64 protein-coding genes, 1 pseudogene and 2 riboswitches (1 of these 67 cut by a window edge) are annotated in these 57,671 nt (G+C 36.5%); of the genes and pseudogenes, 46 read left to right on the top strand and 19 right to left on the bottom strand.

Going from position 1 to position 57,671, the window contains the following annotated elements; translation table 11 throughout:
- On the bottom strand, window positions 1–144 hold the start of the coding sequence (locus KYI10_10470) for an amino acid permease (protein QYA32741.1). The gene continues 1,209 nt to the left of window position 1, outside the view; only the first 144 of its 1,353 coding nucleotides appear in the window; its start codon is at window positions 142–144; its stop codon lies beyond the left edge, outside the window.
- Between the two features lie 179 nt (window positions 145–323).
- On the opposite strand from KYI10_10470, the gene KYI10_10465 reads away from it, so the two are divergent.
- From KYI10_10465 to KYI10_10450, 4 genes are all read left to right on the top strand, one after another.
- On the top strand, window positions 324–1,277 hold the full coding sequence (locus tag KYI10_10465; protein ID QYA32740.1) for an iron chelate uptake ABC transporter family permease subunit: 954 nt from the start codon (window positions 324–326) through the stop codon (window positions 1,275–1,277).
- A complete protein-coding gene (locus KYI10_10460) occupies window positions 1,270–2,223 on the top strand; it encodes an iron chelate uptake ABC transporter family permease subunit (GenBank protein ID QYA32739.1) in 954 nt (317 codons plus the stop codon). The genes KYI10_10465 and KYI10_10460 overlap by 8 nt, the downstream gene beginning before the upstream one ends.
- On the top strand, window positions 2,216–3,022 hold the full coding sequence (locus KYI10_10455; GenBank protein ID QYA32738.1) for an ATP-binding cassette domain-containing protein: 807 nt from the start codon (window positions 2,216–2,218) through the stop codon (window positions 3,020–3,022). Before KYI10_10460 ends, KYI10_10455 begins: the two co-directional genes overlap by 8 nt.
- A gap of 92 nt (window positions 3,023–3,114) precedes the next feature.
- On the top strand, window positions 3,115–4,155 hold the full coding sequence (locus KYI10_10450) for a siderophore ABC transporter substrate-binding protein (protein ID QYA32737.1): 1,041 nt from the start codon (window positions 3,115–3,117) through the stop codon (window positions 4,153–4,155).
- Window positions 4,156–4,191: 36 nt separating this feature from the next.
- Here the strand turns inward: KYI10_10450 and hemQ are convergent, their stop codons facing one another.
- A complete protein-coding gene (gene hemQ / locus KYI10_10445; protein ID QYA33971.1) occupies window positions 4,192–4,941 on the bottom strand; it encodes a hydrogen peroxide-dependent heme synthase in 750 nt (249 codons plus the stop codon).
- 151 nt (window positions 4,942–5,092) lie between these two features.
- Between hemQ and pta the strand changes: the two genes are divergently transcribed.
- From pta to KYI10_10380, 13 genes are all read left to right on the top strand, one after another.
- Window positions 5,093–6,082: a phosphate acetyltransferase gene (pta, locus tag KYI10_10440; GenBank protein ID QYA32736.1), complete on the top strand. Its 990-nt coding sequence runs from the start codon at window positions 5,093–5,095 to the stop codon at window positions 6,080–6,082.
- Complete coding sequence (locus tag KYI10_10435) at window positions 6,082–6,906, top strand: lipoate--protein ligase family protein (GenBank protein QYA32735.1); 825 nt, start codon at window positions 6,082–6,084, stop codon at window positions 6,904–6,906. The genes pta and KYI10_10435 overlap by 1 nt, the downstream gene beginning before the upstream one ends.
- A 5-nt stretch (window positions 6,907–6,911) precedes the next feature.
- On the top strand, window positions 6,912–7,241 hold the full coding sequence (locus KYI10_10430) for a DUF1450 domain-containing protein (GenBank protein ID QYA32734.1): 330 nt from the start codon (window positions 6,912–6,914) through the stop codon (window positions 7,239–7,241).
- A gap of 163 nt (window positions 7,242–7,404) precedes the next feature.
- Window positions 7,405–8,517 (top strand): ATP-grasp domain-containing protein, encoded by a 1,113-nt coding sequence (locus KYI10_10425; GenBank protein QYA32733.1) that lies wholly within the window; start codon window positions 7,405–7,407, stop codon window positions 8,515–8,517.
- Between the two features lie 10 nt (window positions 8,518–8,527).
- Complete coding sequence (locus KYI10_10420) at window positions 8,528–9,643, top strand: GNAT family N-acetyltransferase (protein QYA32732.1); 1,116 nt, start codon at window positions 8,528–8,530, stop codon at window positions 9,641–9,643.
- 72 nt (window positions 9,644–9,715) lie between these two features.
- Window positions 9,716–10,195 carry a GNAT family N-acetyltransferase gene (locus KYI10_10415; protein ID QYA33970.2) on the top strand — a complete coding sequence of 160 codons (480 nt, stop codon included), beginning with the start codon at window positions 9,716–9,718 and terminating at the stop codon, window positions 10,193–10,195.
- Between the two features lie 11 nt (window positions 10,196–10,206).
- Complete coding sequence (locus KYI10_10410; GenBank protein ID QYA32731.1) at window positions 10,207–10,962, top strand: hydratase; 756 nt, start codon at window positions 10,207–10,209, stop codon at window positions 10,960–10,962.
- A 165-nt stretch (window positions 10,963–11,127) separates the two neighbouring features.
- Window positions 11,128–12,423 carry an HD domain-containing protein gene (locus KYI10_10405; GenBank protein QYA32730.1) on the top strand — a complete coding sequence of 432 codons (1,296 nt, stop codon included), beginning with the start codon at window positions 11,128–11,130 and terminating at the stop codon, window positions 12,421–12,423.
- Window positions 12,424–12,434: 11 nt separating this feature from the next.
- Complete coding sequence (locus KYI10_10400; GenBank protein QYA32729.1) at window positions 12,435–12,935, top strand: YwhD family protein; 501 nt, start codon at window positions 12,435–12,437, stop codon at window positions 12,933–12,935.
- Window positions 12,936–13,116: 181 nt separating this feature from the next.
- Window positions 13,117–13,524 carry a DUF1934 domain-containing protein gene (locus KYI10_10395; protein QYA32728.1) on the top strand — a complete coding sequence of 136 codons (408 nt, stop codon included), beginning with the start codon at window positions 13,117–13,119 and terminating at the stop codon, window positions 13,522–13,524.
- On the top strand, window positions 13,524–15,179 hold the full coding sequence (argS, locus tag KYI10_10390; protein QYA32727.1) for an arginine--tRNA ligase: 1,656 nt from the start codon (window positions 13,524–13,526) through the stop codon (window positions 15,177–15,179). The genes KYI10_10395 and argS overlap by 1 nt, the downstream gene beginning before the upstream one ends.
- A gap of 64 nt (window positions 15,180–15,243) precedes the next feature.
- A complete protein-coding gene (locus tag KYI10_10385) occupies window positions 15,244–16,089 on the top strand; it encodes an ABC transporter substrate-binding protein (GenBank protein ID QYA32726.1) in 846 nt (281 codons plus the stop codon).
- Window positions 16,079–17,023, top strand: coding sequence for an iron ABC transporter permease (locus KYI10_10380; protein QYA32725.1), 945 nt, complete (start codon window positions 16,079–16,081; stop codon window positions 17,021–17,023). The genes KYI10_10385 and KYI10_10380 overlap by 11 nt, the downstream gene beginning before the upstream one ends.
- Here the strand turns inward: KYI10_10380 and KYI10_10375 are convergent.
- Entirely contained in the window at window positions 16,979–17,518 is a 540-nt protein-coding gene (locus KYI10_10375) for an NUDIX hydrolase (GenBank protein ID QYA32724.1), read from the bottom strand. The two genes, KYI10_10380 and KYI10_10375, sit on opposite strands and share 45 nt — an antisense overlap.
- Before the next feature lie 70 nt (window positions 17,519–17,588).
- Here KYI10_10375 and KYI10_10370 point away from each other — a divergent pair, with 70 nt between their 5' ends.
- Genes KYI10_10370 through KYI10_10355 form a run of 4 tightly spaced genes read left to right on the top strand, consistent with a single transcriptional unit; the run spans window position 17,589 to window position 20,451 of the window.
- Entirely contained in the window at window positions 17,589–18,212 is a 624-nt protein-coding gene (locus KYI10_10370; protein ID QYA32723.1) for an HAD family hydrolase, read from the top strand.
- Complete coding sequence (locus KYI10_10365; GenBank protein QYA32722.1) at window positions 18,209–18,922, top strand: hypothetical protein; 714 nt, start codon at window positions 18,209–18,211, stop codon at window positions 18,920–18,922. Before KYI10_10370 ends, KYI10_10365 begins: the two co-directional genes overlap by 4 nt.
- Before the next feature lie 11 nt (window positions 18,923–18,933).
- Entirely contained in the window at window positions 18,934–19,710 is a 777-nt protein-coding gene (locus KYI10_10360; GenBank protein ID QYA32721.1) for an alpha/beta hydrolase, read from the top strand.
- 12 nt (window positions 19,711–19,722) lie between these two features.
- Window positions 19,723–20,451 (top strand): class I SAM-dependent methyltransferase, encoded by a 729-nt coding sequence (locus KYI10_10355; protein ID QYA32720.1) that lies wholly within the window; start codon window positions 19,723–19,725, stop codon window positions 20,449–20,451.
- A gap of 27 nt (window positions 20,452–20,478) precedes the next feature.
- On the opposite strand, the gene nrdG is transcribed toward KYI10_10355, so the two are convergent.
- Both nrdG and nrdD read right to left on the bottom strand, forming a co-directional pair.
- On the bottom strand, window positions 20,479–20,961 hold the full coding sequence (nrdG, locus tag KYI10_10350) for an anaerobic ribonucleoside-triphosphate reductase activating protein (GenBank protein ID QYA32719.1): 483 nt from the start codon (window positions 20,959–20,961) through the stop codon (window positions 20,479–20,481).
- On the bottom strand, window positions 20,958–22,793 hold the full coding sequence (gene nrdD / locus KYI10_10345) for an anaerobic ribonucleoside-triphosphate reductase (GenBank protein QYA33969.1): 1,836 nt from the start codon (window positions 22,791–22,793) through the stop codon (window positions 20,958–20,960). Before nrdD ends, nrdG begins: the two co-directional genes overlap by 4 nt.
- 302 nt (window positions 22,794–23,095) lie before the next feature.
- Between nrdD and KYI10_10340 the strand changes: the two genes are divergently transcribed.
- Together KYI10_10340 and KYI10_10335 are read left to right on the top strand one after the other, a co-directional pair.
- Complete coding sequence (locus tag KYI10_10340; GenBank protein QYA32718.1) at window positions 23,096–24,094, top strand: Rho termination factor N-terminal domain-containing protein; 999 nt, start codon at window positions 23,096–23,098, stop codon at window positions 24,092–24,094.
- Window positions 24,095–24,119: 25 nt separating this feature from the next.
- Complete coding sequence (locus KYI10_10335; protein QYA32717.1) at window positions 24,120–24,371, top strand: hypothetical protein; 252 nt, start codon at window positions 24,120–24,122, stop codon at window positions 24,369–24,371.
- Window positions 24,372–24,424: 53 nt separating this feature from the next.
- On the opposite strand, the gene KYI10_10330 is transcribed toward KYI10_10335, so the two are convergent.
- Complete coding sequence (locus KYI10_10330) at window positions 24,425–24,703, bottom strand: hypothetical protein (GenBank protein QYA32716.1); 279 nt, start codon at window positions 24,701–24,703, stop codon at window positions 24,425–24,427.
- A 153-nt stretch (window positions 24,704–24,856) separates the two neighbouring features.
- On the opposite strand from KYI10_10330, the gene KYI10_10325 reads away from it, so the two are divergent.
- Complete coding sequence (locus tag KYI10_10325; protein ID QYA32715.1) at window positions 24,857–25,603, top strand: hypothetical protein; 747 nt, start codon at window positions 24,857–24,859, stop codon at window positions 25,601–25,603.
- A 37-nt stretch (window positions 25,604–25,640) separates the two neighbouring features.
- Here KYI10_10325 and KYI10_10320 read toward each other — a convergent pair whose 3' ends face one another.
- A complete protein-coding gene (locus KYI10_10320; GenBank protein ID QYA32714.1) occupies window positions 25,641–26,309 on the bottom strand; it encodes a hemolysin III family protein in 669 nt (222 codons plus the stop codon).
- A gap of 447 nt (window positions 26,310–26,756) precedes the next feature.
- Here KYI10_10320 and KYI10_10315 point away from each other — a divergent pair, with 447 nt between their 5' ends.
- On the top strand, window positions 26,757–27,791 hold the full coding sequence (locus KYI10_10315; GenBank protein QYA32713.1) for a LysM peptidoglycan-binding domain-containing protein: 1,035 nt from the start codon (window positions 26,757–26,759) through the stop codon (window positions 27,789–27,791).
- Between the two features lie 38 nt (window positions 27,792–27,829).
- Here KYI10_10315 and KYI10_10310 read toward each other — a convergent pair whose 3' ends face one another.
- Window positions 27,830–28,096 (bottom strand): hypothetical protein, encoded by a 267-nt coding sequence (locus KYI10_10310; GenBank protein QYA32712.1) that lies wholly within the window; start codon window positions 28,094–28,096, stop codon window positions 27,830–27,832.
- A 68-nt stretch (window positions 28,097–28,164) separates the two neighbouring features.
- Window positions 28,165–28,264, bottom strand: a riboswitch (SAM riboswitch).
- A 42-nt stretch (window positions 28,265–28,306) separates the two neighbouring features.
- Complete coding sequence (locus tag KYI10_10305; GenBank protein QYA32711.1) at window positions 28,307–28,924, bottom strand: thermonuclease family protein; 618 nt, start codon at window positions 28,922–28,924, stop codon at window positions 28,307–28,309.
- Window positions 28,925–29,062: 138 nt separating this feature from the next.
- On the opposite strand from KYI10_10305, the gene KYI10_10300 reads away from it, so the two are divergent.
- The 4 genes from KYI10_10300 to nhaC all read left to right on the top strand — a co-directional run bounded on the left by KYI10_10300 (window position 29,063) and on the right by nhaC (window position 33,802).
- Window positions 29,063–30,022 carry a YeiH family protein gene (locus tag KYI10_10300; GenBank protein ID QYA32710.2) on the top strand — a complete coding sequence of 320 codons (960 nt, stop codon included), beginning with the start codon at window positions 29,063–29,065 and terminating at the stop codon, window positions 30,020–30,022.
- Window positions 30,023–30,139: 117 nt separating this feature from the next.
- Complete coding sequence (locus KYI10_10295; protein ID QYA32709.1) at window positions 30,140–31,576, top strand: EVE domain-containing protein; 1,437 nt, start codon at window positions 30,140–30,142, stop codon at window positions 31,574–31,576.
- Window positions 31,577–32,059: 483 nt separating this feature from the next.
- Complete coding sequence (locus KYI10_10290; protein ID QYA32708.1) at window positions 32,060–32,209, top strand: hypothetical protein; 150 nt, start codon at window positions 32,060–32,062, stop codon at window positions 32,207–32,209.
- A gap of 147 nt (window positions 32,210–32,356) precedes the next feature.
- Window positions 32,357–33,802 (top strand): Na+/H+ antiporter NhaC, encoded by a 1,446-nt coding sequence (gene nhaC, locus KYI10_10285; protein ID QYA32707.1) that lies wholly within the window; start codon window positions 32,357–32,359, stop codon window positions 33,800–33,802.
- Between the two features lie 34 nt (window positions 33,803–33,836).
- Here nhaC and KYI10_10280 read toward each other — a convergent pair whose 3' ends face one another.
- Window positions 33,837–34,274, bottom strand: coding sequence for a MarR family winged helix-turn-helix transcriptional regulator (locus KYI10_10280; protein QYA32706.1), 438 nt, complete (start codon window positions 34,272–34,274; stop codon window positions 33,837–33,839).
- A 139-nt stretch (window positions 34,275–34,413) separates the two neighbouring features.
- On the opposite strand from KYI10_10280, the gene KYI10_10275 reads away from it, so the two are divergent.
- From KYI10_10275 to KYI10_10265, 3 genes are all read left to right on the top strand, one after another.
- The gene (locus tag KYI10_10275; protein ID QYA32705.1) at window positions 34,414–35,028 is read left to right on the top strand and encodes a GNAT family N-acetyltransferase; all 615 of its coding nucleotides are present in this window, start codon (window positions 34,414–34,416) and stop codon (window positions 35,026–35,028) included.
- Window positions 35,029–35,150: 122 nt separating this feature from the next.
- The gene (locus tag KYI10_10270; protein ID QYA32704.1) at window positions 35,151–36,101 is read left to right on the top strand and encodes an LCP family protein; all 951 of its coding nucleotides are present in this window, start codon (window positions 35,151–35,153) and stop codon (window positions 36,099–36,101) included.
- Window positions 36,102–36,153: 52 nt separating this feature from the next.
- Window positions 36,154–36,648, top strand: a complete 495-nt coding sequence (locus KYI10_10265) for a universal stress protein (protein ID QYA32703.1) — start codon at window positions 36,154–36,156, stop codon at window positions 36,646–36,648.
- A gap of 41 nt (window positions 36,649–36,689) precedes the next feature.
- Here the strand turns inward: KYI10_10265 and KYI10_10260 are convergent, their stop codons facing one another.
- Window positions 36,690–37,739: a 2,3-butanediol dehydrogenase gene (locus KYI10_10260; GenBank protein ID QYA32702.1), complete on the bottom strand. Its 1,050-nt coding sequence runs from the start codon at window positions 37,737–37,739 to the stop codon at window positions 36,690–36,692.
- 320 nt (window positions 37,740–38,059) lie between these two features.
- Between KYI10_10260 and KYI10_10255 the strand changes: the two genes are divergently transcribed.
- A complete protein-coding gene (locus KYI10_10255) occupies window positions 38,060–39,325 on the top strand; it encodes an MFS transporter (GenBank protein QYA32701.1) in 1,266 nt (421 codons plus the stop codon).
- Window positions 39,326–39,368: 43 nt separating this feature from the next.
- Here the strand turns inward: KYI10_10255 and KYI10_10250 are convergent, their stop codons facing one another.
- Window positions 39,369–40,049 carry a hypothetical protein gene (locus KYI10_10250; protein QYA32700.1) on the bottom strand — a complete coding sequence of 227 codons (681 nt, stop codon included), beginning with the start codon at window positions 40,047–40,049 and terminating at the stop codon, window positions 39,369–39,371.
- Between the two features lie 117 nt (window positions 40,050–40,166).
- Here KYI10_10250 and KYI10_10245 point away from each other — a divergent pair, with 117 nt between their 5' ends.
- From KYI10_10245 to deoB, 5 genes are all read left to right on the top strand, one after another.
- A complete protein-coding gene (locus KYI10_10245; protein QYA32699.1) occupies window positions 40,167–40,619 on the top strand; it encodes a Dps family protein in 453 nt (150 codons plus the stop codon).
- 83 nt (window positions 40,620–40,702) lie between these two features.
- On the top strand, window positions 40,703–41,632 hold the full coding sequence (locus KYI10_10240; protein ID QYA32698.1) for a sugar-binding transcriptional regulator: 930 nt from the start codon (window positions 40,703–40,705) through the stop codon (window positions 41,630–41,632).
- Window positions 41,633–41,712: 80 nt separating this feature from the next.
- Window positions 41,713–42,375: a deoxyribose-phosphate aldolase gene (gene deoC / locus KYI10_10235; protein QYA32697.1), complete on the top strand. Its 663-nt coding sequence runs from the start codon at window positions 41,713–41,715 to the stop codon at window positions 42,373–42,375.
- Between the two features lie 54 nt (window positions 42,376–42,429).
- The gene (locus KYI10_10230) at window positions 42,430–43,731 is read left to right on the top strand and encodes a pyrimidine-nucleoside phosphorylase (GenBank protein ID QYA32696.1); all 1,302 of its coding nucleotides are present in this window, start codon (window positions 42,430–42,432) and stop codon (window positions 43,729–43,731) included.
- A gap of 10 nt (window positions 43,732–43,741) precedes the next feature.
- Window positions 43,742–44,914, top strand: coding sequence for a phosphopentomutase (gene deoB / locus KYI10_10225; GenBank protein QYA32695.1), 1,173 nt, complete (start codon window positions 43,742–43,744; stop codon window positions 44,912–44,914).
- Between the two features lie 50 nt (window positions 44,915–44,964).
- Here the strand turns inward: deoB and KYI10_10220 are convergent, their stop codons facing one another.
- Entirely contained in the window at window positions 44,965–45,150 is a 186-nt protein-coding gene (locus tag KYI10_10220) for a hypothetical protein (protein ID QYA32694.1), read from the bottom strand.
- 139 nt (window positions 45,151–45,289) lie between these two features.
- Between KYI10_10220 and KYI10_10215 the strand changes: the two genes are divergently transcribed.
- Window positions 45,290–45,856, top strand: a complete 567-nt coding sequence (locus tag KYI10_10215; GenBank protein QYA32693.1) for a hypothetical protein — start codon at window positions 45,290–45,292, stop codon at window positions 45,854–45,856.
- 55 nt (window positions 45,857–45,911) lie between these two features.
- Here the strand turns inward: KYI10_10215 and KYI10_10210 are convergent, their stop codons facing one another.
- From KYI10_10210 to KYI10_12670, 4 genes and pseudogenes are all read right to left on the bottom strand, one after another.
- A complete protein-coding gene (locus tag KYI10_10210; GenBank protein QYA32692.1) occupies window positions 45,912–46,397 on the bottom strand; it encodes an S-ribosylhomocysteine lyase in 486 nt (161 codons plus the stop codon).
- An 11-nt stretch (window positions 46,398–46,408) separates the two neighbouring features.
- Window positions 46,409–47,554: a bifunctional cystathionine gamma-lyase/homocysteine desulfhydrase gene (locus KYI10_10205; GenBank protein ID QYA32691.1), complete on the bottom strand. Its 1,146-nt coding sequence runs from the start codon at window positions 47,552–47,554 to the stop codon at window positions 46,409–46,411.
- A 3-nt stretch (window positions 47,555–47,557) separates the two neighbouring features.
- Entirely contained in the window at window positions 47,558–48,490 is a 933-nt protein-coding gene (locus KYI10_12675) for a cysteine synthase family protein (protein XBW67574.1), read from the bottom strand.
- 24 nt (window positions 48,491–48,514) lie between these two features.
- A pseudogene (locus KYI10_12670) lies at window positions 48,515–48,970 on the bottom strand (class I SAM-dependent methyltransferase).
- Between the two features lie 255 nt (window positions 48,971–49,225).
- Here KYI10_12670 and KYI10_10195 point away from each other — a divergent pair.
- The 3 genes from KYI10_10195 to KYI10_10185 all read left to right on the top strand — a co-directional run bounded on the left by KYI10_10195 (window position 49,226) and on the right by KYI10_10185 (window position 52,343).
- Complete coding sequence (locus KYI10_10195; GenBank protein QYA32689.1) at window positions 49,226–49,732, top strand: GrpB family protein; 507 nt, start codon at window positions 49,226–49,228, stop codon at window positions 49,730–49,732.
- A 69-nt stretch (window positions 49,733–49,801) separates the two neighbouring features.
- Window positions 49,802–49,898: riboswitch (SAM riboswitch) on the top strand.
- Window positions 49,899–49,972: 74 nt separating this feature from the next.
- Window positions 49,973–51,163: a M20 family metallopeptidase gene (locus KYI10_10190; GenBank protein ID QYA32688.1), complete on the top strand. Its 1,191-nt coding sequence runs from the start codon at window positions 49,973–49,975 to the stop codon at window positions 51,161–51,163.
- Window positions 51,150–52,343 (top strand): ATP-grasp domain-containing protein, encoded by a 1,194-nt coding sequence (locus KYI10_10185; protein ID QYA32687.1) that lies wholly within the window; start codon window positions 51,150–51,152, stop codon window positions 52,341–52,343. The genes KYI10_10190 and KYI10_10185 overlap by 14 nt, the downstream gene beginning before the upstream one ends.
- Before the next feature lie 106 nt (window positions 52,344–52,449).
- Here the strand turns inward: KYI10_10185 and coaW are convergent, their stop codons facing one another.
- Window positions 52,450–53,262: a type II pantothenate kinase gene (gene coaW / locus KYI10_10180; protein QYA32686.1), complete on the bottom strand. Its 813-nt coding sequence runs from the start codon at window positions 53,260–53,262 to the stop codon at window positions 52,450–52,452.
- 143 nt (window positions 53,263–53,405) lie between these two features.
- Here coaW and KYI10_10175 point away from each other — a divergent pair, with 143 nt between their 5' ends.
- From KYI10_10175 to KYI10_10165, 3 genes are all read left to right on the top strand, one after another.
- Entirely contained in the window at window positions 53,406–54,221 is an 816-nt protein-coding gene (locus KYI10_10175) for a GNAT family N-acetyltransferase (GenBank protein ID QYA32685.1), read from the top strand.
- 90 nt (window positions 54,222–54,311) lie between these two features.
- Window positions 54,312–54,827 carry a DNA-directed RNA polymerase subunit delta gene (gene rpoE, locus KYI10_10170; protein QYA32684.1) on the top strand — a complete coding sequence of 172 codons (516 nt, stop codon included), beginning with the start codon at window positions 54,312–54,314 and terminating at the stop codon, window positions 54,825–54,827.
- A 142-nt stretch (window positions 54,828–54,969) separates the two neighbouring features.
- Window positions 54,970–56,565 carry a CTP synthase gene (locus tag KYI10_10165; GenBank protein ID QYA32683.1) on the top strand — a complete coding sequence of 532 codons (1,596 nt, stop codon included), beginning with the start codon at window positions 54,970–54,972 and terminating at the stop codon, window positions 56,563–56,565.
- Window positions 56,566–56,686: 121 nt separating this feature from the next.
- Here KYI10_10165 and KYI10_10160 read toward each other — a convergent pair whose 3' ends face one another.
- Window positions 56,687–57,190: a DUF2529 domain-containing protein gene (locus KYI10_10160; GenBank protein QYA32682.1), complete on the bottom strand. Its 504-nt coding sequence runs from the start codon at window positions 57,188–57,190 to the stop codon at window positions 56,687–56,689.
- A 57-nt stretch (window positions 57,191–57,247) separates the two neighbouring features.
- Here KYI10_10160 and KYI10_10155 point away from each other — a divergent pair, with 57 nt between their 5' ends.
- Window positions 57,248–57,598: a response regulator gene (locus KYI10_10155; GenBank protein ID QYA32681.1), complete on the top strand. Its 351-nt coding sequence runs from the start codon at window positions 57,248–57,250 to the stop codon at window positions 57,596–57,598.
- Window positions 57,599–57,671 lie beyond the last annotated feature (73 nt).

The raw sequence follows: 57,671 nt of genomic DNA, 5'->3' as shown, positions 1-57,671 counted from the left end.
AAGATCACTTGTACCTGCATGATTGAGCACTACGGAAGGTTTAACGAACACGCCAGAACCAATAATCGTTCCGATAACTATCGTTATAGCAGTCCAGAATCCTATCGTTTTTTCGAGTGCTTGTTCTCCATGATGTTTATTCATAACGCCACCTCTTTTTATAGTTTTTATCAATATATCATGAAATCAGAATATAAAGAATAGTAATTCAATAAAGTATTTTTTTATAATACGTATTGATTTATTTCAGATTTTTGATAATATTGTAATTGAGAATTTTTCTCATTGATAACTATTATCAATGATGACAGGAGCTTTTGTTCATGAAAATAATTTACACCACATTACTGTTGCTGGTTTTGTCTATAATTTCAATGTTTATTGGTGTTGTAGATTTGAGCCCATCAAATTTACTAAACTTGGATGAGAATCAAAAGAATATTTTGTTGAACAGTCGATTGCCGAGAACATTTGCTATTATATTAGCCGGTGTAGCACTAAGTGTGGCGGGTTTGTTGATGCAGCAGCTCACACGTAATAAATTCGTGTCACCAACAACAGCGGGGACGATGGATTTTGCGAAGTTTGGTGTACTCATCGCAATGATATTCTTTGCACAAGCACCACTACTTGTTAAATTATCATTCAGTATTGTTTCAGCGATTATCGGTACGATGATGTTTATGTGGATTGTCAATCGTATCAAGTTTAAAGATGCTATCTTTATTCCCCTTGTAGGGCTCATGCTCGGTAACATCGTTTCAAGTTTAGCGACGTTTATGGCACTACGTTTCAATGCTATGCAAAGTATTTCTAACTTCTTTGTGGGAGACTTCTCGATGATTACGAAAGGACGCTATGAAGTATTATTTGTTATTATTCCTATGGTAGTGCTGATTTACCTCTTTGCGCATCACTTTACCATCGTCGGAATGGGGGAGTCCTTCAGTAAAAACTTAGGTATATCTTACGCGAAGATGATGAATTTAGGAGTTGTTATTGCTGCAATCGTTTCGGCGACAGTAGTTGTAACAGTCGGTGTATTACCATTTTTAGGATTGATTATTCCGAATATCGTCGGACTGTTTGTCGGCGATCATATGAATAAAGCTTTACCATATACAGCACTGTTTGGTGCAATTCTTGTTATGGTAGCAGATATATTCAGTCGATTAATTATCTTTCCTTATGAGATTCCGATTGGTCTCACACTCGGGATCGTAGGAAGTGTTATCTTCATGGCGATTCTTCTGAAAAGGAGGAAGTCATATGTCTAGCCAAATGAAAAAGGCGAGTGCACTCATTATTGTAATGCTGCTCCTTATGACAGGGTTTGTGCTGATTCAGTTGAATTTTGCAATTCTTGATTACGTTCTCCCTTCAAGATTAAGAAAACTTGCAGCGATATTACTTGTAGGTGCAGCAATTGGTGTATCATCACTCGTATTCCAGTCGATTACTGAGAATCATTTATTAACTCCTTCAGTCATTGGGTTAGACGCTGTGTACTTATTTATTCAGACGATTATTATCTTCTTGTTCGGGAAGATGGGAGATGCCGTGTTTAACGTATATACGAACTTCTTCGTCTCTGTAATATTAATGATTGGTTTTACATTAGGTTTATTCAACCTCGTATTTAAGAAGAATACGTCCGTATACTTTGTACTACTTTTTGGTATTGTAATGGGGACATGTTTTTCAAGCTTATCAAGCTTTATGCATATGGTTATGAATCCAGATGACTTCTTGCTGTTACAGGATAAATTGTTTGCGAGCTTTAATACAGTGAATGAGAAACTATTAATTATCAGCTGTGCACTCATCATCATATTACTGATATATATTTACAAGAAATCATATGAATTAGATGTGTTAAGCCTCGGAAAGACCCATGCAACCAATCTTGGTGTAAATGTCGACAGGCTTACACGTAACATGCTGCTTGTAATTGCAATACTAGTCAGCATTTCAACAGCACTCGTTGGACCGATTACGTTTTTAGGTATTATCGTATGTAACGTAACTTATCAGCTCATGCAGACATTTAAACACCAATATTTAATCATTTCTGTAATTGCAGTATCCGCAATTACATTGTTACTTGGCCAAATGATCAATCAATATTTCTTCGATGGAACGACAGAGATTACGATACTTATCAACTTTATCGGAGGGATTTACTTCATATACTTATTATTCAAGGAGGGCGCTCATGATTAAAGTTAACAATTTGTATAAAAATATCGGTAATAAAACAATATTAAAAGACGTATCAACGGAAATTAAGAAAGGTGCAATCACAGCGATTATCGGCCCAAACGGTGCTGGTAAGAGTACATTGTTATCAGCCATTACGAGACTGTCTGATTTTGATAAAGGGACAGTGCAGTTAAATAATCAAGAAATCAGTAAGATGAAAAGCGATGATATCGCGATGCAGCTTGCAGTATTGAAACAAAGTAACCATACGAATTTAAAGATAACAGTACGTGATCTTGTAAACTTCGGACGATTTCCATATTCAAAAGGACGTCTCACGAAAGAAGACGAACGTATCGTTAACGAAGCAATCGACTATTTAGAGTTAGAATCTTTTGAAACAAGATTTCTTGATGAATTATCAGGTGGACAAAGACAACGCGCATATATTGCGATGACATTAGCACAAGATACAGACTATATCTTCCTTGATGAACCACTAAATAATCTTGATATGAAACATTCGGTACAAATGATGCAGCTATTACGTCGTTTAGTACGCGAAAAAGGAAAAACGATTGTAATCGTAATACACGACATTAACTTCGCATCATGTTACGCAGATTACATTATCGCCCTGAAAGACGGTGAAGTACTGCTGGATGGAACGAAAAACGAATGTATCACAACAGAAAACTTGAAGACTGTATACGATATGGACATTAATATCGAGTGCATATTCGGACAGCAAATTTGTGTATACTTCGATGATGAAAGTATGACGGTAGATGAATTTATAGAAGAAGTTCAGGCGGTATAAACTTAAATCATCGAAAGGAGTGTTGCCGGGTTATTACTACTATGGGGCAGCGATAAAACGGGGGAAATACATTACACTAAGGAGACTGGAAAATGAAACGTATTATTGGATTAGTTATCACATTATCATTAATTTTAGTATTAGCAGCATGTGGAGGAACGAAGGATACTTCTAAAACAGATGACAAAACATCAAGTGGTTCAAATGACAAAGCTGAAACAGTAAAAATCGATAATAAATATAAGTTAATGGGTGAAAAAGAAGACGGTAGTGACGCAAAAGAAGTATCTGAAACTGTGGAAGTAATTAAAAACCCAAAAAGCGTTGCAGTATTTGATTACGGAACACTTACAACATTAAAGGAAATTGGCGCGGATAAAAACGTAAAAGGTATGCCAAAAGGTGAAGGGAACCGTAGCTTACCTGAATTCTTAAAAGAATATAAAGATGATAAATATGCAAACTTAGGAAGCCTAAAAGAACCAAACTTTGAAAAATTAGCTGAAATGCAACCAGACCTTATCTTAATCTCAGGTCGTCAGGCTAACCAGAAGGTAATGGATGAAATGAAAAAAGCAGCACCGAAAGCACAAATTGTATATGTTGGTGCAGATGATAAGAACTATATCGATAGTATTAAAGTGAATACTGAAAATATCGGCAAAATCTTCGGTAAAGAGAAAGAAACTGAAAAGCTTATTGCAGACATAGATAAAAAAATCAAAGAAGTTAAAGCAATGACTGAGAAATCAGATAAAAAAGGATTGTTCGTGTTAGCAAATGAAGGTGAACTTTCTGTATTCGGTAAAGGCGGACGTTTCGGGTTTATTCATGATGTATTAGGCGTGAAAGAAACGGATGAAAATATTACAGCAAAAGGTCACGGACAAGTAATTAACTTTGAATATATCAACAAGAAGAATCCGGATATTATCTTTGCGATGGACCGTGGGGTAGCTGTAGGTGGTAAGTCTTCAGCTGAACAAGCGTTATCAAATGATGTTATTAAAAACGTTAACGCAATTAAAGATAATAAAGTCGTAGAAGTAGATCCATACTTATGGTACTTCTCAAGCGGTGGTGCAGTAACGATTGTGAAACAAATTGAAGAAGTAGAGAAAGCTTATAAATAAAAATAATGCGTGTGTCTTTTGACACACGCATTATTTTTATAATGCAAATAAATCTTGAAGGTCATTTACTGTAAGAATGTTTCCGACGTAGAAGCCGCCAAACTCACCGTAACGTGCTGATACTTCGTCGAATCTCATTTCGTATACAAGTTTCTTAAATTGTAATACATCGTCTGAGAAGAGTGTAACACCCCATTCATAATCGTCGAATCCTACAGATCCTGTGATAAATTGTTTAACGATGCCTGCATAGCCACGACCGATCATGCCGTGTGAACGCATAAGTCCTTTGCGGTGATCCATATCTAACATATACCAATTGTCTTCACCTTGACGACGTTTATCCATTGGATAGAAACATACATATTCAGAGCGTGGTAATTCCGGGTATAATCTTGCTTTAATATGTGGGTTTTCATATGGGTCTTCATTTGAGTCACCCGCTAAGTAGTTGCTTAACTCAATTACTGAAACGTATGAATATGTAGGGATTAAGAAATCTCTAATTGCAAGTTTGTTGAATTTGTTTTCAAGTGCTGTTAAGTCTTTCATTTCAGGGCGTAAAACCCAGAGCATTAAGTCAGCTTTCTGTCCTGTAATGTTGTATAACGCATATGAACCTTCCTTTGCACTATGGTTGTCTTCTAAAGTGTTGATAAACGCTTTAAACTCTTCAACCATCGCAGTTCTTTCGCTTTGTTCTAAAATTTTAAGGCTTGTAAAATCGATTGCATAGAATAGATGTAAACTATACCATCCGTCTAATGTCTTTGCTGCTTCATTCATTATCCATCTCTCCTTAAATTTAATCATGTTTATTCTAACATATATAATGGTATAAGTAATTTCTTATAATCTACAAATTGATGACGTGAAAAATAATGCAATTAGGTTTATAATAGGTACGGAAATAATTTAATTCATTCGGGAGGCTATTATGGCTAATTTATTAGAAGTATTAAACGAGAAACTTTCAGGGAAGAATGTGAAGATTGTACTACCTGAAGGTAACGATGAGAGAGTATTACAAGCTGCAGTTGAGTTACATAAAGGTGATAAAGTTGCACCTATCGTTCTAGGTGATAAAGCTGAAATCGAAGCACTTGCTACAAAGTTAGGTGTTGCGATTGATGGTATTGAAATAATGGACCCGGCTACGAGCGAATTACGTGAAGACTTAATTGCGAAGTTTGTAGAGCGCCGTAAAGGTAAAGCGACAGAAGAACAAGCGACTGAAATGTTAAAGGATCCGAACTATTTTGGTACGATGTTAGTATATGCTGGTCATGCAGCTGGCTTAGTATCAGGTGCAGCACATTCTACAGCGGATACTGTACGTCCTGCATTACAAATTATTAAGACGAAGCCAGGCGTATCTCGTACATCAGGTGTATTCTTCATGATGCGTGGAGAAGAACAGTACGTTATGGGTGACTGTGCAATTAACCCTCAATTAGATTCACAAGCATTAGCCGAGATTGCGATTGAATCAGCGAAGACTGCAAAACAATTCGGTATGGAACCGAAAGTTGCAATGTTAAGCTTCTCAACGAAAGGTTCAGCAAAAACACCTGAAACTGAGAAAGTAACAGAAGCAACGAAATTAGCACAGGAGAAGTTAGCTTCAGAAAGCGATTTACAAGGTGTCGTAATTGATGGTGAATTCCAGTTTGATGCAGCGTTTGTTCCTTCAGTTGCAGCGAAGAAAGCACCTGAGTCTCCAATTCAAGGTGATGCAAATGTATTCGTATTCCCTTCATTAGAAGCGGGTAACATCGGTTACAAAATTGCACAACGTTTAGGTGGATTCGACGCAGTTGGACCAATCTTACAAGGATTAAATGCACCAGTAAATGATTTATCACGCGGATGTTCTACTGAAGATGTAGTATCATTATCAATCATTACTGCAGCACAATCACTATAATGACAGGTTCCATTTTCGAAGGAAAATGGCAATATGTTGATCATACGACAGGACTGCAGCCGATGCAGTCCTTTAGTTTTGATGATATGTACTGTCATTTAGTGGGTCAAGGTAATGATTCTGTAGTGAGAACGTGGGTACATAATCATGTCGTTATACTTGGCATTCATGATGCGAGATTACCATATTTAGCTGAAGGGATAGAATACTTGAATAATCAAGGATATGGTGCGATTGTACGTAATTCCGGAGGGTTAGGTGTTGTGCTTGATGCAGGTGTGCTGAATATTTCTCTTATATTTAAAGGGGATATCAGCTTTTCGATTGATGCAGGTTATGAGTACATGTACGAACTTGTGCAGGAGATGTTTGCGTCGTACGGTAAACGTATTGAAGCGAAAGAAATTACGCGCTCGTATTGTCCGGGGAGCTATGACTTAAGCATTGATGGTAAGAAGTTTGCAGGCATATCGCAACGCCGTGTTAAAGGTGGAATTGCAGTCCAGATTTATTTGTGTATTGAGGGCAGTGGCGGCGAGCGTGCCGAGCTGATGCGTCAGTTTTATGACATTGCATTGAACGGGCAAGAGACGAAGTTTCATTATCCGGATATTGATCCATCATGCATGGCAAGCCTTGAAGAATTGCTCGAGACAAAGTTGTCTGTTGAAGAAGTGCTGTTTAAATTATTGTTTGCGATGAAAGCACTGGGTGCAACACTTTCAAATAATGAGATGACAAACGACATGTGGACATTGTATAATATATATTTCGAGCGCATGATTGAACGTAATAGTAAATTGAAGATAAATCAGGAAGGGTGACATAAATGCGTAATAAGTTTCAGGTATGTGATGACTGCCAAGGTGTGTGTTTAAGAACGTTGTTACCAAAATTAGAAAAGTTAGACCCCGATGCTGAAGTGGAAATTGCATGCCAGTCTTACTGTGGACCAGGACGTAAGAAAACTTTTGCATTTGTGAACAATCGCCCGCTTGCAGCACTTACTGAAGATGAGCTGATGGAGAAAGTGAAGAAACGTCTTTCTCAAAAACGTGATCCAGAAGAAGAGGCACGTTTAGCGAAGCGTAATGCCGAACGTAAACGCAGACTGGATGAGCAGAACGCGAAGCTAAAAGCGAAATTAAATAAAGGTTAGATGCACTAAAGCACAGAAAATGAATGATATTTTCTGTGCTTTTTTATACTTTTAAATATACAGCTTAATATTCCACATATTTCTTTAATGCAAATTAACACGTGTTTAATATCTCTCTGTTACGATAAATATAAAGTGTCATACATGAAAGGTGGAAGATTTCGTGAATATATTGATTACTGGTGCTCGTGCACCAATTTCGTATGAAGTATTGCAGCAGCAGGTCGCGCTTGGTAGAAAGGTTTACCTATCGGACTCTACGAAGAAAGTAAGTATTAAGAAGTCAAAGTTTATTGAGCAATTTATAATAACCACTTCTCCACGATTTTCTACAGAACTCTATATTCAGGATATTAATGATATTATCGACACATATCACATTGATCTTGTTATACCATTGAATGAAGAGTCGTTCTATCTTTCTTATATGAAATTACAAATTAATGCACCTATTTATGTTGAAGAAATTCAGAAGATGCTTTCAGTACATAATAAATATAACTTTACAAAGTTAATCGATGCGATGGGATTTAAAGTCCCGGATACAGAATATATTATGAATCATCAGGATTTAACAGAGTTTATGAATGATTACCCAGGAAATGAATATATTGTTAAGCAGCCATATGGACGCTTCGGACAATCCGTACGTAAATTATCACGTATGGAGTTAGAGAATCAGCGATTAATCGAATTTCCGTTTATGATTCAGACATTAATTAAAGGGACAGAATGGTGTTCTTATAGCTTTGCGTATGAAGGAAGAAGTTTAAGTACATCGTTATATTTATCGAACACACATGATAGTTACAATTGTTCAACACACTTTCATTCGCAGAAAAATGAGACACTACAGGAAATTATCGAAAGCGTTATTCGCAATTTAAACTGGTCATATCAAATCGCATTTGATGTGATTCATTGTGATACAACCGGTGAATATTACTTTATTGAGTGTAACCCGCGTGCAACTAATGGTGCCTTATTTATGCAACCTGAAGTATGGGAGTTAAAGTCGTGCACACCGAAATATGAAGCGCGTCAGCTAATATTCGTATCCCTCTATAACTTCATTATGCGACCTAAGAAACATAACTTAGAACGTTTGAAGTACGGCAAGGATATATTCTGGCATCCGAGTGAAAAAGGGATATTCTTTGAGCAGCTTATCAGTGGTGCGCAGTGGTGGTTAACAGCGAAGTCACTGAAGACGACTGTGAATACGATTACGACTTATGATATTGAGTGGAACGATGACCTTATGACAAAGAAATAGAGGATTGTGTATGACATTCTATAGCACTTATACAGAGATACCATTTGAACAGATTGTTATTGGCATTAAAGAGCGTGAATATTTACGTTATATGATGGAAGGTATTACGCGTGGCATCAGGAATGTGCATGCCCGTGTAGAAGTTATGATATTGAATGGACAGCTTATCCCGTTCAGCATTAAAGACGGCGGAATGAATCAATCGTGGATTCATTCGTTTACGGGTCAGTATATTGATGAAATGGTAAGCGAAACAAACCGTATGAACATGCCTGCATATTTAAAACCTGTAACGAATGCAATGCTTACAGTCGGGCGCTTTGTGCTGAATCCAGCATGTGAAAAAACAGTAACGGTATTCCCTTCTTTTATGTCGACAACAATGTATGAAGGGTATGAATTTGACCAAATTGAGTTGATTACAAAGCTGCTATCAGAGCGTTATCCAAAGCATGCCATCTGCTTCCGTACATTAAATGATAAATTTCATAAGCATGAAATGAAATTGCTTAATAACGCGGGTTACGAACGTCTTATATCTCGAGCAGTATACATATATGATAGCAATGAACAGCACAATAAGAACGAACGTAAAGATTTAAAGAAAGATATTAAGAAATTTAATAAGAGTGGATTAACATTTACGATGACGCTTGAAGATGATGACTTTGCGCAATTAGTTCCATTATATGAACAAGTATATTTAGATAAGTATTCTCATTTTAATCCACACTATACAGCTGAATTCTTTAAGTTTATGTATGAGTCTACGAATTTGCAGTGGTTTGTCTTAAAGGATGAAGAGCGCATCGTATCGTTTATGGCTGTACAGGAAGCGGGGAACACATTATTTCCAGCTTATTTTGGTATGAATCAATCCATTAAACACCTCTATTTTATAACGAGTGGATTGTTATATGAATTTGCTAAGCGTAATGGATATGCTATTAATAACAGTGCAGGTGCCAAAGATTATAAATTAGCGCGAGGATCAAGACCATATCTAGAATATCATTATATCTATATTAAACATCTCTCTCCGATGAAACAGTTGAACTATTTAACGTTTATTAAGTGTGCGACAACAATAGGGACTCCAGCTTTAAAGCGAACACAGTTCAATTAAGTTGTCGTGCAATTCTGATAATTAAATGGTATAATTAAAAGATATTAATTTTTTAAACTGAAGTAGGAGAGAATGGAAATGGTAAGTATTCGTAAAGCAGCACAAGATGATATTGTTCAAATCAAAAATGTGGTCACAAAAGCATGGCACGATACATATAAGAATATAATGACAGCGAGCACAAGTGTTCAATTTTTAGAAGCATCGTTCAGCACTTCAAGACTAGAAAAGAGAATTAAAGAGACACTATTTTTAGTAGCGGAAGTAGATGGAGAAATCGTAGGATTCGCAAATTTCATCTACGGAAAAGCTCTGAATTTATCTGCTATCTATGTCTTGCCAGAGCATCAGCGTCATGCGATCGGTAGGGCACTCCTGCATAATGGTCTGTCTTATTTCGACACGTATGATGCAGTCTTTGTTGAGGTTGCACTGGACAATGAACGTGCAACGAAGTTTTATTATAGAGAAGGGTTCGAGCTTGTACGTGAGTATGAAGAAGACATTCTTGGTGAGAAAGTATTATCTGGTCTGCTTAAAAAGACATTATAGGGAGTGTTTTTATGAGTAGCAATCAATATGTTGAACCATTGTTTGATGCATATCAGCAAAGAAAGGTGCTAGAAGAACATATTGTTCCTGAAACGATGTCTCTAGCAACAGCATATGATGTACAGCATGAGGTTTTGAAATTAAAAGAGCAAACAGAAACGTTAAAAGGCTATAAAGTTTCTCTTACGAGCGAAGAGACACAGCGTATGTTTAATAGTGATAGTCCATTATATGGTGCGATGACAGATAAAACGATATTATCGGAACGTGTCGCTCTAGGTGAATTCAATGAAGGATTACTAGAACTTGAACTCGTGTTTATTGTGAAAGAAACATTAGAGCAAGGAGATAGTGTATCTGATATCATGAGGAAATGTGTTATAGCACCAGGAATTGAACTTCCGGATGCGCGTTATACGAATTGGTTTCCAAATATGAGCGTAGCCGAAATTGTTACTGATAGCGCCGTGAGCGGAGCCGTTGTCTTTGGTGAAGGTAAGGTTTGCAGTTATGATGACATTAAAGATATAAAAGGAACACTATATTTAAATGATGAAGTGATTGCTGAAGGGCGTTCGTCTGAAGTATTAGGACATCCAGTAGAAAGTGTGAAATGGCTCGTTGAAGCGATTGCTGAATACGACAGAAAACTTACACCAGGAATGTTTGTCTCATCTGGAACATTTATTTTGCCAAAGCGTCTTGAAAAAGGGATTTATAAAGCGGTCTATGAGACAGTAGGCGAAGTAAAGATAGAAGTCCAATAAAAAAGCTCTGCATATGCAGAGTTTTTTATTGGGCTATTTTTTTGTAAATAGGGACCCATTAAGAAACATTGAATATTTCTTAAAATATTATAATAATTCTTAAAAATTATAGATATCAACATTCTATGATAAGATGAAGTTGATAAGAATGTTTAGGAGGACCCTATGAGCTACCAGTTTAAGAAAATGCCTGAAGAAAAAGTTTTTAAAGATCCCGTACATCGCTACATACATGTCCGCGATCAGATTATCTGGGATTTAATTAAAACAAAAGAATTTCAGAGATTGCGTCGCATAAAGCAGCTTGGAACGCTCTATCTGGCATTTCATTCTGCGGAGCATTCTCGCTTTAATCATTCATTAGGTGTCTATGAAATTGTACGTCGCATGATTGATGAAATCTTTATGGGACGCTCTGCATGGAATGAGGAAGATCGTCCGTTAGCACTGTGTGCTGCATTACTGCATGATTTAGGACATGGACCATTCTCACATTGCTTTGAGAAAATATTCGACACTGATCATGAAGCGTATACGCAAAAAATCATTCTTGGACCTACTGAAGTCAATGAAGTGTTATCTAGAGTGCATTCTGACTTCCCTAAAGAAGTGGCGGATGTAATTAATAAGACACATGCAAATAAGCTTGTCATATCTATGATTTCATCTCAAATTGATGCAGATAGGATGGATTACCTTCAGCGCGATGCATATTATACAGGGGTAAGCTATGGTAGTTTCGATATGGAACGTGTGTTAAGGCTGATGCGTCCGACAGAAGATGAAGTTGTGATTAAAGAAAGTGGTATGCACGCTGTAGAAGATTATTTGATGAGCCGTTACCAGATGTACTGGCAGGTCTACTTTCATCCGGTAAGTCGAGGTGGAGAAGTACTACTTAATCGCGTTTTTAAGCGTGCCAAGCTACTGTATGACGAAGGATATAAGTTTAAAGAGCCGCCAAAATATTTAGTACCGTTCTTTAACTCGAAGGATGTTGATGTTACACATTATTTGAAGTTAGATGAGATGGTGATTAACTATTATCTTCAGGAGTGGATTGATGAAGAAGATGCGATACTGAGTGATTTGTCTCGCCGTTTTGTTAATCGTGATCTCTTTAAGTACTTACCATTTGACGGTAGCCAGATTACCATTGCAGAGCTGACTGATTTGTTTGAAAAAGCAGGAATTGACTCTGAATACTATTTAGTATTTGATGCTTTCAGTGACTTACCCTATGATTACAACCGACCAGGCATTAATAAACGAAAACCAATCCATCTGCTAACACGCAATAACAAAATTAAGGAAATCAGTACGCAATCTGTTATTATTAATAGTATTACCGGGTTAGATAGAAAGGATTATAAGCTTTATTATCCGAAAGAGCTTATACTTAATATTCGAGATCCAGAATTAAAAGGATCCATTATTAACTTACTCAATGAATTAAATTAGAGGTGAAAAATATGGCAGATTTTCAGTTTAACATTATAAAGAATGATCCATTAGATGGACATAAAGGCACTAATATCGGTGCAATAAGTCTTGATAACGTGGCACCTGTATTTATTGATATTAAAGAGCAGCATGCCTTTATAGATATCGGAGCGATGCATGCAAGAAGTGAAGTTGAAAAACGCGTGAAATGGGTCAGTGATAAATCTGAAACAGAAGGTCCAGATCAACAGGAATACTGGCTCGTATGGGTGACAACTGAACGTGGTGAACGAGGACCATATTATGCAGGCGTCACAGCATGCTATATGGCGGTGAACAAAGTGCGTAAGCGTGGCTATAAAGTGATGGCAGAACATGTGAATATGATGGATAAATCGATGAAACACCACTATATCCTCGAACATATTGATGCAGACAGTCGTCGTGTATTAAAAGAATTTTTAATGCAACATGATGCACGTATGTGGGAATTGTCTGATGATGCATTAAAAACGATACTTGCAGAGTAAAATTTGTCAAAATTATGACAATTATGAACTTCTGATTTAACGGTTGTTTTTTTTGCTTAAGAGAAGTAAGATATGAATAGCTATAAAAATAGCTAGGACACTAAAGAAAGCAGGTATTTTTATACCTGCTTTCTTTAATTTTTTATATAATATAAGCTATACTAAAAGAGTGGTGAACAGTATGGACATTGATATTCATGTATTACAAAGTATTAAGACTGAAGAAGAGACTGAAATGTTTGAAGTTAACACAGTTGGACAACTGATCGACAAGCAGCATTCATATATTACGTATACAGAGAAGCTTGATAATATTGCAACAAGCGTTCGTGTAAAATTAGAGGAGAATCGTATCCGGATTCGGCGTATCGGCGAATTATCGATGGATTTCTTATTTGTACCTACAGAAACAACGCAGAATATTTATCATATGGCAAATCAGAAAGCTGTTATGGATATAACGACAAATCAGCTCGTTATAAAAAGAGAAGGCACATCTGGCCATATCTATATACAATATTCAATCACAACAAACAACACGGTCATAGGAACATATTCTTATGAACTGACATATAAGGAGAGAGCATGATGAATATCGTACAAAAGCAGAAGGAAACGTTAATTGAAGAAATAAAGCAAGCCATATTAAAAGCGGAACTTGTAACAGAAGTGCCTGAAATAAAAATTGAAAATCCAAAAGATACAAAAAACGGAGACTACGCAACAAATATTGCGATGGTATTAACAAAACTCGCAAAGCGTAATCCAAGAGAGATTGCACAAGCCATTGTCGACAACTTAGATGTTCAAAAAGCAGACGTATCAAAGATCGATATTGCAGGGCCTGGATTTATTAACTTCTACATGGATAATGCGTATTTAACAGGAATTATTACAGAAGCATTAACGAAAAAAGAAGATTTTGGAAAAGGTGAGCCGAAGGATGAACGCATCTTAGTGGAATATGTATCTGCGAATCCTACAGGTAGCCTCCACATCGGACATGCGCGTAACGCAGCTGTAGGAGATACGTTATGTAATGTGTTATCTGCTGCAGGATATGATGTGTTACGTGAATACTACATTAACGATGCTGGAAAGCAAATTGAAAACTTAGCATACTCAATTGAAGCTAGATTTTTACAAGCGTTAGGTGAAGATAAAGCGTTACCGGCTGACGGTTATCATGGTAAAGATATTATCGAAATCGGTAAAGATCTAGCAGAGAAGCATCCTGAATATAAAGATGTTGAGGAAGCTGAACGTATTAAAGCATTCCGTAAACTTGGATTAGATTACGAAATGGAGAAGTTAAAGAAAGATTTAACGGAATTTAATGTACATTTCGATAACTGGTTCAGTGAAACATCGTTGTATGAGAATAAAGAAATCGATAAAGCGTTAGAACAGATGAGACAACACGGTTATATCTTTGAAGAAGACGGTGCAACTTGGTTACGTACGACGGAGTTCGGCGATGACAAAGATCGTGTACTGATTAAGAAAGATGGTTCTTATACGTACTTCTTACCGGACATCGCCTATCACTATGATAAGATTGAACGAGGCTATGATACGTTAATTAATTTATTCGGTGCGGATCACCATGGTTATATTAATCGATTAAAAGCATCACTTGAAACATTTGGTGTTGATTCAAAACGTCTTGAAATTCAAGTCATGCAGATGGTACGTCTATTACAAGATGGCCAGGAAGTGAAGATGAGTAAACGTACAGGGAATGCAATTACCCTTCGTGATATTATGGACGAAGTGGGAATTGATGCAGCACGTTATTTCTTAACGATGAGAAGTCCAGACTCACACTTTGATTTCGACATGGAACTTGCGAAAAGTGAATCTAGTGACAATCCAGTTTACTATGCACAATATGCACATGCGAGAATATGCTCGATGTTACGTCAGGCGAAAGAAACGGGTATCACACCAAGTCGAGACGCGAACTATGCTTTAATTACAAATGAAAAAGCATTTGAATTATTAAAGCGTGTCGCAGACTTTGAAAGTGTTATTGAGCAAGCTGCAGAACACCGTGCACCACACCGCATTACAAATTATATACAGGATCTTGCAGCACATTTCCATAAGTTCTATAATGCTGAAAAAGTATTAACAGATGATATCGAAAAATCAAGTGCACATGTAGCAATGATTGAAGCAGTTAGAATTACATTACAGAATGCATTGACATTAGTGGGTGTGTCTAGTCCAGAGAAGATGTAATTCCTATTAAATATGAAGGGTGGAACATTTAGTTGTCCCACCCTTTTATTACGAGGAGCCTAAAATGAAAAGAATAATTATTCTATTGATAACTTTATGCGTATTAACGGGATGCAACGGACAAACAAACAAAGTAAAGGAAGAACGTATTATTTCATTGATGCCGAGTAATACTGAGATCCTTTATGCACTGGGTATGGAAGAAGAAATGGTCGGTGTGTCAACCGTTGACGACTATCCCAAAGAAGTTAAAAACCTTGAAAAATTTGATGCGATGCAGTTGAACTACGAGGCGTTGTTAAAAGCAAAACCGACGATAATCTTTGCACATGAATCGATGACCTCTCAAGAAAAGGTCTTAAAGCGTCTAAGTGATAAAGGAATTACGGTGGTAACGGTAAAAGATGCTCAAAACTTCGATGAAATGTATACCAGTATCGATCAGATCGGTAAAGCTATACATAAAGAAAAAGAAGCGAATCAACTTGAAGCGAAAATTAAAGAAGATATAAAACAAGTGATTGCTGAGTATCACAACAAACTGGCTGATAAAAAGGTATTAGTAGAAGTGTCTCCGGCGCCTGAGATTTATACAGGTGGTAAAGGGACGTTGTTCGATGACATGATTCACCAGCTCGGTAGTGTCAATGTCTTCCATGATATCAATGGATGGCAGCCAGTAAATTCAGAGGCCATTATTAAACGGAATCCTGATGTCATCATTGCAACAAGTGACTTATCGGATGAAGCATATAAAGCTTCAGTAGAAAAACGTGGGGGATTCAGCAATGTGAATGCAGTGAAGCATGGTGCTGTATACACGATCCATGAGGATGAAATTTCAAGGCCGGGTCCACGTATCGCACAAGGATTAAAAGAACTTGCTGAAACGATACAAGATGCACAATAAACATTTGTTTTGTATCATATTATGCATCATTTGTGGTCATTTGTTCTTTGATAATGGATGGCTAGATTTAACGGATCCACTTAATCGGTCTATATTATTGGAAGTACGAATCCCGCGTGTCATTATGGGAATTGTTGCAGGTACTGTTTTGTCGTTAAGTGGTTTAACTTTTCAGATTATATTAAGGAATAATCTTGCGGACAGCTTTTCCCTTGGTATTGCAAGTGGTGCCAGTCTTGGTAGTGCATTTGGTGTAATTACAGGACTGTCGCTTGTGATGATTGCGGTCAGTGGAATCGTGATGAGTTTAATCACGTTGCTCGTTGTAATACTGCTTAGCATGATGATTAAAGTAAGTCATCAGTCGGTATGGGTTGTGCTAACTGGAATGTTCATTAATTTGTTCTGTTCTAGTGTACTGTATATGCTTATACTTTTTGTTCCTGATAAAACTAGGGATATTATGAATTATCTTTTTGGCACTCTTGATAATGTATCTTTGAATGAAGTGATCATTGTACTCCCTATCAGTATCATAGGAATACTATTACTTTATTATTACCATAAACCGTTAGAATTATTGTCACTAGGGCAGGAGCATGCACATGTATTAGGATTAGAAGCCACGCGTTTTATGTATTTATTATTAACGATTGCAAGTATTACAACAGCAATTTTGATTAGTTTCACAGGTATTATTGGATTCGTCGGAATGGTTATTCCACCATTTGTGCGTTTCTTTATGCGTGGAAATTTCTTAAGTAAAATGCATACGACAGCCTTACTTGGCACTATACTTATATTACTTGGAGATTTCCTGGGAAAAGTTATCGTGCCTCCTGTACAAATTCCAGTGAGTATTATGATGTGTCTCATTGGATTGCCTTTATTATTCATTACTACAGTCAAACAAATGAGGATATCTCGAGATTAATTGCATTAAACTCGCAAGTGTCAGCGCATTGGTAATTTCACCATGCGCTATTTTTCTGTGTATTTCTGATAAGGGCACATGATATACAGTGATATCTTCAAATGTTTCTAGCTTATTTGTCGCTATATAATATGCATCCTTCACATATAACGTATAGAGATGATTTGTAAAAAGTGCTGGATTAGGGTGCATCGTGCCAATAATTTCAGGCGTACCTGTATAACCTGTTTCTTCTTCAAGCTCGCGCATTCCGGCTGTGATAATATCTTGTTCTTCTATAATTCCTCCGGGTAACTCTAAACTGTAATCTTCGATACCGATTCTATACTGATGAATCATAATGATATCATCTTTACATCGTGCGATAATATTAATCCAATGTGGTGCCTCAATTTGATAGAATTCAGCAGTATTTGAGTAATAGCTAAATTGAGTGGTCATGACTTTAAAGACCTTATAATCTTGCTTTCCAATTAATTTTCTTTTTGTCCACATCGTTTCTCCCTCCTTTTTATATGATAACAGTGTATCAGATAGGGTATAATACTGCTAACGGAGGGATAATATGGTTAAGGCTATAATATTTGATATGGAATCAGTATTGTTAGATAGGAAGTTATCACTTGAGCGTTTTTTAGATGCACAGTATGAATATTACAGAACTTACTTTATTGAAGTGCAAAAGCAGGATTTTATCAACTACTTTATAACATATGATAAAGAAGGTGCAGTTCCGGTTAAGCGTGTGTATCAGGCTGTTATTGATAAGCTTGGTATTACATACATTGAAACACGTGAGCTTATGCAGGATTATACGTTAAATTTCCCTAAATTCGCTTCAGAAACTAATAATATGAAAGAAACCGTGACCAGACTGCAAAATAGAGGTTATAAAATTGGAGTGATTGCCACCGGTGAGTATGAGCATGAGCGTTATATTATCGATGTTCTGGGTATAGAAAATTATATTACGCATACAATCATTACAGAAGAAAATACGATTGGTGAAACACAGTTGATTGAGATGTGTCGTTCATTAGACACACGCCCTCAAGATACATTATTTGTAACAGGTGATGAAATTGTGGATGCAGTCGGTACAGGAATACGACTGATAAATACTAAAGAAATGAAAACACATACAATGATAGAAATATTAAATATTTTAGACGAGGAGACGATTACATGACAATGATCAATTGGAACGAACCTGCAAGCGTAGAAGGTGGAATATTTGAGAAGATAGAAGTAAGTGCTCCTGTAACTGTAACTTCGAGCATTGAAGCAAATGAAATAATGATACATGAAACAGGAACCCTCACTGTACAAGGAAAAGTCAATGCACCATTTATTCGTGTTTCTGGTACATTGAATATAGAAGATACCCTTGAAACAGAGCAGCTGACAATCGATAAAGATGCAGATCTTAGAGTGAATCGTGATACAATATCCGCATCTATTCATAATAAAGGGCGTCTACAGACTGAAGGTGGACTGAGAAGTGAAAAATTCGATTCAACAGGGGTAGTGGTTGCACGTGGACCAATAAACTCGGAACGTTTTAGGTCAACAGGCTCATTACAGCTCGATAATGATCTGACAGTGCAAGCGGCGGAGATTATTGTCAGTGAGGTCAGTAATATCCGTTATTTAAATGGCGAGGAAGTACAAGTGAAAGCAGAACGTGAAATGTTACTACTTAAAGACAAAGATTCGAGATTATCAGTAAGAGCAATCGATGGTTCGGTCGTGACGCTAGAAAATGTTGTTGCAGAACTTGTACGTGGAGATAATGTTACAATTAAAAATAACTGTACAATAAAGACAGTAGAGTACACTGAAAATTATAATTATGATGAATCATCAGATGTACATGAATTTGCGAAGATTATAAGATAACGAGGTGTTTTATGGAGCTTGCATTAACAAATAACGATGTTGCAATACACTATACAATTAGAGGGAAAGGTTATCCGCTTGTCATGATTCATGGCCAATTTATGAATACGTCAATGTTTGACGCATTTAACGATGCCTTTAAAGATTTTCAATTAATAAAGATCGACCTAAGAGGGCATGGCCTGTCTGATAAACTCACGTCGATAACAATGGATGGTTATATTGAGGATGTGCTAACAGTTCTGGATAAATTGTTTATTAAAAATGCACATTTCATGGGCTTTGGCCTCGGTGGAATGGTTGCAGGTAGTATCGCTGCAAAGTATCCAGAGTACGTGAATCACCTTGTAGTTATGAGTATCGGTCAACAGAGTTATTACGAAGCAGAACAGAAATTTCATTCCAAGTATGCAAGTATACTAAGAACATTATCACGCTCTAAGCGTAACGAAGTGTTGATGGATTATATGTATCATGATGTTAAGGCTATTAAGAAATATTATAAGAAAATGATTGAAACATCTAATGGACTGACAGACAAGGAAGAAGATGCAGTAATATTATCTACAATTGATTTTAATGTAGAAGACTTTAAGTCCATTACAGCACCGACGCTGATTTTAAATGGGAAGTATGATGAACTTATTCCTCAAGATGAAGCTGAAACGATACATCAATATATCTCGGGTAGCAAACTTATTATATTTGAAAAGAGTGGGCATGCGATGCTGTTTGAAGAAAAAGAACACTTTGAAAAAGAAGCTTTGGATTTCTTGAAACAAGAATAAAAGGGGAAAAATATGGATAAACGATACGATGACACCTTATTCCAAAACTATAGTGAGATGGAACGTTCGAAAAATGGATTAGAGGCCGCCGGTGAATGGGAAGCGTTTAAATCATTGTTACCCAATCTAGAAGATGCAGCGGTATTAGATTTAGGGTGTGGTTATGGCTGGCATTGTCAATATGCAGTTGAGGCTGGTGCTTCAAAAGTAGTAGGAATAGATGTTTCTGAAAAGATGTTAAAACATGCCAGGCAACAACCTGATGCCGATAAAATAACATTTCTTGAGCAGTCTATGGACGAAATGCATTTTGAGCCCCACGAGTTTGAAGTAGTGATGAGTTCACTTGCCATTCATTATATGCCTTCATTCAAAGATGTCGTTGAACAAGTAAAAGAAGTGCTCACGATTAATGGCACATTTATTTTTAGTATAGAACATCCTGTTTATACAGCTGAAGGCTCTCAACAGTGGATATATGATGAGGAAGGGAATAAATTATATTGGCCGGTAGACAATTACTATAAAGAAGGAGAACGTGAGACGAATTTTCTTGGAGAAGAAGTTCGTAAATACCATCGTACATTATCACATTATTTGAGTGTGCTGATTGATAACAACTTTGTTATTAAGGGCATTGACGAACCTGAACCGAGTAAAGATATGCTTGAGTCCAATCCTGAAATGAAAGATGAACTCAGAAGGCCGATGATGCTAATTATATCTGCTAGAAGAAAGTAGTAATAAATACAATGCACACCCTCCAATTCATTTGAAAGGTGTGCATTTATTACTTAAGTCATGTATTCGCTGATTAAGAGAACCTCTAAACTTTAAGTTATGTCTATAAAGTGACTTTACAAAGGGTCCATCAATGAGGACATCAATATCATCTAATATAAACGCAAAAGACGAACGTGATATCCATTCAATCATATAACCGGACCAGAGCCATATGTCTTTAGAATGTCCGAAATGTTCTCTTACTGAACGTATGAGTTCGTGTGTAAGTTCTGCATTCTGCAATGGTTCTCCACCGAGAATAGAAAGACCTTGGATATAGTCGTGGTCTAATAATGCTATAATTTCAAGTTTAAGCGCTTCTGACCAAGGCGTACCTTTATGGAAGTCCCATATACTTGCATTGTAACAACCTGGACAGTGAAAATTGCATCCTGAAATGTATACGCTGACGCGTACACCTTCACCATCAACCATTGAGGCTGGTATTATCTTTGCGATGTTGCTCATAATGCATCCATATGTTTAACTCGAGATTGTATTTCCTTATGACGGCCTTTAATCATCGGTCGTTTAAGTGGTTGTCCTAAATAACCGCAAGTGCGCTTAATCACATCGGTCGTTTCAGGATCAGTATTATGGCAGTGCGGACACATAAAGCCATCTGCAGTCGCTTCGAATTCCCCTTCAAACCCACACTCAAAACATTTATCAATCGGTAAGTTCGTTCCTAAGTAACCGACTTTATCATAGGAATAATCCCATACTGCTTCAAGCGCTTTTAAGTTATGCTTCAAATCAGGGTATTCACAGTAATGTATAAAGCCACCTAACGAATGTTTTGCAAAGCGTTGTTCAAATGACAGTTTCTCAAATGGAGTAACGGCCTTTCTTGTGTCGTAGTGAAAGGAATTCGTATAATAGCCTTTATCCGTAATATGCTCTAACGGACCAAATTTCTCGTAATCTAAAATGCAGAAGCGGTGTGTAAGTGATTCGCTTGGTGTACCATATATACTGAATTGTACGTCGTACTGCTCCGTTAATTGTGCTACATACTGTTTCATCGTGATTAGTACTTGCTCCACAAAGGATTTAGCTTTCTCATCAGTTTCCCAGTTCGGGTGGAATAAGGCCGCTCCGACTTCATACAGTCCGATATAACCGATACTTATAGTTGCTCGTCTTTGCGTGAATAGTTGTGTAATATCATCGTCTGGACGCAGTAATTTACCGAATGCACCGTGTAGATAAAGTATCGGTGCATTTTCGGGGGTAGCATCTTTAAGGCGATGGATACGATATAAACAAGCATCTTTTGCGATGTCTAATCGTGTCCTTAATATGGATAAGAACTGTTCTGTATCCCTTGATTCGAGGGCGATTCTGGGAAGATTCAACGTTACAACACCTAAATTACAACGACCGCTATTAACAATCTGCCCATCTTCTTCGTATAGATTTAAGAAACTGCGGCAGCCCATCGGTACTTTGAAGTCGCCGATGAGATCGGTAAGTGCTTTGTAATTCAATATGTCTGGATACATTCTCTTAGAAGAACATTGTAATGCAAGCTGTTTAATATCGTAATTTGGATCTCCTGCTTTGAAATTAATGCCGTCTTTAATACTGAAGACAAGTTTAGGGAATATTGCAGTAACCTTTTCTTTACCTAAACCTACTAGTCTATTACTTAGAATTGCGCGCTGAATCATTCTCGCATAAACATCTGTACCAAGTCCAAAACCAAATGTTACAAATGGAGTCTGACCATTGCTCGTATATAAAGTGTTTATTTCATATTCTAATGACTGCATTGCATCATATATATCTTTTTCTGTCATTCTCTTAACATAGTCATCCTGCAAATGCAGCGTAACGAACTGCTCAGCGTTACGCCTGTGCTTTAATGCGTTAAGATGAGCAAATTTGCTCAATACTTCATCGATACGATCTATAGAACAGCCGCCATATTGGCTACTGCTAACATTCGCAATAATCTGACTGATCTGTGCTGCAGCGGTTTGAATGGATTGTGGCGGATTGACATGTGCATTTCCCATAATAAAGCCGTTCTGTAACATGTGGCTGACATCTATTAAACAACAATTTGTCATAGGTTGGTAAGGATGATAATCTAAATCATGAAAGTGGATTTCTCCTTTGACGTGAGCGTCCTTGACATGCTTAGGTAACATGCTTAATCCAATATGACGTGCGACAGTCCCTGCGGTTAAATCTCGCATCGTAGTGAATCGCTTTGGATCTTTATTTGCATTCTCATGGATTACGTCACTCACTTCATTTGTTAAACGGGTGAGATCTTCTTGTAAACGTTCTATAACTTCACTCATATTCGTACTCCTTATCACTATATATAGTATTTGATTAATATATTATCACTATATAATGTGCTTTTTTGGATATTCACAATTACTACAATAATTCGTCATAATTCCTTTGAATTGCGTGATTTTTGGTACAAATAATTCAATTTGTACGTTAGAAGAAAGTGATGGGTTAAGATAGAATTGCTTTATCTCATTGCTCTTATGATTCAGAAAGTTTTATATAGAATTTATTTTTGGTACAATTAAGTAAGTTTGCATGTCTGAATGAAGACGATTATTATACGGAGGCATATATGACACATAATGTTCAGAATTTAACATGGTATTTAGAGTCATTATCTAAAGAAGAACTTAAAGATATTTGCAGAAATTTTGATATTAAAGGATTTTCTTCAAAGAATAAAGATGAACTTATTGAGTTGATTCAAAGTACGTACTTTGAAGATGACCAACTACTGACACGATTATTACAAGAATTATCGAGCGATTATAAGCTCATCTTTTATGAGCTTGCAGTAAGTGATAATGAAACTGTGAGGTTTAATCGAGATATTCCGGATACATTATTTCTATTCTATCCTGAAGCAGATGAACATCTCGTAATTCCAAAAGATGTGAAACAACATTTCAAGCAATTTATCGAAACTCATCCGGATATTAACAGTGATATCCAGCTGATAGAGTTCTATCATAGTGCGTTCAATTTATATGGATTTGTAAGTTTAAAGCAGCTCGCAAAACTTCAATATAAATATAAAGGACTTCAAAAAGATGAACAGACAATCAAAGAAGAAATAACACGCCTATTACCTGAATATAAAGATTTGATTCAACATAGAAGTGTTAAACATCGCGATTTAGCACAAGTTAACTTGAATATGAAAGCTTTAACGCATGGTAAGAAGTACTATGAGCCAGCTACTGAATCGGAGTTTCTGAACTACAAAGATCCTTACTTTACTGAACCATCAGAAGCGATAGAGGCACTGAGAACATTGTTAGATGACATGGTAACAGAAGAATATAGAGGAACATATACAGCACAATTAATCACAGACACAATTATATTTGGTCTACGTGCAAATGATACACCGGAATTCATATTGAAGCATATACAGCAGATTGAAAATAGTGGATTTTTAAAAGTAGAGGATCTTACATTACCTGAGTATATCGCTCGTGCGATCATTGATACACGTCTTTGGTCTTTAAATGGGCATAAGACACAGCAGAAAAAGGAACGTAAAGTCGTTCAGGTTAAACAGAAAAAGAAAAAAAGAAAGAAGAAATAATATACACTGAGGAGGAAAAGTACCTTTGAATAAAACAACTACAACAATTTGGAATAGAGCATATAATATATTAAATATTGCTGTTATTTTTATGATTATCATAAGATTAGTAACACAAGTAAACCTGAATTTATTAATCGTATTATCTTTCGCAGCACTATTGATATTAGGATTACTAGATAGTCTCGATAGAAATGCATTTAAAGAAAATATGTTCAGACACGTGTTCGATCTTATACTGCTTATATTATTTAGTTCACTGTATTTTGGAGGTTAATCGCATTATGAAATAAAAAATTGTGAAGAATGTTGGATATTCTTCACAATTTTTTATTGTTCAGGTAAAGGAGAGACATCTACTAGTCGCACAGTATCATGACTCACAAACTGGAGTTCGTCGAGATAAATTGTAATATAACGTAATAATCGAAGTAAAGTTTGTTCGTCATTATTTGTTTCCATGATACGATTATAGTTGAGCGCACTACAACGCAATCGCATAAAAGAAGGGGCCTCCTGGTACTGTAAATTTCTATATATAGTACAGCTCCATTTATTATTAAAACGATCGAAGATTTCATAGGCTTTTAATGCTTCTATCGTAGGCACCTCCTTCTATTTTATTAGAATATAACATGTAAAATGAAAAAATAATACATTAATATAAAAATATGATGTTGCACAATATATTTGCGTGATAAATGTCACAGATCAGAAGTTGAGAAGATTGTGATATTATAAAGCTAATAAAGGGGGATGCTTATGAAATTAATAAAGTATCAATGGCCATTAATAATATTATTACTTACAGCATGCAGTCAAGATGACAATCAAATAAGTAAGACAGTGAAAAAAAGTACGACAAATGCACAGGAAAGTGTACCTGTTAAGCAGATTTATAAAGTAGCATATAAGGATCTTGCTGAGTCAACAATGAAGCAATTGATGAGGAAAATGCCGGAAGCATATAATATACGTAAATATCAATTAATTCAGCCTTATATTAAAGCGGGTTCAGAAGCGGATAAGTATATTAAAAATAAACTGAAGACAGGTATGTTTGATAATTATCAGATTCGATCATATAACATTGAATCTATAGAAGAAGATAATAAGCATCACGTCCATGTAAAGGTATCAAGAATAATGAAATCTAATGGAACAAATAATATTGAAAGTAAAGTGGTCACTGTATATGATCTCTCTTATAATAAAAAACATAAAAGAATGGAGGTTTACGACTTTAATGATTATAGTGTGACGCCTGTAGTAAAACAGCGCACACAGCAAGTTGCAAATATTGATGGCGCAATAGAAAAAGTCAGAACAGAACATATGGCACGTTTAATAAAAGAGAATCCAGATAAACAGGTCGTCTTAATTGCTGGAAATGATGAAGAAGATGCAGGTGGCAGTTATTTCAAAGTGAAAGCAATAGATAAACATAATAATTTTTTAATCCAGACGTTTAAAATATATAAACATAATGGATTGCTAGTCGGAGAATAACAAGCGTGACACGAGTGTTTGCTCGTGTCACGTTTATTTATTGTATAAAATAAAGCAAAGCGATGAAATGACATAAAGCACCTAGGATTATAAAGAAATGCCAGATCATATGGAAGTAGTGACGGTTTTTCTGTGCATAGAACCATGCACCTATCGTATACATTAACCCACCGGCGATGATGAGCAGTATAAAAGTCAAACTTGCTTTACTGATTAACGATGGAAACAGTACGACACCAAGCCAGCCCATTCCTAAGTACATGGCAAGGCTAATTTTTGGATTCACATGTTTTGCTGTTGCCTTATAGACGATACCAACAATAGTAATAACCCACTGGGTGATCATAATTGTGATGCCGAGCTTCCCTCCAACCAGATTTAATGCGACAGGTGTATATGTGCCGGCGATAGCGATATAGATCATCGCATGATCTATGATTCTCATCACTAATTTATGAACAGACTTCGGTGGCATTAAGTGATAGATAGATGATGAGATAAACATTAGGAATATGCTGATTAAAAACACACTGATACCGAAAGAAAAAAGGCTACCGTGCTGTACATATGACTGTACCGCAAAATAAGGAAGAGTAAATAAGATGAGTAGGGCAGGCACACCATGAGATACAGAGTTACCAATTTCTTCTCCGAATTTTAGTTCTTTTATGTCATGGAAATTATATTTTGGTGCAGTAGGCTTCATACAATTCATCCTTTTTCTTAAATGATGAGACAATTATATCATGGTTAACGAATAGATACGAAAATTAGCCAGAAAATGATAAGATAATGAACCTCATATATAATATTTCAAAATTGTTACAAGTTTTATTGATATGATAGTAAAACAATAAAATTTAATCAGAATATTGTATTATTAATACTTATCGTAACAAGGAAATGTAAAGATTGTTATTGAGATACTTAAAAAATGTCGAAATGTTATAATGGCTTTATTTTAATAAATCGATCTAATTATTGATATATCAACGTTTTTCAAAGCTAAATGTTTTAATAGGTATATGTGCTAAAATAGTTCGTTTTTGGAGAAAACTTTAAAATTGAAAGGAAACTGTAATATTATGCATATATATTTTGTGTAATAATATAAATATCTTATTTTTTAACAATTATTATACGGAGGACTTGTATGAAGAAGAAATTAACTTTCGCTGCTATAACAGCTACAGCCGCCGCATCAGCTTATTCTTACCAAGCAGACGCAGCGGAACACAGAGTCAAAGCTGGGGAATCACTATGGTCTATTGCCAATCAATATAACACATCAGTTGCTCAACTTAAGACACTGAACAACTTGTCTTCAAATTTGATTTTTCCGAATCAATCATTACAAGTATCAAGATCTGTAAGCAATACAAGACCAACTACTGTACAAACAGTGAATCGTCCTGCAGTACAGAGTGGTGGGAAGATACATACTGTAGTATCTGGAGATAGCTTATCTTTGATAGCGTATCGTTACAATACATCTGTAAATGAACTTATGCGTCTGAATAATTTAACAGGATACTTAATTTTTCCTGGTCAAAGACTTAAAGTATCGGGAACTACAACGACAACGGCAGTATCCACAACAAGGCCAATTGCAGTGACAAGTAATGCAACATCCCATGTTGTGAAGCCTGGTGAGTATTTATCTTTAATTGCTAATCGTTATGGCATCACCGTTGCACAACTTAAATCATTGAATGGTCTGACATCAGATTTAATATTTCCGAATCAGAGATTAGTTGTTAAAGGTAATGGAGTACAAAGCACACCTACTGTGCGTCCGGTAGCATCACATGCGCCTGTTTCAACTACAGTTACCAATTTCGTTACACCGGTATTTGCACATTCTAATTTATATGATAACGGACAATGTACATGGTACGTGTTTAATAAACGAGCATCCATGGGAAAAGGAATTTCTACTTATTGGTGGCATGCACGTAATTGGGCAAATGGTGCGATTAAAGACGGTTATACTGTAAATAAAACGCCGGCCTATGGTGCGATTGCACAAACGTCTGATGGATATTATGGACATGTTGCTTTTGTTGAAAGAGTAAACGCAGATGGCACGATTCTTGTTTCAGAGATGAACTATGCAACGGGTGTAGGGGTGATTGGTTACCGTACGCTTAATCAATGGCAAGTATCAAGATATGTATTTATACATTAAAAAAGAGATAGCGTCTGCTATCTCTTATTTTATTCTGCTTAGGAAATACTGTGAAGTGCTTGATACTTATCGATGAGTTGTTTTTCGATTCGTGCGAGTTCGATATGTAACGATTTGATTTCATGGCGTAATAGAAATTCATCGTTACGTGCATCTGCCTCATCATACTGATCATTACCGAGTTGGCGTTTCAGTTCTTTTATTTTGTTTGTTCGTGCAATGCTCGCTGCATAACTAGTTGGTGTAATGCTGTTCCATTTTGTGAGTTCCTGCTTTAATGCTCTATAATCTTCTAAATTTCTCATGATTAACGCTCCCTTTTTATTGTATTGAAGATAAAAAAACAACGCCTCCTATAAGAAGCGTTGTAAGGTTCTTATAGTCGGATTACTCCGCAGGAATTAGCACCGTGTTCTTGCGAACCGGTTGCTGAGATATCATTGGGCCTGTCCCTCAATCTCTCTTTATAAGAATGCGTTATTTAATTATTTTCTATTCCATTATAACATATTTTCTTATGATGTGAAGGCGGACTTTATTCCTTTGATTAATCCATCTATCGCTGCATCTAGTATGCGATGCAGTGATTCTCTAATCTTCAGCATAATATCTGTCTCTTGCTGTCTTTCTTCTTTAGTAGAATTAAAACCTTCTCCGTCAACGTTCACATATCCTTTAAGAGACCATATTTTTAAACTTTCAGCTTTGGCCTTTCGTTCTGCCGCCAGCATTCGATTTAAATAATCTTTCTGTTGATACACATAGCCGACTCGAGCGTATCCTTGTCTGACCAGCTGTTCATTAATCATTGTATTACCACAGTAAAGATAGACTAACTCTCTCCCGTATCGATCTTTCTTCCCTTTTGTGTCGTATTGGACACTAAGATCGCAAGTCTTTACAAGTGATTCTGTATAACGTGCCGCTTCAAGAGCATATGGCTGAACGGGTGTATTTGGTTTTTTTGACTCAGGCGTATCAATGAGTAATAGACGGACTGTCTTTTTGCGGTTATTAATTTTCAATGAAACTGTGTCTCCATCAATAGCACGATCGAAGGTCGCCGGTACCTTTGGCATATCACTTTGAAAGGATGAAAAGTTTAATGTGAGGAACAATAATAATAAATTCAATTTAAAACCTCGTTTTTAGCAATATCCTTTAATTATAAACAAACATACGTTCGTAATCAATAGGTATAATGAATTCGTGCTTTAGATATCATCACATGTTAGATATAATAGACTCAACTAGAAAGTGGAGGCGATGTGATGAAGGTTAAAGGAGTGTTTTTGTGTCTATTGGTCGCACTGATTGCCACATACTTGGGTTATATTTTCCCGTTAGTTGGTAGTATGATCTTCAGTATTATTATTGGTATAATCATAGGCAATTTAATAAATACAGCACCTTATGAAGAAGGTATTAAGTATAGTGGTAAGAAGTTACTTCAATACGGCATTATTCTGATGGGATTTACGCTTAGTTTTAAAGCAGCATTGAGTCTAGGTGCATCATCCTTTCCACTCATCATCACGAGCATCGCTGCCGCTTTAAGTGTGGGTGTTTTAGTGGGCAAGTTATTTGGTGTTAATCAGCGTTTAAGTACTTTAATTGGCGTAGGCACAGCAATTTGTGGGGGATCAGCAATTGCAGCAGTAAGTCCAATAATTAAAGCGAAAGATGAAGAGATTGCATTTTCTATTGCTACAATTTTCCTATTTAACATTATTGCAGTATTTGTCTTTCCGACAGTCGGTCACTGGTTACAATTTAGTGATACAGGCTTTGGATATTTTGCCGGTACAGCGATAAACGATACGAGTAGTGTAGTTGCAGCAGGTTATGCATTTAGTGAGGATGCTGGAGATACAGCAACGGTCGTCAAACTTGTACGTGCACTTATGATAGTACCGATTTGTTTAATATTCGCATTATTGCAGGCAGGTCAATCCTCTGTAAATTTAAAAAAGGTCTTCCCTTGGTTTATATTGTATTTTTTCATAGCGAGTATCGTTGCAAGTATTATTCCGATACCAGAATATATCACATCATATATTAAGACTTTATCTACATTCTTAATGAGTACAGCTTTAGGTGGAATAGGTATGACGGTAGATATAGGCAAGTTTTTCAAAGTTGGTATCAAACCGCTAGCGTTAGGTGCAATCACATGGATGGTTGTAATCGTAATGAGTTTAGTCATGCAGCAAGTATTACATATATGGTAGGTGAGTATAATGAAAAAGAAACTGTCATTTTCAGTGTTACTTGCGTTTCTTGCAGTATTATTTAAGAAGGATAATGTAAAATAAAAAGAATTATAAGTGGATTTAGGAGGAATTTGTGTGAATTATTTTTGGTTGAATTGTGGTTATAATAGATTTAATCATTTTGAGGATTTGATGAACCAAGTCTCAGTTTTTGATTCGACAGTGCATTTTAATCCGAATGAGGGATACCAGGCATTTAAACGTGCAAACCCTGGAGATCGCGTCATCTTTTACCTTGTACAAAATAAAATTGGTTTACTTGGGGCTGGAGAAGTACTTAAAGTCGAAGAGCCAAGACGTGGACAAATTAAAATTCATTTTAAATATGATACAAAGCTTGCACCTTTTACGAAAGACTATTTAATTCGAGATGAAAATTTAAAAGAGACGATACAAAGCATGAAAGAGCAGTTGCTGAATCCGATCTCAGAAGCGGACTATAACAAAATTATTAATGTCGGCCAGTATAAAGAAAAAATTAACCGTTACTTCTTAATGAAAGAAGAAATACCATTTGAATCAGGTATGGAGTATACCATTTATGTCAGCAACGTTAACGGTGTACATCGTTTAGGCTATAAACATTATGGAGAGATGCAACCAGAAGATAAGGTCATTATCTATAAAACGAAGCCGGAACGTGGGATATATGGTATTGCAGAAGTCGTTAAAGGAAAGCATGGGAATAAACCTGTACCCGGGAGGACAGATGCAACTGCAATTATCATTAAATATATCGAAGATGTGACACCTCGAACAATTTATGAATTAGATCGTGAACTGATGTTGCGTGCACAATATTTCTTAGACGAAAAATGGAATGAATCTGTGACAGAGATTACTAAAAATCAATATCAAGCCATGTTAGAACCTTCTGAAACGAAAGCGACGCCTACAGCACCTTCCATAAATGAAGTGATAGAAACAGCACAATACAGCGCGCGAAAAGCAGCAATGGATAAGAAGTTCTTTGAAGCAAAGCGATTATCAGATACAACAAAAAACATTGCATTAGAACAACATGACGTAACAGTGCAGCAAAAGCTCTTTCATATCTTCAGTCTGCCACAGCATGTAAACGGGATGAAAACAGTTGTTAAATTTATGAAATTAGATGCGCATGCAGTTAAATTATTTATTGCGGATGCAACTTGGAAACAAGCAAACCTTTACGGGGAATATATTAAGTCAGGTCAACACTATACATATAATCGCGGAATCATCACTGAAGCACTTGCCACTGAAGTGCCAGATACAATTATCATAGAGCATATTGACCATGTGACGACTGAGCAACTTAAACCATTAGTTTATGCATCACAAGGAACGACAGTATCGCTGCCTGTGCTAGAAGAACAACAGCGTGCGACAATTGGACCAGTTGGAAGCGGCGCAACCTTTGAAGTACCAAAAAATTTTAGGGTTATAGGAATTACAACCTCTGATGTGACAGAATTTAAAGCTGCATTTCCAGAGTATATTACCGCAGCAATGAAATTCTATAAATATTAAAAAATTCTTAATTAATATTTTTTATGATATTACATAATGATATTTATATTGATTTAATGTGATGGAAAGTTGTGATTAACTCGATATCTTCTACATATACATCTTAGTTAGAGTCAATACTCAATTTACTACACTTTACTATTGCTGAGTTCAGCCGCTAAAAATATAAAATCTCCAGAAGTCGCTAACGAACGTTCGAATCAACCCTGAGATATAAAATATTTAAAAGCACTAAAACATAGGATGCGAAACTCCTGATTTTTAGTGCTTTTAAATTTAAGTAGAGAAGTAATGAATACGATGATAAATAAATCAAACGAGAATAAGTGACATGATAATAGCGATACCACTGAATATTACTTTACCCCCCTTTTTAGTTTTCCATTCTTTATACATTTGGTTATATTTTGTAATATAATTGTAATTTGAATTTTCTGATAAAATAGGTATACTTATTATAGCATGAAAAATAGGAGGCCGTTTATGGATGTTTTAATGCAATTAGACATGTATAATAATTTATTCCTCCAAATGTTCGTGGGCCCTGATAATGCAATTGCTGCCTCATTTATTACTATGATTGGCATGGCTATTACAATTGTTGTAGACAAACTTAAGTCAGATGAAAAATAACAAATATTTTGATAATCTTCCTATTAAAAAGATGTTTTATAGGAAGATTTATTTTTTTGGAGTGATTTGAAAAATTATTATAGATTTTTCTTCTTTATTACTTTAAAATGTAACAAGAAAGCGTTTTCACAAAGGGGAGAATGACGGATGGGGAAAGAAAAGAAAGCATTTGAAAGAAAAGATATTAATGTTTTTTGGGCATTAGTGCCTTTACTTGTTATGATTGTCTGTATGCTACTTTGGGTTGTAAAACTTAAGCAAGCACCACATATTCCATTGATGATCGGCACTGCTGTCGCAGCAATCGTAGCACATAGACATGGTTTTACTTGGGAACAAATTGAAGAAATGATGTATAGAGGGATTAAGATGGCGCTACCGGCAATTGTCATCATCATCCTTGTTGGTTTAGTCATTGGAGCATGGATTGGTGGGGGTATCGTTGCAACAATGATCTATTATGGTTTGAAGATGATTTCTCCTTCAATGTTCCTTGTAACAATTTGTATTATTTGTAGCATTGTTGCACTTGCAATTGGTTCTAGCTGGTCTACAATGGCGACAGTAGGTGTTGCAGGTATGGGAATCGGTTTGAGTATGGATATTCCAGCGGGTATGATTGCGGGTGCAGTTATTTCAGGAAGCTACTTTGGAGATAAGATGAGTCCGTTATCAGACACGACGAATTTAGCTTCAGGTTTAACGGGTACAGATTTATTTGATCATATTAAGCATATGTTTTTCACAACAATACCGGGTATTATTATTGCATTGATTGCATACTTTTTTATTGGTCGTCAGTTTAGTGGTGATCATTTAGATACGACAAAAATTGATTCAATCACGAAAGCAATGGAAGTGCAGTTTACATTATCACCATGGTTATTGTTAGTGCCTGTGGCTGTCATTGTACTTGTGGCGCTTAAAGTCCCGGCAGTCCCAGCACTTGTCGTCGGTATAATATTAGGGGCAGGGTGTCAATTCTTTATTCAAGGAGATAGTTTACAAATCATCGCGAAGACGTTACAGGAAGGTTATGTGATGAAGTCGGATAATGCACTTGTAATGGAGTTATTCAACAAAGGTGGTCTGGAATCTATGTTCTTTACGATTTCGATGACGATTGTTGCCATGACGTTTGGTGGAATTCTAGAGTTCAGTGGCATGTTACAAGCATTGATTTCAAAGATTTTACTTGTGGCGAAATCTACGGGTAGTTTGATTGCAGCAACATTGTTAAGCTGCTTTACAGTGAATGCAACATGTTCAGAACAATATATTAGTATCGTAGTACCAAGTCGTATGTACTTAAAGGCGTTTATTGATAAAGGTTTACACCCGAAAAACTTATCACGTTGTTTAGAAGATAGTGGTACACTAACAAGTGTATTCGTACCGTGGAATACATGTGGTGTATTCATTTTAGCAACACTAGGTGTACATGTATTTGACTATGCACCATATGCAATTCTAAATTTTGTAGTACCAATCATTTCACTTGTTTATGGTTATACTGGGTTCAAGATTGTTAAGATCAATAAAGAAGAACAGCAGGGATTTTTACGACAACAAGTACAATCTGCAGAACTGTAAAAAACTGGATGCACATTGAAGTGCACCCAGTTTTTTAGTTAATCGTATCGGTATATTGATGGAAAGCTTTTCTGTATTTATCAAGAAGGATAAATAGGGTTTCACCGTCCTCTTTTGTGAAAGTATTTCCTATACTATCATAAATACATTGTTGATGCTCCACCATGACTAGTTTGACGATTTCACAGCCACTATCTGTAATTTTCACACATACTTTACGTTCATCATCTTTACGACGTTCTTTAACGACGAACCCTAAGTCCCTAAGTTTCTTAGTCTTTATGCTTGCAGAATCCATCTTATATTGAATGTCATCTTGTATGTCTGTCACTGAGCTATTACTATCTTTATATACTTTGTATAGAATAAGAAATTCAGCAAATGTGATTCCGAATCGTTTTAAAAGTATAGCATTTAAAACATGCTCGACTTGGCTTGCTGTCTTGAATATTGACTGTTCTAATTTTATCATTTTAACTCCCTCTTTTTTGACGTATATTAAAATTATGACTGATTGAGACGATAGAACGAAATAATTACGGTCAATGTATAATATTTTGCATGATATCTATGTAATATGCAAGTAAAATTTTTCTTAAAAGGAGAATGTAATGAAAATTAAATTCGCTAATAATACTAATATTCAAGCTATACTAGATGTTCAAAAAGCTGCTATACAGGAAATTGGCAATAAAGATATGCTCGTAACTTTATCTGAAGAAGAGATTGCTCAAAACGTGAATGATGGTGTGTTATGTGTTTGTCAGATTGACGAAAGGATTGTAGCATTTCGTTCAATGCATATACCAGTAGACGATTACCTAGGAAAATATATAGCACTTGATCCATCTGATAGAGATAGGCTCATCTACTCTGATATTACAGTTGTACATCCAAACTATCGTGGAAGAGGGTTACAGAAAAAATTAGGAGAATGGCTGTTTCAGGAGATCGATGACAAATATACGATAATAATGGCTACAGTACACCCAGACAATATCGCGAGCATCAAAGATAAGTTTCACCATGGTATGAAGATTGTAGCGCTAGATAACGTATATGATGATAAAATTCGCTATATCTTTGCGTTATTCCGTGATAGAGATTGCATATATGAAGAAGAAGTTGCTGTGAAAATGACTGATGATATGGAAATCAGACGCTTACTGAGTGAGGGATATAAAGGTATAAATTTAAGAGGGAATTTACTTATTTTTACTAAATAAATTTTGTGTAATCAAAATTTTATTAGTATACTTTTAAGTGCATAAGAAAAGGAACAAGTCATACTTAAGCCTTATGAATATTGGCTTGTATTGTTGTATTATTAAGTAAAAGAGGTGGATTTATGGGAAAGAGAAGAAAGAGAAGACTGGGATGTCTTTCAATATTTTTAATCGTATTTGTACTCATGTTATTAGTAGCTGCATGGTTTGTAGGTGGATCATATTTTAAGGTGAAACAAACGGCAGAGCATATTCAGCACAAAATAGAAGGTAGGGACAAGTCAGAACTGCGTGGTGACAAAGTTGACATCGGTAATAAAGATGCAATCAGTGTTGCATTATTCGGGGTTGATTCAAATCAGCAAAGACTTGCAACTGGCGATGCTGGACGTAGTGACTCGATTATTCTGATGAGCATCAATCCAAAGACGAACAAATCACAAATGGTAAGTATCCCTCGTGATACATACAGTGAAATGGTAGGTAAAGGAACGAACGAGAAAATCGCACATGCATACGCATACGGTGGGGCAAAGATGGCGGTAGCATCTGTAGAGAAATTTATGAATGTTCCTATCGATTATTATGCGACGATTAATATGGATGGTATGCATGAAATGGTAGATAAAGTCGGTGGTATCGATGTTGTCAGCAATTCTACTTTCAGTTATGGTGGATTCAATTTTGTAAAAGGACAAGAAATTCATCTAGATGGTGATGGAGCTATGGCATTTATTAGAAGTCGTAAACAAGAAGGTGCGGGAGGCGATTTCGGTCGCCAGGAAAGACAGCAGCTTGTGATTCAGGCATTAGCAACAAAAGTATTAAGCGTAGATTCTGTAACGAAATTAGATTCTTTATTGAAAAGTATCGAAGGAAATGTTGTAACTGATTTATCATTTGATGATTTAAAAGGATTAGCTACTGGTTATAATGGCGCAGTTCGCAATGTGAAGAAAGTTCAGCTTCAAGGAGACGGTGAGATATTAGAAGATGGGCTTTGGTATTTCCTGCCTAATGAGACATTGAAAGCAGATGTACGTGAACAATATATGAAGAATCTAGGATTATAAAACACTTGGATGTTACAATAAGTATAAGAAAATATGATTCGGAGGGAATACTATGAAATATAATACAATATTAATCCCGTTAGATGGTTCTAAGGTCAGTGAGTATGCGTTTGAGAAAGGGATTGGGGTAGCTGTAAGGAATGATGCAAAACTTGTACTTACACATATTGTTGATATTAGAACTTATGCTAACGTTGATGCCAAAGGTGGATCACTTGCTGAGAACGCTGATATCTATGCACAAGAATTGCTAGAAGGGTACAAAGCAATTGCGTTAGACCGAGGTGTAAAGGATGTTGAAATCGTTATAGCGCATGGCGCAGCTAAAAATATTATTCCGAAACAAATTGTAGTAGGTTACAAGGTTGATTTAATAATGTGCGGATCAAGTGGCTACAATGCATTTGAGCGTTTCGTTATGGGAAGTGTGTCTGAAGCGATCGTTAGATATGCAAAGTGTGACGTACTTGTGGTCAGAACAGAACAGGTACCTGAAGACTATGAACTAAACGATTATACAAGGAATTTTAGAGAAAAGTTAATATAAAAAAAAGTGCTGAGACACCTTGTCTCAGCACTTTTTATTTTTTAGTCTTCTCCATTAAGCTTAACTAAGATCTTAACTTGAGATTTATCATTTGTTAATTTTTCGAAACCGTGTTCTACGATATCATCAAGCTCAATTTCCCCGGTAATAGTACTCTCTGTATCAATTTGACCACTACCCATTAAATCGATTGTTTGTTGGTAAGATGCTCTTGAATAAGCGATTGTTGAAGTGATTTTCACACCAGCATTAGTCAATTGTAATGGTGGCCAGTTAATGTCACCAGCAAAAATAGAAACGATTACCATTGTGCCACGAGGACGTGTAGCATCGATCGCTTGTACAAATGTAGGTGTTACCCCGGCTACTTCAAATGAACGGTCTACTCCACCTGGTACGATTTCTTTGATTGCTTCTACCGCGTTTACCTCGCCTGAGTTAATGACATGCGTTGCGCCGCATTCTTTTGCTTTTTCTAAACGTTCTTTAGAAAGATCTAGTACAATAATTTTACTTGCACCAGCCGCACGAGCTGCAAGGGTCGTATAGATACCAATAGGACCCGCGCCAAAGATTGCCACAGTGTCTCCGAACTCTAAGCCACTTTCTTTAACAGCTTGAACGCCTACCGCTAAAGGCTCGATAGTTGCTGCTACACGTAAAGATAATGAATCTGGTAAGTGGTAAAGATTAGTTTCTGGTACATTAACTAAGTCAGTAAAACCACCATCTGTATGTAGGCCGAGGAAACTGAAGCCATCATAGACATCTAGTTCATCTGTATTTTTACCATATGTCACAGTTGGGTTTACTGAAACACGATCGCCAACTTTGAAGTCTTTAACCTCTTTACCAACTTCAACGACTGTACCTGAAAACTCATGTCCCATGATTAGAGGTGCTTTACCCCCAGTAAGATCATCCTCTTTGTCTACGGGAACGAATACTGGTCCTTCTTGATACTCATGTAAGTCACTACCGCAAATTCCAGCATATCCGACCTTAACGCGTACCTCATTATCACGCATTTCACGGATTTCTCTGTCTTCAACTCGAATGTCTTTTTTACCATGCCATACTGCTGCTTTCATGTAATGATCCCTCCAAATATTTATTTACAATATTAGTATACAACTTTGATACTAAATTCACAAACTATATATCCTTAAGGAAAGTTTGTGAATTTTTGAGGTGTAATTTATCCCGAAAATACCTTGTAATAAAACTGATATATATTAGAAATTTTCTTTCAAAAATAGCTTTTTTGGTATTTTTTCACAGTGTTATATAACAAATATTTTATTTTTGAGCTAAAATTTCACAAAGTTATTGTAATCGTTTTCAGCATGTGTTATTTTTAATCTAGTCAATTGGTCATAGGATGACTATACAAATTAATGAGGTGAATTAAATGAGTCAAAAAGCTACTAAAGTAAGATGGATGTTTGCACTGATGTTCTTTCTGATTGGAGTTATTGCATATATGGATAGAGCCAATATCTCATATATTGCGCAACCAATGATGGAAGATCTGAATATGAATAAGACACAGTTTGGTATGTTAGCTTCGGTATTTGCAGCAGGTTATGCATTAATGCAAGTGCCAGCAGGTATTATGGCGGAGAAGTTTGGCCCTAAGAAAATGTTAACATTTGCACTTGTTTGGTGGAGTGCATTCACAATTCTAACAGGGGTTGTCAAAAATCACGGATTATTATACACAATGCGTTTCTTATTTGGTGTAGGGGAAGGACCGATGTATCCTTCAAATGCAGTATTTAATACATATTGGTTTGCCAAAAGTGAAAAAGGTCGTGCATCAAGTGCATTGCTTGCAGGATCATACTTTGGTCCTGTTATTGCACCGTTTGTAACAATAGCTATTTATCAAGCTTTCGGTTGGGAAGCAGTATTCTTTATTTTCGGTGCGATTGGTATCATTATTGCTGCAATCTGGGCAATCATTGCTAAAGACTTACCGGAACATCATAAGATGGTTAACGAAGCAGAGAAAGCATACATCATGGAAAACCGTGATGTGGTTCAGACAGATAAGACATCTGCACCTTGGGGACTATTCTTCAAGCGCTTCAGTTTCTTTGCGATTGCTGGACAATACTTTGTAGTACAGTTTGTTATTACTTTATTCTTAATTTGGTTACCGACATATTTACAAGAGGAATACCATGTTGTATTAAAGGATATGAAGTTCTTAGCAGCAGCGCCGTGGTTAATGATGTTTATACTGATTATGGCGGGTGGCACAATTTCAGATGCAATTATCTCTAGAGGCTATTCACGTTTTAGAGCGCGTGCGTTGATTGCAATCTTTGGATTTATCGTATTTGCAGTTTCATTATTCTTATCTGTTCAGACAAATGACATGGTTATGAATTTAATCTACTTATCATTATGTCTTGGTGGTGTAGGTTTATCTATGGGTATGAGCTGGGCTTCTGCTACTGACCTTGGACGTAACTTCTCTGGAACTGTATCAGGATGGATGAACTTATGGGGTAACGTGGGTGCTTTCTTAAGTCCGATGCTTGGTGGATACCTTGTACAGCATTATGGTTGGGATACGACATTCTATTTGATGATTATTCCAGCTGTTGTAGCAATTGTATTATGGTTCTTTGTTAAGCCTGACCAACCATTAATAGTAGAAGAAAAATAAGAGTTAAAAAATAGCAGCTATCCTTGAATGGATAACTGCTATTTTATATCAATTTTCTTACCGTTACCTGATACATAATATTAATTGCAATCGCACATCCTGCTATAACACTTAATGCAAAATGTTGAGGGATACCTGTTGCATATCCGTAAATTGTTATTAACAACATTGCTGCAGGTAAGATGATATTTGTTAACTTAAATGCATTGTAGAGACCCGTAAATATTGTAATCATTTCTTCTTTGGTTAATGAGTCGATGAGTTTATCATCAAAGTCTGATTCGAAGTTTTCTGGAAGGTCGCGTTCTGGATAAAGTTTATTGATCATACTGTAACCATAATAGCGCATTACGATTGCGATCATAAGTGTTACGATACTGATAATCCCTAAATAGAAAGATGCATGGTTTAAACTGATTAACATAATTGAGCCAAGTGCAAAATAAAATGAAATGATTAAGAATATATTCATTTCTGAGAATTTCTTAAAGCTTGCACGATCCTGTTCGTAATGTTCAAGTGATGGGTCGTTATCAACTTTATAGGCAAGTTTGCTGAAGAGATAAGCTAGCAAAGCAGCAAATAATGCGCAAATGCATAAAAGTATAATAAAAGGGGTAGAAGTAAGTATGTCCATTAACAGTACTTTCCAGAGATCGATTGTGAATAAGATAAAAAAGACGATAACTGCTATGATGGTTGGTAATATGTATTTTTTTAGCATAATGCCCTCCTTTTTAATTAGTATACCCAAATAAATTCGAATAAGACATAATACTTTATTAATTAGAATTATTATAATATAATAATTAATATAAACAAGATAGAGGAGAGATTTATAATGGCAAAAAAATCAAATGATAACAAAGTAGTAACAGCTTTAAACCAGCAAGTAGCAAACTGGACGGTATTATATACTAAAATTCATAATTATCACTGGTATGTTAAAGGGCCTCACTTCTTTAGCTTACACGTAAAATTTGAAGAATTTTATAATGAAGCTAGTACATATATTGATGAACTAGCTGAACGTATTTTAGCAATTCAAGGACATCCAATTGCGACATTGAAAGAATCGCTTGAATTATCTGTAGTTAAAGAAGCGAAGAAAGATTTAACGGCTGAGGATATGGTTAAAGATTTATCGAGAGACTTCGATAAGATTATTAAACAATTAGAAGAAGGTAAAGCAGCAGCCGAAGAAGCAGATGATGAGATGACTGCAGATATGTTCCTAGGTATGATTAGTAACCTTGAGAAACATAATTGGATGCTTAAATCATTCTTGAAATAATAAATTTACTTGGTACGCTCCAAATAGTTTGGAGTGTATTTTTTTTTGTTTTTATATAGAATTGAAGAGTAGAGGTGAAGAGAATGGAAGATAAGATGAAGCAATGTATAAAGATTGCAAAGATGTACTATGAGGAAAACCTTGGTCAAAAAGAAATTGCGGATGAGCTGGATATATCAAGACCTACTGTATCAAGACAATTAAACCATGCCAGAGATATGGGGATTGTTGAAATCATCATTCATGATCCATACGAGAAGAGTGATGAATTAGCACATTTAATTCGGGAGAAATATGGTCTGAAGGAAGTGATCATTAAAGATGTAACAAATGATCGTAATGAAACAGTGATAAAGGCAATATCTGAATGTGCTGCGGAATATTTATCTCGAACTGTGAAGAATAATGATATTGTAGGTATCAGCTGGGGTAAGACAATGTTTCGCGTTGCTGAACTTATGAAACCATTGAATTTAAATGGTGTAGAAACGATTCAGCTTAAAGGTGGAGTCTCATATTCTGATGTGGTGACCCATTCGCATGAAACGTTGTCCTTATTTGCGCGTAGCTTTAATTCCATTCCGAGAGATTTACCGGTTCCAGTCATATTTGATAATAAGGAAGTAAAGAGACTTGTTAGTGCCGATCGTCATATTAAAAGTATATTGAAGATGGCGCCGAAATGTAATGTTGCGATTTATACAACAGGGACAGTTAGAGATGAGGCGTTACTTTTTAAGCTCGGTTTTTTCTCTGAAGATGAAGTGAAACGATTGAAAACGAGTGCTGTAGGCGATATTTGTTCGAGATTCTATACGAAAGATGGTAAAATAGCAGACAGATGGGTAGATGATCGTACGATGGGTGTTACGCTCGATACATTACGCAAAATACCAACGAGCATACTTGTTGCTGGAGGAAACCATAAAGTTGAAGCAATACGTGGTGCACTAAATGGAAATATTCCTAATGTGCTCATTACCGATAGTATTACAGCCAGGAAATTACTTTGATTTGAACATAAGTTCATTTATGATTTTTACTTTTGTTCAGTATCTGATATAATAGAAGTGAAATTAAAGGAGGATGAATCATGAACTTAGCAAAGTATATTGATCATACAGCATTAAAGCCTGAAACAACGAAGGCACAGATAGCTCAATTAGCACAGGAAGCACGCGAATATGAATTTATGAGTGTGTGTGTCAACCCTTCACACGTAAAGTATGCTAAATCTTTATTAGAAGGAACTGATGTTCTTGTGTGTACAGTTATCGGCTTCCCATTAGGTGCGAATACACCTGCTGTGAAAGCATTTGAAACGAAAGATGCGATTGCAAATGGTGCCGGTGAAGTTGATATGGTTATTAATATAGGTGCGCTTAAAGATAAGAACTATGACTTAGTAGCTGAAGATATTAAAGCAGTAGTTGATGCTGCAGGAGATGTTACGACAAAGGTGATCATCGAAACAGCGCTATTGACCGATGAAGAGAAAGTAAAAGCATGTGAAATTGCGCAAGCGCAAGGTGCAGATTTCGTGAAGACATCTACTGGATTTTCATCTGGTGGTGCAACGAAAGAAGATATCGCATTAATGCGAAAAACTGTGGGCCCTGATATGGGTGTTAAAGCTTCAGGTGGTGTGCGTTCTTATGAAGACGTTATGGCGATGGTTGAAGCGGGTGCAACACGTATCGGTGCAAGTGCAGGTGTACAAATTTTAAAAGGTGAAGAAGCTAAAGGGGATTATTAATTCCCTTTCCCTTATAAATTTATAGAAAGCGTTTACAAAAAGGAGGAAATTATAATGAGAATGGTAGACATTATTGCAAAGAAACGAGATGGACGTGCGCTTACGAAAGAAGAAATCGAGTTTTTCATCAAAGGTTATACGAATGGTGAAGTTCCAGATTATCAAGCATCAAGTTTAGCGATGGCGATTTTCTTCCAGGATATGAATGACGAAGAACGAGCAAACTTAACGATGGCAATGGTTGAAAGTGGCGACCAGATCGACTTATCAGCAATTGAAGGGATTAAAGTTGATAAACACTCAACAGGTGGTGTAGGTGATACGACAACTTTAGTACTTGGACCCTTAGTTGCAGCGCTTGATATTCCAGTTGCGAAGATGAGTGGTCGTGGACTGGGACATACAGGTGGTACGATTGATAAGCTGGAAGCAGTTGAAGGTTTCCATGTAGAAATTTCGGAAGATGATTTCATGAAACTTGTAAATGAAGACAAACTTGCGGTTATCGGACAGACAGGTAATTTAACACCTGCTGATAAGAAGCTTTATGCATTACGTGACGTTACAGGAACGGTAAATAGTATTCCACTTATTGCATCAAGTATTATGAGTAAGAAGATTGCAGCTGGTGCAGATGCGATTGTACTTGATGTTAAGACAGGTGCAGGCGCATTTATGAAAACAGATAAAGACGCAGAAATGTTAGCAACTGCGATGGTTAAGATCGGTAATAATGTTGGACGTAATACGATGGCGATTATTTCTGATATGAGTCAGCCGTTAGGATATGCGATTGGTAATGCGCTTGAAGTGAAAGAAGCAATTGAAACTTTACGTGGAGAAGGTCCTGAAGATTTAACAGAACTTGTTTTAACACTAGGTAGCCAGATGGTCGTGCTAGCAGGTAAAGCGAATACACTTGAAGATGCACGTGCACAGTTACAAGAAGTAATTAACAACGGTAAAGCGCTGAATAAATTTAAAACATTCCTTAAAAACCAAGGTGGAGATCCATCAGTAGTTGATGATGTAACGAAGTTGCCACAAGCGAAATATGTCATTGAAGTACCGGCGAAACGCACAGGTGTAGTAAGTAAAATCGTTGCTGATGAATTAGGCATTGCTTCTATGCTGCTTGGAGCAGGGCGTGCAACGAAAGAAGATACGATTGATCTTGCAGTAGGACTGATGTTACGCAAGAAAGTTGGAGACAAGGTTGAAGAAGGCGAATCACTTGTAACAATATATGCAAACCGTGATAATGTAGAGGATGTAATGAACAAAATTTATGACAATATTGAAATCTCTGACCACGCAGAAGCGCCAGTGTTAATTCATAAAGTCATAACTGAATAGGAGAGATATTATGACATTTAAAAGAGTGCATCTCATCGTAATGGATTCTGTAGGGATTGGCGAAGCGCCAGACGCAGAGAAGTTTGGTGATGCTGGCAGCCATACTTTAAAACATACGCTGGAAGGATATGAAGGCAAATTACCGAATTTAGAAAAGTTAGGATTAGGTAATATCGCACCACTTCCGGTCGTAAATAAAGTCGATAAACCAGAAGCATACTATACGAAATTATCGGAAGCATCTGTAGGAAAAGATACGATGACAGGTCATTGGGAGATCATGGGTCTGAATATCGATCAGCCATTCAAAGTATATCCGAATGGCTTCCCTAAAGAACTTGTTACAGCTATTGAAGAAATGACAGGACGCAAAGTCGTAGCTAATAAACCAGCATCAGGAACAGCAATTATTGATGAGTGGGGCGAACACCAAATGAAAACAGGTGACTTAATCGTCTATACTTCAGCTGACCCAGTACTGCAAATTGCTGCACACGAAGAGATTATCCCGCTTGAAGAACTCTATGAGATTTGTGAGAAAGTCCGTGAATATACGAAAGACCCGAAATATTTAATTGGGCGCATTATTGCACGCCCATATGTAGGTAAACCAGGGAATTTCACGAGAACATCAAATCGTCATGACTATGCATTAAAACCATTTGGACGTACAGTGATGAATGAACTTCAAGATGCAGGGCGTGATGTTATCGCAATCGGTAAAATCAATGACATCTATGATGGTGAAGGTGTAACGAAGTCCATCCGAACGAAAGATAATATGGATGGTATGGATAAATTATTAGAAGTTGTGAAGTCTGACTTTGATGGAATAAGCTTCCTGAACCTAGTGGACTTTGATGCATTGTATGGACATCGTCGTGATAAAGAAGGTTATATGAATGCAATTAAAGCATTTGATGATAGACTAGGGGAATTATTAGAAGCGTTAAGAGAAGATGATTTACTCATTATTACGGCAGACCATGGTAACGACCCTACAATGCCGGGAACAGATCATACAAGAGAATATGTACCGCTACTCATGTATAGTAAACAGTTTGATGGTGGTCGTGAATTAGAATCGCATACTACATTCGCTTCAATTGGTGCGACGATTGCTGATAACTTTGGTGTTGAATTGCCAGAGTTTGGTGAGAGTTATTTGGAAGAATTGAAGTAAGAATTAGAGGATGGAAGAGGAGTAGGTATCTCAGATACCTACTCCTTTTATTATTGAACAACTTGTCTTTCGATATAACTGATTGCTAGTGATAGTTTTTCTAGAAGTTGTTTATTGATATTTTTATATTCATTCAGATGCTTATAAGCTTGATTATTATATTTAGCATATAATTCAATTGCATCTTCAAGTCCATATAAGAGTATTAAATTTATACGTTCCTTCTCTGTAAACATATTATCATCTCCATTATTTATTGAGGGAAAATTAATTTAACGCAAAATAATATTTGTGTGACGGTGTAATTTATTGTATTTATGCATTACCTAAGCGAAATGGGGTATAAGAATAAAAAGTATAAAGGAGCTAATACATATGAAATATAAACAAACAATTGGTGCTGCTATCTTTGCTGCAGCAAGTGGTGCGCTCTATTATTTTTTAACGAAGAATCAAGGTGATACTATGGATAAGAAACAAAGTAAGAATGTTGAGCTAGTTAAACCTGGAGCTGTATCAGCTGATGTAGCAGATAAAGCGTTTATGATGCCTCATTTTATGATAAAGAATTTAGTGGCAACGCATAATGAACATGGTATTTCATTTAGATTAGATTATAAAATTGATCGAATATTATATGATTATTTAATGCATAATACTCCCCACTATCGCTTTAGATTTACGTTACCAAATGAGTTGAAGTTTTTATTTGAAGGTAATGGAACAGAGAAGGTTTTAGGAGAACTTGTATACGGTACTGGTGAGAAGACGCACTATAGTGTTACTTTTAATTTTAAGAAGCATGATGATGTGTCGCTTGATAAGATAGAGAAGATTAATGAAGCAACTGGTCCATATCACTTGGATATTGTAGATGAACAGCTTAATGTTTTAAATGAATATGATGATGTATATGCAGCTACAAATTTAATAAGATTTTAAAAATAAGTGGCACACATGAAGTTTCATGTGTGCCACTTATTGATATATCAATTAATTATGCTTGTGGTTCTTTTCCAGGCTGATAAATTACATGCCATCTGTCTTTTTTAGATAGCATTTCCTGTGCGATTGCTTTTGCACCTTCTAAAGAATGACTCGCTGCCCAGCCACATTGCACTTCATTACAAGCAGGGACTTCATCAGCTGCTAATACATCATTCAAAGTGTTTTCTAATATTGCTAACACATCTTCATGGTTATCGTGATTGATAAGTGAAACGTAGAAGCCAGTCTGACATCCCATGGGAGAGATGTCTACTACTTTATCTGTATGATTACGGATGTTTTCAGCCATTAAATGTTCTAATGAATGAAGTGCAGGCATCTCCATGTGTTCTTTATTTGGTTGTTTGAAACGAATATCATATTTATGAATTACATCACCATTGATACCTTCTTTGATACCCGCTAATCGTACGAATGGTGCATCGACGATCGTGTGGTCTAAGTTGAAACTTTCAACGTTCATTTTTTTAGTCATAAGCGTCACTCCTAATTTAATTGTTTAAATGCTTGTTCTAAGTCTGCAATTAAGTCTTCACTATCCTCAATACCCACAGAGATTCGAACTAAACCGTCTGTAATACCAAGTTCAAGGCGACGTTCTCTAGGGATCGAAGCATGAGTCATCTGGCTCGGGACAGAAATTAAACTTTCTACTGCACCCAAAGATTCTGCTAAAGTGAAATATTTCGTTGCTTTTACTAAGTTTTCGGCATTTTCTTTAGATCCTACATCAAATGATACCATTCCACCGTAACCTTTGCTTTGTGATTCGTGAATTTTCTTATCTTGTTCATCAAGCAAGACAGGATGGAAGATATTTGTTACGGCACTTTGTTTTTGGAGGAATTCGATGATTTTTAATGTTGAGTGTTCTGTTTGTTCCATTCGAATTGCAAGTGTCTTAATACCGCGCACAAGTAAGAAACTATCTTGAGGTCCAAGTATACCACCTACGGAATTCTGTATAAAGCCAACTGATTCAGAAAGCTCAGGTGTGCGTGTTACAACCAGTCCGGCTACAACATCGCTATGTCCGCCGATATATTTCGTTGCTGAATGAAGTACAATATCTGCACCAAGTTCAAGTGGATTCTGGAAGTAAGGTGTCATAAATGTATTGTCTACAACAGAAATTAAGTTATGTGCTTTAGAGATTTCAACCATTTTGCGAATATCCGTTACATTAAGTAATGGATTGGTAGGAGTTTCGATATAAAGCATCTTAGTATTCTCATTGATTGCCGCTTCAACTGCTTCGATATCGGTTGTGTCAACGAATGTTGATTTAATACCGATGCGTTCGAAGACTTTTGTGAAGACGCGATAAGTTCCGCCGTATACATCGCTACCAACAACGATATGATCGCCAGCATTGAGTAACATGATTACAGAAGATATTGCAGCCATACCTGAACCAAATGCAAAGCCAGCATCACCTGATTCCAAGTCACTGATTAATGATTCTAATGCTGTACGTGTTGGATTCGCTGAACGAGAATATTCATAGCCTTGACGCATATTCCCGATGCCATCTTGTTTGTAGGTACTTGTTTGGTAAATTGGAGGGTTTACAGCTCCAGTGTATTCATCTATTGTATTTCCACCATGAATCATCATTGTTTTCTTTTGCATAATCTATTCTCCTTTAATATCAAATATTTGTTGTGATAAGTATCGCTCAGCTGCATCAGGGAATATTACGACGATATTGCTATCAGTCATATTTTCTTGGGTTTTAAGTGCGGCATGTAGCGCGGCTCCGCTTGAAGAACCGACAAGAAGACCTTCTTTTTGGGCAAGTTCTGAGACACGTGTAAAGGCATCGATATCAGAAATTGTTTCAACGGCATCGATTAAATCTTTATCTAAGAACACGGGCCATTTTTCAACGCCGATGCCTTCTGTGCGGTGACTACCAGATTCTCCACCATTTAATATCGAACCTTCAGGCTCTACGATAACGCGATGACTTTCTTTGAAGTGCTTTGCAAGACCTGTAAATGTTCCTCCACTGCCTGCACCAGCAACGATTGCATCAACCTTCCCAGCATCTCTTTTTATCTCCTTTGCCAGTTTATCGTAGCTTGAAGGATTATCTGCTGATTCAAATTGATTTGTATAGAATGCACCGGTTTCTTGAGCGAATTTCAGCGCTTCTTCGCGTGCGAAGAGCATTCCTTTTTCTGTAGGGGTATTTACGATTTCAGCCCCTAATGCATGCATGATGCTTTGTTTTTCGATGCTGAATTTCTCGGGAACATAGACATGTAGCTTTAATCCATACTGTTGACAGATGAGTGCAAGACCAATTCCTGTATTACCAGCTGTAGCTTCAACAACTGTACCGTTTTGAATATCACCACGAAGTAAAGCCTGTTCTAAAATGTTGACACCCAGTCTGTCTTTTACAGAGCCGCCCAGATTATAGAACTCAAGTTTTGCAAATAGACGGTTTCCTTTATTCAGTGGAAAATGCTTAAGTTCCACTAGCGGTGTATTACCGATTAAATCAGCAGGAGTTTTTACTTTTTTTTTAGTTAATATTTGAAGATGAGCGAAACGATTCATCTGAGTGGATTGATAATCAAATCCCAAGTCGTTGGCAATCTCTTCCATTGTCTCCTTTAATGGATAATATTCTCTTTCCAGATCTTCGACAAGATTATGGTAACCTCGTGCGTCATAATGTGATTTAATCTGTTCTTTTTCATCTAAGGAATTGAACATTGTGTCCAATATAATGATGTTTCCATCTTCGGAGAGAAGCGGCTTATAAAGGGCAATCGCTTCTTTCTTTTCTTTATCTGTAAGGTGGTGAAAAGCAAAAGAAGAAATAAATGTATCTGTTTCTCTAGCATTGAAGTTCAGGAAATCGCCACGTTCGAACGTAATACCTGTCTTAGCCTCACCTAACTTTGTCATATCAATACTTGGTTCTACAGCCTGTACGTCCAATCCGCGCTGTAATAACATGTTTGTTAAATTCCCAGTTCCAGGACCAAATTCTGTTACGCGTTTTCCTGCGTGTTTTGTTGCTTCTTCTATCATAAAATCATAGTTTGAGAATACATCTTTATATTCGGGATTTTGTCCTGTTACAGCATCATCATAATCTGATGCCCATGCTTTAAAGATGTCCATAAAAGGTAAACTCATCGATACACTCCTAATATTATTATTCTTATCAGATAACTCGGGATTAATAATATCATGAATTTATTATTTACTCAATATAATAGTTTGTGAATTTGTGTGCAAAGAAGTATAATATTTTAAAATGTATCTAAAGAAGGAGGGGAAAGGATGAAACAAGTGATGATAGTACCTTACGATAGTATATGGCAGCACCTTTATATAGGCGAAAAGAAAAGAGTGCTTCAGAAGTTAAAAAATATTAGTGCGATTCATCATATTGGGTCTACTGCGGTACCAGGTATGGACGCACGTGCGACGATAGATATTGCTGTAGAGGTGAAGCATGATATTGAAGCACTAGAGTTAGCTGAACTTGGATATCATTTAATCTGTAAAGAAGTATGTTATAAAGTATATGCTACAAAGGATCATCAATTTCATCTTTTTGTGTATAAAGAGGCAGATGAAGAATTATTGAAACGCATTAAGTTAAGAGATTATTTTCGAACATTTTCAAGTGAGAGAGATCGTTATAGTGCGTTCAAATGGGAACTTGCAAGAATTTATCCTTTTGATTTCTCTTCGTATAAAAAGGCGCGGGACATCTTCTTGACTGTAATTGAAGTTAAAGCGATGAACTGGAACGGATCGAACGAAGTACAGATATTCGGATAATATCTGAAAAATAAGTTATCTTATTGACAATCATGCTTTAAAGCTCTAATATAATTGATAACAATTAAACACTTATCGAGACGGACGGAGGGACAGGCCCGCTGATGTCCAGCAACCTGCAATATGTAAGGTGCTAATTCCTGCAGCTTATGCTGACAGATAAGACGTATAGACATCCTTATCTGAGGGTGTCTTTTTTATTAAGTGGACTTAATTGAATTTAATTAAGGGGTAATGACGATGAATGAACAAAATGTACTTAACTATATTGAATATAATAAAGAGGAATTTATTAAAATAAGCCACCAGATTCACGAACGCCCGGAACTTGGAAACGAAGAGTATTTTGCGTCTAGTTTACTCATCAAGACTTTATATAACGAAGGATTTACAATTGAGCGTGATATCGCAGGCCACGAGACAGGATTCATTGCGACATTTGAAAGTGAACATGAAGGACCGACGATTGCATTCTTAGCGGAATACGATGCTCTGCCTGGACTTGGTCATGCATGCGGACATAATATTATCGGAACATCAAGTGTGCTTGCAGGCGTGAGCATTAAAGAATATGTTGGAACGCACGGCGGTACGATTAAAGTATTTGGTACACCAGCTGAAGAGGGTGGTGTGAATGGTAGTGCAAAGGCGTCGTATGTTAAAGCTGGATTATTCTCTGAGTGCGATGTTGCTTTGATGATACATCCAGGACACGAGTCATATCGTACGGTGCCTACACTTGCTGTAGATGTATTTGAAGTCGAGTTCTTCGGTAAGACCGCACATGCTTCTGAGAATGCTCATAATGGGATTAACGCACTGGACGCAATGATCAGTTTCTTTAACGGGATTGCGCAGCTTCGTCAGCATATTCGAAAATCTGATAAAGTACATGGTGTAATATTGGATGGCGGCAAGAGCGCGAATATTATCCCGGATTACACGAAGGCAAGATTCTACACGCGCGCAATGAGTCGCAAGGAACTAGATGTGTTAACCGGCAAAGTTGAACGTGTTGCTGAAGGTGCTGCACTTACTGCGGGTGCAGAGTATAAGCTGAATCACATTCAAAATGGAGTAAATGAATTTATTCGAAATGATTTGTTAGATGATCTATTTGAACGTCATGCTAAAAAGCACAATGAGGTAATATTACATGATGATTTTGGTTTTGGATCAACAGATACAGGGAATGTGAGTCATGTTATCCCAACAATTCATCCGCATATAAAAATTGGGCCTTCAAGCCTAGTAGGGCATACTGTTGAATTTAAAGATGCTGCTGGTAGTGCACATGGAGATCATGCACTGATTCAAGGTGCTAAAATAATGGCGACGATGGCATTAGAACTCATTGATAATCCGGATGAATTAAAAGCGATAAAAAATTTACATACAGTGTTGAAGGGAAAAGTCTATGACCACCAATAAATTAAATATTTCACTCACGATGCGTGATCTGTATGGTGATAATGTGCTTTACACATCACGACCAAGCTATGGTTTTAATCCGTGGCTACAGCCTGAAGAACATCAGTCGAATTTATTAAGTGCCAGAGAATTAATCATTGCAGAGATGCCTGTTATTGTTCATAAAGCAACGGTAACTGAGAAGACATGTGAATTATTTGGCGCAGCGGGAGTAGCGATGCCCAAAACATATATCACGTATGAAACACGTGAAGAGTATGAAAAGGCTTTAAAAGAATATGCCGAGACAGGAAAGATATTCTTCCAATATGCGCACGAGACTGATATTGTGGACAATGATGATTATGTTGTACCACGAGACATATTTTTAGATTTAAACAACAAATCACTCATCCATAAATGGACGGGTGGAGAGTATCTTCCAAAACGCGAAATTGTAAAAATTGATGATTTCCAAACACGTGTACGTGAATGGACGCTTCCTTTTGTTGTTAAGCCGGGTGACGAACATCCGACAGCAGGTGGATATGGTGTGATGCTATGTTATACAGAAGATGATGTGGAAAGTTCGATAAAACGCGTGCAGGCGGCAAGTGGTACCGAGCAGTTGATTATCGAACAATTTGTTGAACCTATTAAAAATTACTGCGTACAATATGCGTATAGCGAAGAGAAGGGCATCACATTTTTGGGTGCATCGCTTCAGATGGTAGAAAAATACGGTAAATACAGAGGTAATACAACAGATAGGAATGTACCTGAATCTGTAATTGAAGCCGGTAGAAAGATTATGAAGAATGGTGTCGATGCGGGCTATAAAGGGATTGCAGGATTTGATATATTAGTAGATAAAGATGATAATCTGTTTGCAATTGATTTAAACTTCAGACAAAATGGATCAAGTTCATTATTGTTACTGGATGATGTACTAAAAGGGGACTGTAAAAAGTTCCTTGCCTATTACTCTGATGGTGATAATGCAGCATTCTATGAAACAATTTTAAACGAAGTAAAGAGTGGTAACTTATTCCCATTAGCATATTATGATGGAGATTATAGAGATAAAAATGCTTTCCCGTCACGCTTTATTTGTATATGGTATGGTGATGACGAAGCATTCATCGATCAAAAAGCAAAACAATTTGAACAACGTTTAAAAGGTGAAGTTCATGAAGACTAGAAAAAGTAGTATATTTGCAGCATCGGTAATTAGTGCGACATTGCTGCCGATGCTTGTAAGTTTAATAAAGGTGCTTAAAAAATAACGTAAAGGCTAAGCCTTTACGTTATTTTTCATCCATCAACCTAAGTGTGCCCACAGCACCTGAATATTCTCCGTTTTCGATAAAGTAAGGTTTGAAGTTACGTAATTTAGTATAATTTACGACGATATCCTGCAATAATTTGTTGTCCAGAAAACTAGAACCGATGTAAACAACATATTCTGCTCCAAATTCTCTAGCTGCATGGATAGATACTGTCGTCACTGTTTCTCCAACGATTCCGAGGACAGAAGCAATCTTATCTGCATCTGTAAAGCTTTCGGTGTCTTTGTTGTGAAGTACGTTCCCGAAGTTAGCGGCTGTAAGATCGCCTGGAATGGGTGTTTTATCACCTTTATAAATATGTTTTACTTTAAGATCGATAATATCGCGATTACCAGCTCTAGCTGTTGTAACGATATCTGCAAAATCTTCTTTCCCAGTCAGTAAGTATGAGAGTCCCATCATCATACCTCCACCTGCACCTGTTCCGCCTGCACGAATTTGTTTATTCTCATCAACAAAGTGGATGGAAGTTCCTGTGCCTACATTGCTGAATACAAATTTATCGAGATACATATTATTTTCATCTAAAAAGGATTGAATCCCTTTAAATGTCGCATCAAACTCAATTGATTGAAATGCATCATGTGAAATAAGACTATTTAAATAAGTGGCTTTTCCGCCTGTTAGAGCTACTTGTGCATCTGGCATAGTGTTAAGCCATGCTGCAACGCGTTCAATGTCTGTAGATTGTTCTTTTTTATATGTAAATGTATCGTTTTCAAGGATAGCAATTTTGATTAAGGTACCACCTGCATCGATTCCTATTTTCATCATAAACCTCACATTTTTTATTTTATCTTATCATATAAGGTGATGCTTAGCAGTCAAAAAATAAACTTTCATGTTCTAATATTTAAAAAATGGGTAAAATATATTTAACAAAATAAATTGCAATGTACGGAGGCAAAGAGATAATGGAATTCTTAGGTTCTAAAATTAAAATTGTACAGTATAAAGAAGACTATCGTGAGGCATTAGACCAGTTCGAATTAACAGAGCGTCAAATGATTTATTCTTCTTTACCGAAAGAGGTATTAGATGAAGGGTTGATGGATCCGGATCGTAGACCGTGTGTTGTGCTTAATCGTGACGAAGAGGTTGTAGGGTTCTTTGTGTTGCATCAGCATTATCAACATGAAGGATATGATACGCCGATTAATGCAGTATATGTCCGTAGCTTATCAATCAACAATAAGTTGCAAGGTCATGGCTATGGCACTGAAATTATGATGAATATTCCTGAATTTGTACAAAGTGTATTTCCGGATTTCGATCAACTCTTCCTAGTAGTTGATGCAGAGAATCAGGCTGCATGGAATCTATATGAACGTGCCGGTTTTCTTCATTTAGCGACGAATCCTGAAGGGCCAATCGGAAAAGAGCGTCTCTATTATCTAGATTTAGGTGCCGATTATGTTTCGAAGCTACGACTCATTAAAGACGAAGAGGTTATTCGCCTTGAAAGAGATGGTCAGTTTGTTGGAGAAATTGAATATACAATTGAAGATACTACAGCTCACCTCGTATCGTTTAATATACAGCAAGATGTAGACGTTATTAAACAAAATGTATTGAGACAAATCGCTACTTTCCTTCGTCGTAATTTTGAAGCAGTAGATAAAATTGAGATCGATGTGTCAGGTGATGATGCCGCGCTTTATTTAAGTAATAACTTTGTAGCGATGGATACAGCAAATACACAAGTATTAACGAAGTTAATTAAATATTAATAGAGAAATTTTGAATAATTATTGCGCTTTTTGGAAGTAATTTGTTATGATGTAGTATAAACACTTTAGAGTTCTGAAAGGACGAATATAATGAAAATCTCTGAATATACTAAAGAAATGATGGACGAAAATTCTTTTATCGACTTAGCTTACATGGCTTTAAGCGAAAAAGGTAAAGAAGTAAACTTATACGAATTAATCGATGAGTTTAAAGCCATCGGGAATTATTCTGATGAAGCAGTAGAAACGCGTGTCGTACAATTCTATACAGACTTAAACACAGATGGTAGATTCTTATCTACTGGTGAATATATGTGGGGTCTGCGTGACTGGTATTCAGTGGACGATATTGAAGAAAAGATTGCACCAACTGTTCAGAAGTTTGATATTTTAGATGAAGAAGACGAAGATTCACCGAAGATCGCCTTATTAGGTGAGGATGAAGTGGAAGATGAACTTGATCTATTACCGACTGATGGTGACGAGGAAAATGTTGACACTGAAGATGAAGAAGTGGAAGATGAATTAGATGAGGCAGGTCTTGTTGTTGAACCGGATGAAGAATTCGAAGAAGAAGAAGACGAATTTGAAGACGAGGAAGAATAATCATAGTTGACAATCTTCTTAAAAATGATTATTATTTTACTTGGGCTCCTTAATTTAAGGACGAACGTATAAACTATACGCTCCCAATGTACTTACTGTGCATGGGAGCGTTTTTTATTATTTTAATTTCCAGGAGGTAAACATGACAAAATTTATATTTGTAACAGGTGGCGTTGTTTCATCATTAGGTAAAGGGATTACGGCAGCAAGTTTAGGTCGTTTATTAAAGAATAGAGGACTTAAAGTCACGATTCAGAAATTTGATCCATATTTAAATGTTGATCCAGGTACGATGAGTCCTTATCAGCATGGAGAAGTATTCGTAACAGATGATGGAGCTGAGACTGACCTTGATTTAGGGCATTACGAGCGTTTTATCGATATCAATTTAAATCAGTATTCTAACGTAACTGCAGGGCGTGTGTATTCTCATGTATTAAAGAAAGAACGTCGTGGAGATTATTTAGGTGGTACTGTTCAGGTTATCCCTCATATTACAAATGAAATTAAGTCACGTTTACTGCTTGCGGGGGAATCTACGAAAGCTGATGTTGTCATTACTGAAATTGGTGGTACAACAGGAGATATTGAGTCATTACCATTTATCGAGTCTATCAGACAGATTAAAAGTGACTTAGGTCGTGAGAATGTAATGTACATTCACTGTACTTTACTGCCGTACATTAAAGCAGCTGGTGAAATGAAAACAAAACCAACTCAACATAGTGTAAAAGAACTTCGTGGATTAGGAATTCAGCCAGATATGATTGTTGTGCGTACAGAATATGAAATGACGGAAGATTTACGTGATAAAATTGCGTTATTCTGTGACATTGATAAAAAATCAGTAATTGAATGTCGCGACGCAGATACGCTATATCAAATTCCTGTAGCATTACAAGCACAGCATATGGATGATCTTGTAATCGAGCGTTTAGGACTTGAAGCAAGTGGAGAAGCGGATCTTACAGAATGGAATAAGCTTTTGGACACTGTGCGTAACCTAGAAGGCAAAGTTAAAATTGCATTAGTAGGTAAATACGTGGCGCTTCAGGATGCATATCTTTCAGTTGCTGAGGCGTTAAAACATGCGGGATATGAATTTGGAAAAGACATCGAAATCGATTGGATTAACTCAGAAGATTTAGATGTAACAAACTATAAAGAACGTTTACAAGATGCTGATGGTATATTAGTACCGGGTGGATTTGGTGAACGTGGTATTGAAGGTAAAATTCTTGCGACGCAATACGCACGTGAAAACAACGTGCCATTCTTAGGTATTTGTTTAGGGATGCAGTTAGCAACAGTTGAGTTTGCACGTAATGTTGTTGGCTTAAAAGACGCACATTCATCAGAACTTGATCCAAACACGCCTTATCCAGTTATTGCATTATTGCCTGATCAGAAAGATGTTGTTGATTTAGGTGGAACATTAAGATTAGGCTTATATCCATGTGAACTAAAAGAAGGAACAAGAGCACATGCTGCTTATGGTACAACGCATGTTGATGAACGCCACCGTCATCGTTATGAGTTTAACAATGAATTCCGTGAGCGATTAGAAGAAAAAGGATTAGTGTTCTCAGGTTTATCTCCGGATGGACGTTTAGTGGAAATCGTTGAAATTCCTGACCATAAATGGTTCGTGGCATGTCAATTCCACCCGGAATTTTTATCTCGTCCAATGAAACCTCAGAAATTATTCAAAGGATTCATTGAAGCTGCGATTCAATAGAGAGGTTATCATGTGAGCGATAAGCCTTGAACAAGATTCTAAATGGTGTGATAGCGTCCGAATAGAAGCTGGTAAATGCAAATTTGAAACGCCCGAACAGACAACTGTTCGGGCGTTTATGCTATGCTTCCTCTTCTTCAACTAACATTTCATACATGACATTATAAATGCCGTAGTATATATAGTTCATCGCCATCATATGAGGCGTAATAATTCGGCTGAAGTTTTCGGTTGGTACGAGGGCACGTGGAGTACTTAAATCGATAAAGTTCATCACATCTATACGTTCATCTTTATTACATACAAGAACGAAATCGATATCTTTTTCCTTCAGCATCGTAATAAATTCATGACAATCTTCATTGTACGTGTCGCTCATCACTAAAATGCGGTCCGTATGATCGATTAGCGATTCAGTAATAAATTTTTCTGAGTCAAATAATTTTTCTTTGCTTTCTACAGCAAAGTCTTCGAAATGTTTAAGATCGCCAAATCCTTTAACATATATTTTTCCCTGACCGACAACAGCTTGTGCAAGCAGTCGTGCTGCAATATCAATTTCTACTTCTTGCGCTTCTATTTTTTTAAAGATACCATTGAGTTGTGTATTAAATATTTTGAACATATTAAACCTACTTTCAAGAAATGATTGACTATATCATAACATACTGGGAGATAACCGATGAAAATACTCATAGTAGATGACGAAATAAATATTCGATTGTTATTTAAAGAAATATTGTCTATTCAAGGTATAGAAGCTGATGAAGCAGAGCATGGTAAAAAGGGACTTGAAATGGTGATAGTTAACGATTATGACATTATATTTTTAGATCGACGGATGCCTGTAATGTCGGGGGAAGAAACATTGAGAGAAATGAGAAAATATACTGATAGACCAATCTACTTAATCTCTGCTTTCCAGACAGATGAACAAATTAAAGGACTTAAAAGTCGTGGCGCATCAGGAATACTAATGAAACCGTTTACTATTGGAGAAGTTGTGAATATTGTGCGAAAATACACAAAGTAGCCACCTTTATAAATGCAAACACAGGACGATAGTGCTATACTAAATCTATAAAATTAGTGCCTAACGCACACAA

Source organism: Macrococcus sp. 19Msa1099 (genome assembly GCA_019357535.2).
GTDB lineage: Bacteria > Bacillota > Bacilli > Staphylococcales > Staphylococcaceae > Macrococcoides > Macrococcoides psychrotolerans.
This window is presented reverse-complemented; position numbering and strand designations above follow the sequence as displayed.

Bases quoted from the DNA above. Each gene is read 5' to 3' on its own strand.
- KYI10_10195 (QYA32689.1), top strand. From the start codon at position 49,226: ATGAAACAAGTGATGATAGTACCTTACGATAGTATATGGCAGCACCTT.
- hemQ (QYA33971.1), bottom strand. From the start codon at position 4,941: ATGAATGAAGCAGCAAAGACATTAGACGGATGGTATAGTTTACATCTA.
- KYI10_10220 (QYA32694.1), bottom strand. From the start codon at position 45,150: ATGTTTACAGAGAAGGAACGTATAAATTTAATACTCTTATATGGACTT.
- argS (QYA32727.1), top strand. From the start codon at position 13,524: ATGAATATCGTACAAAAGCAGAAGGAAACGTTAATTGAAGAAATAAAG.
- KYI10_10325 (QYA32715.1), top strand. From the start codon at position 24,857: ATGAAATTAATAAAGTATCAATGGCCATTAATAATATTATTACTTACA.
- KYI10_10280 (QYA32706.1), bottom strand. From the start codon at position 34,274: ATGATAAAATTAGAACAGTCAATATTCAAGACAGCAAGCCAAGTCGAG.
- deoB (QYA32695.1), top strand. From the start codon at position 43,742: ATGACATTTAAAAGAGTGCATCTCATCGTAATGGATTCTGTAGGGATT.
- deoC (QYA32697.1), top strand. From the start codon at position 41,713: ATGAACTTAGCAAAGTATATTGATCATACAGCATTAAAGCCTGAAACA.
- KYI10_10365 (QYA32722.1), top strand. From the start codon at position 18,209: ATGACAATGATCAATTGGAACGAACCTGCAAGCGTAGAAGGTGGAATA.
- KYI10_10215 (QYA32693.1), top strand. From the start codon at position 45,290: ATGAAATATAAACAAACAATTGGTGCTGCTATCTTTGCTGCAGCAAGT.
- KYI10_10460 (QYA32739.1), top strand. From the start codon at position 1,270: ATGTCTAGCCAAATGAAAAAGGCGAGTGCACTCATTATTGTAATGCTG.
- KYI10_10435 (QYA32735.1), top strand. From the start codon at position 6,082: ATGACAGGTTCCATTTTCGAAGGAAAATGGCAATATGTTGATCATACG.
- KYI10_10385 (QYA32726.1), top strand. From the start codon at position 15,244: ATGAAAAGAATAATTATTCTATTGATAACTTTATGCGTATTAACGGGA.
- KYI10_10245 (QYA32699.1), top strand. From the start codon at position 40,167: ATGGCAAAAAAATCAAATGATAACAAAGTAGTAACAGCTTTAAACCAG.
- KYI10_10455 (QYA32738.1), top strand. From the start codon at position 2,216: ATGATTAAAGTTAACAATTTGTATAAAAATATCGGTAATAAAACAATA.
- KYI10_10290 (QYA32708.1), top strand. From the start codon at position 32,060: ATGGATGTTTTAATGCAATTAGACATGTATAATAATTTATTCCTCCAA.
- KYI10_10185 (QYA32687.1), top strand. From the start codon at position 51,150: ATGACCACCAATAAATTAAATATTTCACTCACGATGCGTGATCTGTAT.
- KYI10_10410 (QYA32731.1), top strand. From the start codon at position 10,207: ATGAGTAGCAATCAATATGTTGAACCATTGTTTGATGCATATCAGCAA.
- KYI10_10255 (QYA32701.1), top strand. From the start codon at position 38,060: ATGAGTCAAAAAGCTACTAAAGTAAGATGGATGTTTGCACTGATGTTC.
- coaW (QYA32686.1), bottom strand. From the start codon at position 53,262: ATGAAAATAGGAATCGATGCAGGTGGTACCTTAATCAAAATTGCTATC.
- KYI10_10155 (QYA32681.1), top strand. From the start codon at position 57,248: ATGAAAATACTCATAGTAGATGACGAAATAAATATTCGATTGTTATTT.
- KYI10_10370 (QYA32723.1), top strand. From the start codon at position 17,589: ATGGTTAAGGCTATAATATTTGATATGGAATCAGTATTGTTAGATAGG.
- KYI10_12675 (XBW67574.1), bottom strand. From the start codon at position 48,490: ATGAATCGTTTCGCTCATCTTCAAATATTAACTAAAAAAAAAGTAAAA.
- KYI10_10230 (QYA32696.1), top strand. From the start codon at position 42,430: ATGAGAATGGTAGACATTATTGCAAAGAAACGAGATGGACGTGCGCTT.
- rpoE (QYA32684.1), top strand. From the start codon at position 54,312: ATGAAAATCTCTGAATATACTAAAGAAATGATGGACGAAAATTCTTTT.
- nhaC (QYA32707.1), top strand. From the start codon at position 32,357: ATGGGGAAAGAAAAGAAAGCATTTGAAAGAAAAGATATTAATGTTTTT.
- KYI10_10300 (QYA32710.2), top strand. From the start codon at position 29,063: ATGAAGGTTAAAGGAGTGTTTTTGTGTCTATTGGTCGCACTGATTGCC.
- KYI10_10205 (QYA32691.1), bottom strand. From the start codon at position 47,554: ATGCAAAAGAAAACAATGATGATTCATGGTGGAAATACAATAGATGAA.
- nrdG (QYA32719.1), bottom strand. From the start codon at position 20,961: ATGAGCAACATCGCAAAGATAATACCAGCCTCAATGGTTGATGGTGAA.
- KYI10_10395 (QYA32728.1), top strand. From the start codon at position 13,117: ATGGACATTGATATTCATGTATTACAAAGTATTAAGACTGAAGAAGAG.
- pta (QYA32736.1), top strand. From the start codon at position 5,093: ATGGCTAATTTATTAGAAGTATTAAACGAGAAACTTTCAGGGAAGAAT.
- KYI10_10430 (QYA32734.1), top strand. From the start codon at position 6,912: ATGCGTAATAAGTTTCAGGTATGTGATGACTGCCAAGGTGTGTGTTTA.
- KYI10_10355 (QYA32720.1), top strand. From the start codon at position 19,723: ATGGATAAACGATACGATGACACCTTATTCCAAAACTATAGTGAGATG.
- KYI10_10190 (QYA32688.1), top strand. From the start codon at position 49,973: ATGAATGAACAAAATGTACTTAACTATATTGAATATAATAAAGAGGAA.
- KYI10_10340 (QYA32718.1), top strand. From the start codon at position 23,096: ATGACACATAATGTTCAGAATTTAACATGGTATTTAGAGTCATTATCT.
- KYI10_10260 (QYA32702.1), bottom strand. From the start codon at position 37,739: ATGAAAGCAGCAGTATGGCATGGTAAAAAAGACATTCGAGTTGAAGAC.
- KYI10_10450 (QYA32737.1), top strand. From the start codon at position 3,115: ATGAAACGTATTATTGGATTAGTTATCACATTATCATTAATTTTAGTA.
- KYI10_10375 (QYA32724.1), bottom strand. From the start codon at position 17,518: ATGTGGACAAAAAGAAAATTAATTGGAAAGCAAGATTATAAGGTCTTT.
- KYI10_10315 (QYA32713.1), top strand. From the start codon at position 26,757: ATGAAGAAGAAATTAACTTTCGCTGCTATAACAGCTACAGCCGCCGCA.
- KYI10_10310 (QYA32712.1), bottom strand. From the start codon at position 28,096: ATGAGAAATTTAGAAGATTATAGAGCATTAAAGCAGGAACTCACAAAA.
- KYI10_10210 (QYA32692.1), bottom strand. From the start codon at position 46,397: ATGACTAAAAAAATGAACGTTGAAAGTTTCAACTTAGACCACACGATC.
- KYI10_10415 (QYA33970.2), top strand. From the start codon at position 9,716: ATGGAAATGGTAAGTATTCGTAAAGCAGCACAAGATGATATTGTTCAA.
- KYI10_10380 (QYA32725.1), top strand. From the start codon at position 16,079: ATGCACAATAAACATTTGTTTTGTATCATATTATGCATCATTTGTGGT.
- KYI10_10265 (QYA32703.1), top strand. From the start codon at position 36,154: ATGAAATATAATACAATATTAATCCCGTTAGATGGTTCTAAGGTCAGT.
- KYI10_10160 (QYA32682.1), bottom strand. From the start codon at position 57,190: ATGTTCAAAATATTTAATACACAACTCAATGGTATCTTTAAAAAAATA.
- KYI10_10405 (QYA32730.1), top strand. From the start codon at position 11,128: ATGAGCTACCAGTTTAAGAAAATGCCTGAAGAAAAAGTTTTTAAAGAT.
- KYI10_10175 (QYA32685.1), top strand. From the start codon at position 53,406: ATGGAATTCTTAGGTTCTAAAATTAAAATTGTACAGTATAAAGAAGAC.
- KYI10_10275 (QYA32705.1), top strand. From the start codon at position 34,414: ATGAAAATTAAATTCGCTAATAATACTAATATTCAAGCTATACTAGAT.
- KYI10_10360 (QYA32721.1), top strand. From the start codon at position 18,934: ATGGAGCTTGCATTAACAAATAACGATGTTGCAATACACTATACAATT.
- KYI10_10270 (QYA32704.1), top strand. From the start codon at position 35,151: ATGGGAAAGAGAAGAAAGAGAAGACTGGGATGTCTTTCAATATTTTTA.
- KYI10_10465 (QYA32740.1), top strand. From the start codon at position 324: ATGAAAATAATTTACACCACATTACTGTTGCTGGTTTTGTCTATAATT.
- KYI10_10250 (QYA32700.1), bottom strand. From the start codon at position 40,049: ATGCTAAAAAAATACATATTACCAACCATCATAGCAGTTATCGTCTTT.
- KYI10_10400 (QYA32729.1), top strand. From the start codon at position 12,435: ATGGCAGATTTTCAGTTTAACATTATAAAGAATGATCCATTAGATGGA.
- KYI10_10420 (QYA32732.1), top strand. From the start codon at position 8,528: ATGACATTCTATAGCACTTATACAGAGATACCATTTGAACAGATTGTT.
- KYI10_10165 (QYA32683.1), top strand. From the start codon at position 54,970: ATGACAAAATTTATATTTGTAACAGGTGGCGTTGTTTCATCATTAGGT.
- KYI10_10320 (QYA32714.1), bottom strand. From the start codon at position 26,309: ATGAAGCCTACTGCACCAAAATATAATTTCCATGACATAAAAGAACTA.
- KYI10_10240 (QYA32698.1), top strand. From the start codon at position 40,703: ATGGAAGATAAGATGAAGCAATGTATAAAGATTGCAAAGATGTACTAT.